Annotated in this window: 48 protein-coding genes and 1 pseudogene; 29 read left to right on the top strand and 20 right to left on the bottom strand. The window is 53.3% G+C overall.

Annotated elements, in window-relative coordinates; translation table 11 throughout:
* From AC2LB6_RS20125 to coaD, 3 genes are all read left to right on the top strand, one after another.
* A partial coding sequence (locus tag AC2LB6_RS20125) for a 3-deoxy-D-manno-octulosonic acid transferase (protein ID WP_490094859.1) occupies window positions 1–763 on the top strand: 763 nt, incomplete at its 5' end.
* On the top strand, window positions 763–1539 hold the full coding sequence (locus tag AC2LB6_RS20120; protein WP_490094858.1) for a glycosyltransferase family 2 protein: 777 nt from the start codon (window positions 763–765) through the stop codon (window positions 1537–1539). The genes AC2LB6_RS20125 and AC2LB6_RS20120, both read left to right, overlap by 1 nt.
* A complete protein-coding gene (coaD, locus tag AC2LB6_RS20115) occupies window positions 1536–2015 on the top strand; it encodes a pantetheine-phosphate adenylyltransferase (protein ID WP_490094857.1) in 480 nt (159 codons plus the stop codon). The genes AC2LB6_RS20120 and coaD overlap by 4 nt, the downstream gene beginning before the upstream one ends.
* Here the strand turns inward: coaD and mutM are convergent.
* From mutM to radC, 4 genes are all read right to left on the bottom strand, one after another.
* A complete protein-coding gene (gene mutM / locus AC2LB6_RS20110; protein ID WP_490094856.1) occupies window positions 2012–2821 on the bottom strand; it encodes a bifunctional DNA-formamidopyrimidine glycosylase/DNA-(apurinic or apyrimidinic site) lyase in 810 nt (269 codons plus the stop codon). The two genes, coaD and mutM, sit on opposite strands and share 4 nt — an antisense overlap.
* Before the next feature lie 69 nt (window positions 2822–2890).
* A complete protein-coding gene (gene rpmG / locus AC2LB6_RS20105) occupies window positions 2891–3058 on the bottom strand; it encodes a 50S ribosomal protein L33 (RefSeq protein WP_003024094.1) in 168 nt (55 codons plus the stop codon).
* A 19-nt stretch (window positions 3059–3077) separates the two neighbouring features.
* Window positions 3078–3314 (bottom strand): 50S ribosomal protein L28, encoded by a 237-nt coding sequence (gene rpmB, locus AC2LB6_RS20100; RefSeq protein WP_006121249.1) that lies wholly within the window; start codon window positions 3312–3314, stop codon window positions 3078–3080.
* Between the two features lie 241 nt (window positions 3315–3555).
* Window positions 3556–4212, bottom strand: coding sequence for a RadC family protein (gene radC / locus AC2LB6_RS20095; protein WP_490094855.1), 657 nt, complete (start codon window positions 4210–4212; stop codon window positions 3556–3558).
* 180 nt (window positions 4213–4392) lie between these two features.
* On the opposite strand from radC, the gene coaBC reads away from it, so the two are divergent.
* The 3 genes from coaBC (at window position 4393) to slmA (ending at window position 6769) form a co-directional block, all read left to right on the top strand.
* Window positions 4393–5613, top strand: coding sequence for a bifunctional phosphopantothenoylcysteine decarboxylase/phosphopantothenate--cysteine ligase CoaBC (gene coaBC / locus AC2LB6_RS20090; protein ID WP_490094854.1), 1221 nt, complete (start codon window positions 4393–4395; stop codon window positions 5611–5613).
* Window positions 5591–6049 (top strand): dUTP diphosphatase, encoded by a 459-nt coding sequence (gene dut / locus AC2LB6_RS20085; RefSeq protein ID WP_022624903.1) that lies wholly within the window; start codon window positions 5591–5593, stop codon window positions 6047–6049. The genes coaBC and dut overlap by 23 nt, the downstream gene beginning before the upstream one ends.
* A 123-nt stretch (window positions 6050–6172) precedes the next feature.
* Window positions 6173–6769, top strand: a complete 597-nt coding sequence (gene slmA / locus AC2LB6_RS20080; RefSeq protein WP_010258372.1) for a nucleoid occlusion factor SlmA — start codon at window positions 6173–6175, stop codon at window positions 6767–6769.
* A gap of 35 nt (window positions 6770–6804) precedes the next feature.
* On the opposite strand, the gene pyrE is transcribed toward slmA, so the two are convergent.
* Window positions 6805–7446, bottom strand: a complete 642-nt coding sequence (gene pyrE, locus AC2LB6_RS20075; RefSeq protein ID WP_490094853.1) for an orotate phosphoribosyltransferase — start codon at window positions 7444–7446, stop codon at window positions 6805–6807.
* A gap of 49 nt (window positions 7447–7495) precedes the next feature.
* The gene (rph, locus tag AC2LB6_RS20070; RefSeq protein WP_010258378.1) at window positions 7496–8212 is read right to left on the bottom strand and encodes a ribonuclease PH; all 717 of its coding nucleotides are present in this window, start codon (window positions 8210–8212) and stop codon (window positions 7496–7498) included.
* Window positions 8213–8362: 150 nt separating this feature from the next.
* Between rph and AC2LB6_RS20065 the strand changes: the two genes are divergently transcribed.
* Window positions 8363–9547, top strand: a complete 1185-nt coding sequence (locus AC2LB6_RS20065; RefSeq protein ID WP_490094852.1) for a NupC/NupG family nucleoside CNT transporter — start codon at window positions 8363–8365, stop codon at window positions 9545–9547.
* A 38-nt stretch (window positions 9548–9585) separates the two neighbouring features.
* Here the strand turns inward: AC2LB6_RS20065 and AC2LB6_RS20060 are convergent, their stop codons facing one another.
* Window positions 9586–10011 carry a DUF3574 domain-containing protein gene (locus AC2LB6_RS20060; RefSeq protein WP_490094851.1) on the bottom strand — a complete coding sequence of 142 codons (426 nt, stop codon included), beginning with the start codon at window positions 10009–10011 and terminating at the stop codon, window positions 9586–9588.
* Between the two features lie 155 nt (window positions 10012–10166).
* On the opposite strand from AC2LB6_RS20060, the gene AC2LB6_RS20055 reads away from it, so the two are divergent.
* The 9 genes and pseudogenes from AC2LB6_RS20055 to AC2LB6_RS20015 all read left to right on the top strand — a co-directional run bounded on the left by AC2LB6_RS20055 (window position 10167) and on the right by AC2LB6_RS20015 (window position 19704).
* Entirely contained in the window at window positions 10167–11030 is an 864-nt protein-coding gene (locus tag AC2LB6_RS20055; RefSeq protein ID WP_010258384.1) for a YicC/YloC family endoribonuclease, read from the top strand.
* A 176-nt stretch (window positions 11031–11206) separates the two neighbouring features.
* Window positions 11207–12249: pseudogene (locus AC2LB6_RS20050) on the top strand (tyrosine-type recombinase/integrase); the annotation flags it as partial.
* A 311-nt stretch (window positions 12250–12560) separates the two neighbouring features.
* Window positions 12561–13406 carry a YPO3983 family protein gene (locus AC2LB6_RS20045; RefSeq protein ID WP_490094850.1) on the top strand — a complete coding sequence of 282 codons (846 nt, stop codon included), beginning with the start codon at window positions 12561–12563 and terminating at the stop codon, window positions 13404–13406.
* Window positions 13396–13857 carry a DUF943 family protein gene (locus AC2LB6_RS20040; RefSeq protein WP_490094849.1) on the top strand — a complete coding sequence of 154 codons (462 nt, stop codon included), beginning with the start codon at window positions 13396–13398 and terminating at the stop codon, window positions 13855–13857. Before AC2LB6_RS20045 ends, AC2LB6_RS20040 begins: the two co-directional genes overlap by 11 nt.
* 577 nt (window positions 13858–14434) lie before the next feature.
* Window positions 14435–15358, top strand: coding sequence for a kdo(2)-lipid IV(A) palmitoleoyltransferase (gene lpxP, locus AC2LB6_RS20035; RefSeq protein ID WP_490094848.1), 924 nt, complete (start codon window positions 14435–14437; stop codon window positions 15356–15358).
* Window positions 15359–15571: 213 nt separating this feature from the next.
* Complete coding sequence (locus AC2LB6_RS20030) at window positions 15572–16714, top strand: alanine racemase (RefSeq protein WP_490094847.1); 1143 nt, start codon at window positions 15572–15574, stop codon at window positions 16712–16714.
* 136 nt (window positions 16715–16850) lie between these two features.
* Window positions 16851–17246: a polyketide cyclase gene (locus AC2LB6_RS20025; RefSeq protein WP_490094846.1), complete on the top strand. Its 396-nt coding sequence runs from the start codon at window positions 16851–16853 to the stop codon at window positions 17244–17246.
* 782 nt (window positions 17247–18028) lie between these two features.
* Entirely contained in the window at window positions 18029–18673 is a 645-nt protein-coding gene (locus AC2LB6_RS20020; RefSeq protein WP_490094845.1) for an oligosaccharide flippase family protein, read from the top strand.
* Between the two features lie 413 nt (window positions 18674–19086).
* Complete coding sequence (locus AC2LB6_RS20015) at window positions 19087–19704, top strand: trimeric intracellular cation channel family protein (RefSeq protein WP_008926964.1); 618 nt, start codon at window positions 19087–19089, stop codon at window positions 19702–19704.
* On the opposite strand, the gene ligB is transcribed toward AC2LB6_RS20015, so the two are convergent.
* On the bottom strand, window positions 19642–21393 hold the full coding sequence (ligB, locus tag AC2LB6_RS20010) for an NAD-dependent DNA ligase LigB (protein WP_490094861.1): 1752 nt from the start codon (window positions 21391–21393) through the stop codon (window positions 19642–19644). The genes AC2LB6_RS20015 and ligB overlap by 63 nt on opposite strands.
* Window positions 21394–21632: 239 nt before the next feature.
* On the opposite strand from ligB, the gene gmk reads away from it, so the two are divergent.
* From gmk to AC2LB6_RS19975, 7 genes are all read left to right on the top strand, one after another.
* Window positions 21633–22256 (top strand): guanylate kinase, encoded by a 624-nt coding sequence (gene gmk, locus AC2LB6_RS20005; RefSeq protein ID WP_490094844.1) that lies wholly within the window; start codon window positions 21633–21635, stop codon window positions 22254–22256.
* Window positions 22257–22310: 54 nt separating this feature from the next.
* Entirely contained in the window at window positions 22311–22586 is a 276-nt protein-coding gene (gene rpoZ / locus AC2LB6_RS20000; protein WP_003851346.1) for a DNA-directed RNA polymerase subunit omega, read from the top strand.
* A 20-nt stretch (window positions 22587–22606) separates the two neighbouring features.
* Entirely contained in the window at window positions 22607–24715 is a 2109-nt protein-coding gene (gene spoT, locus AC2LB6_RS19995; protein ID WP_010258411.1) for a bifunctional GTP diphosphokinase/guanosine-3',5'-bis pyrophosphate 3'-pyrophosphohydrolase, read from the top strand.
* 2 nt (window positions 24716–24717) lie between these two features.
* A complete protein-coding gene (gene trmH / locus AC2LB6_RS19990) occupies window positions 24718–25416 on the top strand; it encodes a tRNA (guanosine(18)-2'-O)-methyltransferase TrmH (protein WP_490094843.1) in 699 nt (232 codons plus the stop codon).
* On the top strand, window positions 25413–27491 hold the full coding sequence (gene recG / locus AC2LB6_RS19985) for an ATP-dependent DNA helicase RecG (protein WP_090967231.1): 2079 nt from the start codon (window positions 25413–25415) through the stop codon (window positions 27489–27491). Before trmH ends, recG begins: the two co-directional genes overlap by 4 nt.
* Window positions 27492–27596: 105 nt before the next feature.
* Entirely contained in the window at window positions 27597–28970 is a 1374-nt protein-coding gene (locus AC2LB6_RS19980) for a nucleobase:cation symporter-2 family protein (protein WP_490094842.1), read from the top strand.
* Window positions 28971–29088: 118 nt separating this feature from the next.
* Complete coding sequence (locus AC2LB6_RS19975) at window positions 29089–30768, top strand: AsmA family protein (RefSeq protein WP_490094841.1); 1680 nt, start codon at window positions 29089–29091, stop codon at window positions 30766–30768.
* A 33-nt stretch (window positions 30769–30801) separates the two neighbouring features.
* Here AC2LB6_RS19975 and fabY read toward each other — a convergent pair whose 3' ends face one another.
* The 5 genes from fabY to typA form a co-directional block, all read right to left on the bottom strand.
* Complete coding sequence (gene fabY, locus AC2LB6_RS19970) at window positions 30802–31749, bottom strand: fatty acid biosynthesis protein FabY (protein WP_090967234.1); 948 nt, start codon at window positions 31747–31749, stop codon at window positions 30802–30804.
* Between the two features lie 56 nt (window positions 31750–31805).
* Complete coding sequence (dtd, locus tag AC2LB6_RS19965) at window positions 31806–32243, bottom strand: D-aminoacyl-tRNA deacylase (RefSeq protein ID WP_490094840.1); 438 nt, start codon at window positions 32241–32243, stop codon at window positions 31806–31808.
* Window positions 32240–33109, bottom strand: a complete 870-nt coding sequence (locus AC2LB6_RS19960; protein WP_090967236.1) for a virulence factor BrkB family protein — start codon at window positions 33107–33109, stop codon at window positions 32240–32242. The genes dtd and AC2LB6_RS19960 overlap by 4 nt, the downstream gene beginning before the upstream one ends.
* 3 nt (window positions 33110–33112) lie before the next feature.
* Entirely contained in the window at window positions 33113–33709 is a 597-nt protein-coding gene (yihX, locus tag AC2LB6_RS19955; RefSeq protein WP_490094839.1) for a glucose-1-phosphatase, read from the bottom strand.
* Window positions 33710–33918: 209 nt separating this feature from the next.
* Complete coding sequence (gene typA, locus AC2LB6_RS19950) at window positions 33919–35742, bottom strand: ribosome-dependent GTPase TypA (RefSeq protein ID WP_490094838.1); 1824 nt, start codon at window positions 35740–35742, stop codon at window positions 33919–33921.
* Window positions 35743–36180: 438 nt separating this feature from the next.
* On the opposite strand from typA, the gene glnA reads away from it, so the two are divergent.
* The 3 genes from glnA to glnG all read left to right on the top strand — a co-directional run bounded on the left by glnA (window position 36181) and on the right by glnG (window position 40195).
* Complete coding sequence (glnA, locus tag AC2LB6_RS19945; protein WP_013359533.1) at window positions 36181–37590, top strand: glutamate--ammonia ligase; 1410 nt, start codon at window positions 36181–36183, stop codon at window positions 37588–37590.
* Between the two features lie 138 nt (window positions 37591–37728).
* Window positions 37729–38778: a nitrogen regulation protein NR(II) gene (glnL, locus tag AC2LB6_RS19940; RefSeq protein WP_008926971.1), complete on the top strand. Its 1050-nt coding sequence runs from the start codon at window positions 37729–37731 to the stop codon at window positions 38776–38778.
* 7 nt (window positions 38779–38785) lie between these two features.
* A complete protein-coding gene (gene glnG / locus AC2LB6_RS19935) occupies window positions 38786–40195 on the top strand; it encodes a nitrogen regulation protein NR(I) (protein WP_010258440.1) in 1410 nt (469 codons plus the stop codon).
* A gap of 41 nt (window positions 40196–40236) precedes the next feature.
* On the opposite strand, the gene hemN is transcribed toward glnG, so the two are convergent.
* Complete coding sequence (gene hemN, locus AC2LB6_RS19930; RefSeq protein ID WP_490094837.1) at window positions 40237–41610, bottom strand: oxygen-independent coproporphyrinogen III oxidase; 1374 nt, start codon at window positions 41608–41610, stop codon at window positions 40237–40239.
* 233 nt (window positions 41611–41843) lie between these two features.
* Window positions 41844–42368 (bottom strand): Der GTPase-activating protein YihI, encoded by a 525-nt coding sequence (gene yihI / locus AC2LB6_RS19925; protein ID WP_490094836.1) that lies wholly within the window; start codon window positions 42366–42368, stop codon window positions 41844–41846.
* Window positions 42369–42922: 554 nt separating this feature from the next.
* On the opposite strand from yihI, the gene yihA reads away from it, so the two are divergent.
* Window positions 42923–43558: a ribosome biogenesis GTP-binding protein YihA/YsxC gene (yihA, locus tag AC2LB6_RS19920; protein ID WP_490094835.1), complete on the top strand. Its 636-nt coding sequence runs from the start codon at window positions 42923–42925 to the stop codon at window positions 43556–43558.
* Window positions 43559–43643: 85 nt separating this feature from the next.
* Here yihA and spfP read toward each other — a convergent pair whose 3' ends face one another.
* From spfP to AC2LB6_RS19895, 5 genes are all read right to left on the bottom strand, one after another.
* Window positions 43644–43691, bottom strand: a complete 48-nt coding sequence (gene spfP / locus AC2LB6_RS19915; protein ID WP_071892919.1) for a small protein SpfP — start codon at window positions 43689–43691, stop codon at window positions 43644–43646.
* 284 nt (window positions 43692–43975) lie between these two features.
* Window positions 43976–46762, bottom strand: a complete 2787-nt coding sequence (gene polA / locus AC2LB6_RS19910; protein WP_490094834.1) for a DNA polymerase I — start codon at window positions 46760–46762, stop codon at window positions 43976–43978.
* 377 nt (window positions 46763–47139) lie between these two features.
* Window positions 47140–47769 carry a thiol:disulfide interchange protein DsbA gene (gene dsbA, locus AC2LB6_RS19905; protein WP_490094833.1) on the bottom strand — a complete coding sequence of 210 codons (630 nt, stop codon included), beginning with the start codon at window positions 47767–47769 and terminating at the stop codon, window positions 47140–47142.
* Between the two features lie 26 nt (window positions 47770–47795).
* Window positions 47796–48782 (bottom strand): serine/threonine protein kinase, encoded by a 987-nt coding sequence (locus tag AC2LB6_RS19900; RefSeq protein ID WP_490094860.1) that lies wholly within the window; start codon window positions 48780–48782, stop codon window positions 47796–47798.
* A 45-nt stretch (window positions 48783–48827) separates the two neighbouring features.
* Window positions 48828–49103 carry a YihD family protein gene (locus tag AC2LB6_RS19895; RefSeq protein WP_490094832.1) on the bottom strand — a complete coding sequence of 92 codons (276 nt, stop codon included), beginning with the start codon at window positions 49101–49103 and terminating at the stop codon, window positions 48828–48830.
* A gap of 47 nt (window positions 49104–49150) precedes the next feature.
* Between AC2LB6_RS19895 and mobA the strand changes: the two genes are divergently transcribed.
* Both mobA and mobB read left to right on the top strand, forming a co-directional pair.
* Window positions 49151–49717 carry a molybdenum cofactor guanylyltransferase MobA gene (mobA, locus tag AC2LB6_RS19890; RefSeq protein WP_490094831.1) on the top strand — a complete coding sequence of 189 codons (567 nt, stop codon included), beginning with the start codon at window positions 49151–49153 and terminating at the stop codon, window positions 49715–49717.
* Window position 49718: 1 nt separating this feature from the next.
* The gene (gene mobB / locus AC2LB6_RS19885; RefSeq protein WP_490094830.1) at window positions 49719–50234 is read left to right on the top strand and encodes a molybdopterin-guanine dinucleotide biosynthesis protein MobB; all 516 of its coding nucleotides are present in this window, start codon (window positions 49719–49721) and stop codon (window positions 50232–50234) included.
* Window positions 50235–50334: the final 100 nt, after the last annotated feature.

Below are 50334 nucleotides of genomic sequence, written 5' to 3'. Positions count from 1 at the left end.
GCTGTTGCAAAGCATCACGCTGATCGCGGCGCAGAACGCAGAAGATGGCGACCGCTTCCTGAGCCTGGGCCTGAAACGTTCACAACTGACGATTACCGGCAGCCTGAAATTTGATATTTCCGTGACGCCAGAACTGGCCGCCAGAGCGGTGACGCTGCGTCGTCAGTGGGCGCCTCGCCGTCCGGTGTGGATCGCCACCAGTACGCATGAAGGGGAAGAGGCTATTGTGCTGGATGCCCATCGTCGCCTGCTGCAGACCTTTCCGGATCTGCTGCTGATTCTGGTTCCCCGCCATCCCGAGCGCTTCAACGATGCACGAGAACTGACGCAGGCACGTGGCTTTAGTTTTATCCTGCGCAGCAGCGGCGAGATCCCTTCTGGCTCAACGCAGGTGGTCATCGGTGATTCGATGGGTGAACTGATGCTGCTTTACGGCATTGCCGATCTGGCGTTTGTCGGCGGCAGCCTGGTTGAACGGGGTGGGCACAACCCGCTCGAACCTGCCGCCCATGCTCTTCCGGTGCTGATGGGACCTCATATCTGGAACTTCAAAGATATCTGCAGCAAGTTGCAGGAGGGTCAGGGACTGATCACCGTCACGGACGTGATTTCGCTGGAAAAAGAGGTCACCAACCTGTTGCAGGATGATGATTACCGCCGTTATTACGGACGCCATGCGGTAGACGTGTTGCACCAGAACCAGGGTGCGCTCCAGCGTCTGCTACAGTTACTCGAACCGCATCTGCCACCCCGGACCCACTAATGTCAGTACGCCAACGTCTTTCCGTGGTGATGATCGCCAAAAATGAAGCGGAACTGCTGCCTGATTGCCTTGCTTCGGTCAGCTGGGCCGATGAAATTATCGTTCTGGACTCTGGCAGCAGTGACGACAGTGTCGAAATCGCCACGCAGGCCGGGGCGCAGGTCTACCGCAACGATGACTGGCAGGGCTATGGCATTCAGCGCCAGCGCGCGCAGGACTATGCCACTGGCGACATGATTCTGATGATCGATGCGGATGAGCGTGTTTCACCCGAACTGCGTGCCGCGATTGAGCAGGTGCTGGCCGCCCCCCCCAGCCGCACGGTTTATAGTCTGGGCCGCAGTAATCTGTTTCTCGGCCGCTTTATGCGCCACAGTGGCTGGTATCCCGACCGCGTAATGCGCCTCTATCCCCGCACCTTCCGCTACAATGACAATCTGGTGCATGAATCACTGCAGAGTGACGGCGCGCCTGTGGTGGCGTTGCCTGGCGATCTGGAACATCTGACCTGCCGCGATTTAGTCGCCTTTCAGCGTAAGCAACTGGCCTATGCTGAAGCCTGGGCTAAGGAACGCCATCAGTGCGGTAAGCGTTGCAGCCTGTTTTCTGTGTTCAGCCATACGCTGGGCGCGTTTGTGAAAACGCTGCTGCTGCGTGCCGGTTTTCTCGACGGCAGGCAGGGCTGGATTCTGGCGGTAGTCAACGCGCAATATACCTTCAATAAATATTCAGCCCTCTGGGCGCTGAATCATGCTTCGGCAAAAGGGCGAGTATGACCACGAAAGCCATCTATCCCGGTACGTTTGATCCTGTGACGCTTGGCCATGTCGACATCGTGACGCGTGCAGCACAGATGTTTGATCAGGTCATTCTGGCCGTTGCCGCCAGCCCCAGTAAAAAACCGATGTTCAGCCTGGATGAGCGCGTGGCGCTGGCTGATGAAGTCATAGCCCATCTGCCCAACGTTAAGGTCGTCGGCTTCAGCGACCTGATGGCAAATTTCGCCCGTGATCAGCAGGCGAATGTACTTGTCCGTGGCTTACGTGCAGTGTCAGATTTTGAATTTGAAATGCAGCTGGCGCAGATGAATCGTCATCTGCTGCCGACGCTGGAAAGTGTCTTCCTGATGCCGTCTGAAGGTTTTTCTTTTATCTCTTCTTCACTGGTCAAAGAGGTGGCGCGTCACGGCGGCGATGTCAGCGCCTTCCTGCCCGCGCCGGTACATCAGGCACTGCTGGCTAAACTGGCTTAATGCTGGCAGTTCGGGCACCAGTAGGTGCTGCGCTGCCCATGCCTGCCGCTGACAATCGGCGTACCGCATGCACGGCAGGGTTCACCTGCCCGGCCATAAACCTGCAACTGCTGTGCAAAATAGCCCGGCTTGCCGTCGGTCTGTAGGAAGTCACGCAGCGTGGTCCCGCCCTGCTCAATCGAGCGTAACAGCACCGCTTTGATGGTATTGACCAGTAGCTCTGCTTCGGCCTGCGACAGGCTTCCGGCAGCACGATCGGGAATGATCCCGGCGGTAAACAGAGACTCGCTGGCGTAAATGTTTCCCACGCCCACCACAACTTTATTATCCATCAGCCACTGCTTGATCAGCGTCCGCTTGCCACGTGACTTATCGAACAGGTAAGCCCCGTCAAACGCCTCGCTGAGCGGCTCCGGCCCGAGATGTGCCAGTACGCTGCTCCCTGCCAAATCGCTGCTCCAGAGCCAGGCTCCAAAGCGGCGCGGATCGGTGTAGCGCAGCACTTTACCGTTGCTCATCACTAAATCAACATGGTCATGCTTCGCCGCTGGCAGCTCCTCTGACAGCACGCGCAGGCTGCCCGACATGCCAAGGTGGATAATAATCCAGCCATGCGGCAGCTCCAGCAGCAGATATTTCGCCCGGCGCTGCACGCTGAGAACCGGTTGATCGCTCAGCGCCAGGATCTCCTGCGAAACAGGCCAGCGCAGACGTGAATTACGCACCACGGCGTGAAGGATGGTTTCACCAACCAAATGCGGTTCGATACCGCGGCGGCTGGTTTCAACCTCTGGCAACTCTGGCATACCCTCTCCTCAGCGTTTTACACAAACAAAAAACCCGGCCGGAGCCGGGTTTTTAGCAGAACACTAAAATTACTTAATTTTAGCTTCTTTGTAGAGCACATGCTGACGCACAACCGGATCGAACTTTTTCAGTTCCAGCTTCTCTGGTTTAGTACGTTTGTTCTTCGTGGTGGTATAGAAGTGACCTGTACCAGCAGAGGAAACCAGCTTGATCTTCTCACGAATACCTTTAGCCATGATTCAGTTCCTTAGTACCTTAGTACTTCTCACCACGGGCACGCATATCGGCTAACACCGTATCAATGCCCTTTTTATCAATAATACGCATACCTTTAACAGATACACGCAGAGTAACGAAGCGCTTCTCGCTCTCAACCCAAAAACGGTGTGAGTGCAGGTTCGGAAGGAAACGGCGTTTCGTCGCGTTCATTGCGTGGGAACGGTTGTTACCCGTCACCGGACGCTTTCCAGTTACCTGGCAGACTCGTGACATGTCAATATCTCCAAAAATCAAATCAGCTCGAGCTTTAAAAATTAGGTTTGGGCCGCCTCGTCAGGCTTGCAGCCCGCCAGGCGAATTCCATGGAACCCGCTAGACTGGCCTAACCGCCAAACCCGAGATTCTCAAAGGTGGCGTAGTATACGCCGCTCAGCCCAAGTGCTCAAGTCCCGAACAGATAAAGATCCCGAATGATCGGGCAAAAAGACGCCACATGGAGTGAAATTTCCCCGTATCAGAGCCATCCCCGCTCCGCAAACGAGACATATTCACCATGACCAATCACCAGATGATCGAGCAAGCGGATGTCGAGCAACTGGCAGGCTTCGCTGACTTTATGGGTCACTTCACGGTCTGCCCGGCTCGGTTCGGCCATGCCCGACGGGTGATTATGCGCCAGTATCAGGGCGGCTGCGTTGAGCTTCAGCGCTTCGCGGACGATCTCGCGGGGATGAACCTCCACGCTGTTAATGGAACCCGAGAACATATTTTGCGCCCGCAGCACCCGATGCTGGTTATCCAGAAACAGGACCATAAAGATTTCACGCTCCTGATGGGCTAACAGACTTTGCAGATACTGGCGCGTGATTTGTGGATTTTCCATTGCGCTTTCGCGGGCCAGCTTACTGGCGAAAAAGCGCTTCGCCAGTTCGGCAATCGCGTGAAGTTGTGCCAGCTTGGCATCACCGACCCCTTTGATTTCAACGAATGCCGCTTTTTCTGACGTCATGAGCTGATAAAGCGAGCCAAAACCGTCCAGCATCTGTCCGGCCAGTTCAAGAACGTTCTGCCCCGGCGATCCGGTACGCAAAAAAATGGCCAGCAGTTCGGTATCGCTGAGCGAATGGGCGCCCAGCTTCTGAAGTTTTTCACGTGGTCCCTTAATTTTCATGTTCGCTCTCCCTGAGATGCGCCTCAGAATGGCTCATCCTGGAGAGAGCGGCTATCAGTGGAGCGGCAATCTACGAGACGGATCGCAAAGGCAGTCGCTGAAAAGGCGCATTCGCGCTTTTGTGATAAAGTCCGTGCATTCGCCGCCGCGAGCGGCAGAGAGCTTAGTGAGGCCAACATCATGATGGGATTAGCCGGCAAAAAAATTCTTCTTGGCGTGAGCGGTGGTATCGCTGCTTACAAAGCACCTGAGCTGGTGCGCCGCCTGCGCGATCGTGGCGCTGATGTGCGCGTAATGATGACAGAGGGCGCTAAAGCGTTTATTACTCCGCTCAGCCTGCAGGCCGTCTCCGGCTATCCGGTATTTGACGATCTGCTTGATCCAGCTGCGGAAGCGGCGATGGGTCATATTGAACTGGCAAAATGGGCCGATCTGATTGTGCTGGCACCAGCCACTGCCGACCTGATTGCTCGTGTTACCGCCGGTATGGCAAACGATTTGGTGACGACCGCTGTGTTAGCGACGGCTTCACCCGTCGCGGTGGTGCCCGCCATGAATCAGCAGATGTATCGCGCGGCGGTGACCCAGAAAAACCTTCAGACGCTTCACGAGCGAGGCGTGCTGATTTGGGGACCGGACAGCGGCAGCCAGGCCTGTGGTGACGTCGGGCCGGGTCGGATGCTTGACCCGCTGGCGATTGTTGACCATGCGGTGCAGTGGGCCGCGCCCGTCAACGATCTGCAACATCTCAACATTATGATTACCGCCGGCCCGACCCGAGAGGCACTGGATCCGGTGCGCTACATCACGAATCACAGCTCCGGAAAAATGGGCTTTGCGATTGCGGCTGCGGCTGCCAGGCGCGGCGCGCAGGTGACGCTGGTCAGCGGCCCGGTCACCCTGGCTGCACCTGCCGGTGTGCGACGCGTTGATGTTAACAGCGCGCTGGAGATGCAGGCTGCTGTGATGAGTGAGATAGATAAACAACATATTTTCATTGCAAGCGCAGCCGTGGCAGACTACCGGGCAGCCGATATTGCGGCCGATAAAATCAAGAAACAGGGTGGCGATGATAACGTCACGCTGAACCTGGTAAAGAATCCCGATATTGTTGCCGGCGTCGCCGCACTTCAGAAAAACCGGCCATTCGTCGTTGGATTTGCTGCTGAAACACAGAATGTGGAAGAATACGCCCGGCAAAAACGGATGCGCAAGAATCTGGATCTGATCTGCGCTAACGACGTCGCTAAAGCCGGACAGGGGTTTAATAGCGACACCAATGCTCTTCACCTTTTTTGGCAGGATGGAGAAAAACGCTTACCGCTCAGCGATAAGTCTCTCCTTGGCCAACAATTAATAGACGAGATTGTCAGCCGTTATGATGAAAAAAATAGACGTTAAAATCCTGGATCCGCGCGTCGGCAAAGAGTTCCCATTGCCGACCTACGCGACTTCAGGTTCCGCTGGGTTAGATTTACGCGCCTGCATTGATGATGTTCTCGACATCGCACCAGGCACCACAACGCTGGTTCCGACTGGCCTGGCGATTCATATCGCTGACCCCGATCTGGCCGCAGTGATCCTGCCGCGCTCAGGCCTTGGCCACAAACATGGCATCGTGCTGGGCAACCTGGTGGGTCTGATTGACTCTGACTATCAGGGACAGCTGATGGTATCGGTCTGGAATCGCGGTCAGGAAAGCTTCTCGCTGCAGCCCGGCGATCGCATGGCACAACTGGTGTTTGTACCCGTAGTGCAGGCGGAATTTAACCTGGTCGAAGATTTCGACGCCAGCCTGCGCGGCGAAGGCGGCTTCGGCCACTCCGGTCGCCAGTAACCCGCATTACCGACTTTCACTTACGCCCGTTATTTTTCCTCATCGTCGCAGGACGCGCGCGTTCCTGTGGCAGATGCGTAGGTGTTGCCTGTTTTTAGGTGAATTTCAGGGGTCTTTAAGGTCATGGCAGAAAAAAAAGTCGCGAAGCGGAATCGTCGCGAAGAGATTTTGCAGGCTCTGGCGCAGATGCTGGAGTCGGGTGATGGCAGTCAGCGTATTACCACAGCCAAACTGGCAGCCACGGTGGGCGTTTCCGAAGCGGCGCTGTATCGTCACTTCCCCAGTAAGACACGGATGTTCGATAGCCTGATTGAGTTTATCGAAGACAGTCTGATTACCCGCATCAATCTGATCCTCAAGGATGAAAAAGAGACCATGACGCGTCTGCGTCTGATCGTGCAATTGATTCTGGGATTTGGTGAGCGTAATCCGGGACTGACGCGCATTCTGACCGGCCATGCTCTGATGTTTGAGCAGGACCGACTGCAGGGACGTATCAATCAGCTGTTTGAGCGGATTGAAGTGCAACTGCGACAGGTGATGCGTGAACGGAAAATGCGTGAGGGCGAAGCCTTTCAGGCTGATGAGGCGTTACTGGCAAGTCAGCTGCTGGCGTTTTGTGAAGGCTTACTGTCGAGGTATGTCCGTTCAGAGTTTCGTTTCAGTCCTACTGCGGACTTTGAGGCTCGCTGGCCGCTTATTGCCGCCCAACTGGCGTAAAGGGTCAAAGAAGGCGGGCATTGCGCCCGCCTCTGTTAAATCCCGTACGCTTTCTGATAAGCACGGACCTGTGCCAGATGATCGGCCATCTCTGGCTTCTCTTCCAGCCAGGCAATCAGGTCTGCCAGGGTGATAATCGCGGTTACTTTACAGCCGTAATCACGTTCCACTTCCTGAATCGCCGACATGTCTCCACGTCCACGCTCCTGACGATCAAGCGAAACCAGCACGCCTGCCAGGGTAGCGTTATGCGCGCCGATAATATCCATCGACTCACGAATCGCAGTACCGGCGGTGATCACATCGTCCACCAGCATCACTTTGCCCTGCAATGGGCTGCCCACCAGCAGGCCGCCTTCACCGTGATCTTTGGCTTCTTTACGGTTGAAGCAGTAAGGCACATCGCAGTCATGATGATCCGCCAGCGCCACCGCTGTAGTGGTGGCAATCGGAATGCCTTTATAGGCCGGGCCGAACAGCAGATCGAAATCGACAGCGCCATCCACCAGCGCCTGCGCGTAGAAGCGTCCCAGCAGCGCTAAATCCCGTCCGCTGTTAAACAGACCGGCATTAAAGAAATAGGGGCTTTTACGCCCGGACTTCAAAGTGAACTCACCGAACTTCAGCACCTGTTTGTTCAGGGCGAATTCAATAAACTGACGCTGCCAGGCTTTCATTTCTCACTCCTCAAATAAAGAAAAGGCGACTCTGAGGTCGCCTGTTACATCAATTTTCCAGCGCCGCTTTCTGCGCCTGAATTAATTCCTCAATTCCGCCGCGTGCCAGCGCTAGTAGCGTCAGCAACTCTTCATGGCTGAACGGTTCGCCCTCGGCAGTGCCCTGCACCTCGATCATGCGGCCATCTTCCAGCATCACGACGTTCATGTCGGTTTCTGCCGCTGAGTCTTCAACATACTCCAGATCGCACAGCGCTTCGCCCTTGACGATACCCACCGAAATCGCTGCGACCATGCCCTTCATCGGGTTTGCTTTCAGCTTGCCGCTGGCTACCAGTTTGTTCAGCGCATCAGCCAGTGCCACACAGGCACCAGTGATTGATGCAGTGCGGGTGCCCCCATCGGCCTGGATCACGTCACAGTCCAGCGTGATGGTAAATTCACCCAGAGCTTTAAGATCAACTGCGGCGCGCAGTGAACGGGCGATTAGACGCTGAATCTCCAGCGTACGGCCGCCCTGCTTGCCTTTTGCAGCTTCACGCGCCATACGGCTGTGGGTCGAACGCGGCAGCATGCCATATTCGGCCGTGACCCAACCCTGGCCCTGGCCTTTAAGGAACCGCGGAACCCCTTCGTCTACGGAGGCAGTGCAAAGCACTTTCGTTTCGCCGAATTCCACCAGAACGGAACCCTCTGCGTGTTTGGTGTAATTGCGGGTCAATGTGACTGGACGCACCTGTTGTGCGCTACGGCCTGCTGGACGCATGGGTATTCTCCGGCTTGCTAATGATTGGCTGCGCATTATACGGACTTCCTTGCCCGCTGTCTCTTACGCCGGCCTGGCGCAGGCATCAGATGAAATTCCCGGCCAGCTGTGGCTAAATGCGCTTTCCTTTCTCTCTGATAAAAAAGACATATGGCCGCCATTCTTCATTTCCTGCTGGCGCTGGTGGTGATTTTCGCCCTTGCGCTGCTGGTCAGTCATGACCGTAAACAGATTCGCCTGCGCTTTATAGTTCAACTGATTGTGGTGGAAGCCGCGCTGGGCTGGTTCTTCCTTCACTCCGCCGGAGGTCTCGCGCTGGTCGGTTCGTTCGCCGGTTTCTTTGAGACACTGCTGGGCTTTGCTGCGCAGGGCACGGAGTTCGTGTTTGGCGGAATGAGCAAGCAGGGGCTGGCATTTATCTTCCTTGGCGTGCTCTGCCCGATTGTCTTTATTTCAGCGCTAATCGGCATACTGCAGCACTGGCGCATCCTGCCACTGCTGATCCGTATTTTCGGGACACTGCTGTCGAAAATTAACGGCATGGGCAAGCTGGAGTCGTTTAACGCCGTCAGCACGCTGATTCTCGGTCAGTCGGAAAACTTTATCGCCTATAAAGGGATTCTGGGCGATATCCCGCCTCGCCGGCTCTACACCATGGCGGCGACCGCGATGTCCACTGTTTCGCTGTCGATTGTCGGTGCTTATATGTCGATGATTGAACCGAAGTATGTGGTTGCGGCACTGCTGCTTAACATGTTCAGTACTTTTATTATTCTGTCGATCATCAACCCGATGAAAAACCAGGATGAGCAACCTATCGCGCTGGAAAAGCTGCATGAAGAGCAGAGCTTCTTTGAGATGCTGGGCGAGTACATCCTGGCAGGCTTCAAAGTTGCGATGATCATTCTGGCGATGCTGATTGGCTTTATTGCCCTGATTGCTGCGGTCAACGCGCTCTTTGCGGCGGTGTTCGGCTACAGCTTCCAGCAGTTGCTCGGCTATCTGTTCTATCCTCTGGCCTGGCTGATTGGCATTCCCAAAGCCGATGCCCTGCAGGCGGCCAGCATTATGGCGACCAAGCTGGTGGCGAATGAGTTTGTGGCGATGATTGAGCTACAGAAAGTCGCGGCGGGCATGAGTGCGCGGGGGCTGGGTATTCTGTCGGTATTCCTGGTCTCCTTCGCTAACTTTGCCTCTATTGGCATTGTGGCGGGTGCAATAAAAGGCCTGAACGAGAAACAGGGAAATGTGGTTTCCCGGTTTGGCTGGAAGCTGGTCTATGGCTCGACGCTGGTCAGCCTGCTCTCTGCAGCCTTTGCCGGTCTGTTTATCTGATTCTTCTGCGGGCGGCAGCGCTGCCGCCCACTTTCGCCTTAGAATCCGACGCAGACGGGAGCATCCACCCGCATAACCGACTCCTGACCAAACCGTTTTTTATAGAGGCTGCGTAACGCCTCTATATCACCGTTGGTGGCGGGATCGATCCCGTGGATCAGCATCAACGCCTTACTGTTCTCCCGTGCCAGCTGACCGTTCTCGCCCAGCCATTGCCCTTTGGCATCATAGACCGACAGCCCCGCTTTAAACCGTGGCGTGACCTCATTATCCACGAAGTTCATCCAGTCGAGTGAACTCACCCTGCCGCCATCAGGCTTGCTCAGTCCAAACCACAACGTGGTCTGCATCATCATGTCGCCACCCGCACAGATGGGTTGCGGTTTAGTGGGCGGCGAGTGGCGTGACTGGCAACCAGCCAGCAGCAGAGCCATCACAACAGGAAGGGCAATAACGCGAGACATAGATCAGTCATCCTTACAAAGGGTCAATGGTCATCATAAGTGGCTGTCGCTGAAAGCGGAAATGGTTCGTTATTTTCCTGTGCGACGCTTATGCCTGTTATGCCGTGGCTCGCCTCGCTATACTTCACCCATCTTTCCGCAAATGAGTACCGCTTATGATCCGCAGTATGACCGCTTATGCCCGCAGCGAAGCCAAAGGCGAATGGGGCAGCGCCGCCTGGGAGCTGCGTTCCGTGAACCAGCGTTATCTGGAAACCTACATCCGCCTGCCGGAACAGTTTCGTGGGCTGGAGCCGGTTATCCGCGAGCGCATTCGCCAGCGTCTGACGCGCGGTAAAATTGAGTGCAACCTTCGTTATGATGCCGATCCCAGCGCGCAGGGCGAACTGATGCTCAACGAAACGCTGGCGAAACAGCTGGTGCAGGCTGCCAACTGGGTAAAAATGCAGAGCGACGAAGGCGCGATTAATCCGCTGGATATTCTGCGCTGGCCGGGTGTAATGTCTGCGCAGGAACAGGATCTGGATGCCATTAACACCCAGTTGTTGCAGGCACTGGATGGGGCGCTTGATGACTTTATCGCGGCACGCGAAAGCGAAGGTACCGCCCTGAAAGCAATGATTGAGCAGCGTCTGGAAGGCGTCTCGCAGGAAGTCAGCAAAGTGCGTGCGCAGATGCCAGAAGTAATCAAATGGCAGCGTGAGCGGCTGGTCGCCAAACTGGAAGATGCTGAAGTCCAGCTGGAAAACAATCGCCTTGAGCAGGAACTGGTGATGATGGCGCAGCGGGTTGATGTTTCTGAAGAGCTGGATCGTCTGGATGCGCACGTTAAAGAGACTTACAACATCCTGAAAAAGAAAGAGGCCGTGGGCCGCCGTCTCGACTTTATGATGCAGGAGTTCAATCGTGAGTCGAACACGCTGGCATCGAAGTCGATCAACGCCGAAATCACCACGTCAGCCATTGAACTGAAGGTGCTGATTGAGCAGATGCGCGAGCAGATTCAGAATATCGAATAATATTTCATACTGTCGCATAAAATCGCAGAAAACCAACCCAGCCCGCTAATTGCGGGCTTTTTTTATTTTCATGTCATCACATATGATTGACTAACATCGTGCAAATACCTTGTACCCACGGCATTTTTCACGATCCACTTTGGGTACAAAGCACTATTCAATATTAAAGTGCCCCTATGGCAAAACTCACAGGCATGCAGATCCGAGCGTGGATAAAGACCGGAGAAAGATTTGAAGGCCGGTCAGATGGCAATGGTCTTTATCTGCGGCACAGGCAAGCAGACAGATCACCAAGCTGGCGTTTTCGCTATAAGTTCGCTGGGAAGTCCCACGCCATGCTCATCGGCTCTTATTCTGAGATATCCCTGTCAAAAGCCAGACAAACAGCCAGCGAATTATCAGCGCGAGTTTCATTGGGTTATGACGTTGCCGGAGAGAAGCAAGAGCGAAAAGCCGAAGCACTGGCGAAAAGGGAAGCTGAAAAGAACGCGATGCATGTTTCAGAGCTTGCCGCTGAATACTTTGAGCGCCAGATCCTGCCGCGCTGGAAACACCCTGATATTTTGCGCCGCCGTATCGATAAAGATATAAACCCGCATATCGGCAATATTAAGGTTGAAGATGTGAAGCCGCGCCATATTGATGACATGCTAAAAGCTAGTGTTGACCGTGGAGCGTCAACAATAGCGACTGACGTTCTTCGCTGGACGCGCCGCATATTCGATTACGGGATCAATCGCCACGCATTAGAAATTAACCTATGTTCGGCTTTTGAAGTGTCCGACACAGGTGGGGAGAAAGTGAGCCGTGACCGCTGTCTAACCCGGGGTGAGTTAATCCGTTTATTTCAGGCAATGCGCACGGCTAAAGGGTTCAGTCGTCAGAATGAAATTACGTTTAAATTATTTCTGGCTCTGTGTGTGCGAAAAATGGAGCTATGCGCAGCAAGGTGGGAAGAGTTCGATCTTGACGCTGCTATCTGGAGCTTACCAGAGGAGCGAAGCAACAACGGTGATCCCATTGATATACCGTTACCTGCGCCAGCAGTGGAGTGGTTACGCGAGTTATATATTTTCTCGTGTAATAGCGCTTGGGTACTGCCAGCCAGAAAGATGCAAAACCGCATCATCCCCCTGTTCAGGAAATCACTCTGCCGATAGCGCTGGCAAAAGCCCGGGCAGAAATGCCAGACGTTTCCAGCTTCACTATCCATGACTTTGAATTGCCACGGGTTGAACAGATACCTCACAGTCATTTAACGTGACATTTAATGCCATGGCGATTCAGCTATCGGTATTTCAGATTGACTCAGAGAACGACACAAATTTTCCGTAAACAATAAATAGGTACTTCATACCCGCAAACGGCAGCACCACTTAATCCCTATGTTCAGGAAAACACCCTCTATAATAGTACTGGCAAAAAACGAGCAGGAATCAGAATTCAGGCAGACAATGTTTACATTTTCCCCTGCCGGCGTATTATCCCTTTGATTACCTTAATGGACTATTACACAAGGAAAGTTTCACGATGACCGCACTACCGTTTCCCTGCGCCATATTCAAAACCCAAAACTGGATGGATGACTACGTCGCTAAAGATATGCGCTACGGCGACTTAACCGAAGCACAGTTAAAATCCCAGTACCGGCTGGATTATATTTCTGACCAGGTTGATCCCTGGACGCTTATCCGGCGTTCCTCAATGAATCGCCCTCAGTCCATGTTCTGCTGTAATCTGCGCGGCCAGGGTGAAAAGATTACCCGCCAGCAGTGCGCCGCAATGTTGTTTGATGAATTCCGCTGGTTATCCCATAAATTTTCTCTTCACGGACCGTTCCGCTGCCTGATCAAAAAAATGATCACCCATATGCAGAACAACAACGGAGCTTCCTTCAGTGATATGTCGCTGGATCAGGCACTGAAAGAGCAGATTCTAAATGACAAAAGTGAAAATAGTTCATTGCTACGAATAAAAGAGGCAATTAAAAATTATATTAATTGGGAAAAAAACACCTATCCAATAGAAATGAAAGACGAGTTACGCAAAGCAATATCGGGCGGTAAATTGCCTAAATTCGATAGATTCAACAATAATTTCAATGGTATGGGTATCAGCGTTCATGATACCTGGGCAACGAATATCACTTTAAAATCACTGCACATCGATAATGCTCGTTACCGGGCAGTGGTGCATTACAAGGTACAGGATCACTTTGGTCTGGATAGTAATGATATTCTGAAAACAAAATTCGGTCAGTTCCATTTTTTCCGCATCTGGTTTGTGCTCCAGCGATACAATGAGTTTGGATTCAAACCATTCATGTCCAATATGGAAGCCACTGTAGAAATCACCGGATGCCAAAATGAAAGCTAAAATAAACAAAAACCTGCTGATTTTTGTTGTCGCTGTCGTTACGCTAATGGGCTACCTTTTCTGGTTGACCTCTGGTCCGGTAGAAATTATTGCAGTCCATGAGGACGGCAACTACAGTTTTGTTTTAGTAAAAAACTTTCCAATTACAGATAAAGGTAAAATAGACTGGTGGTTGATCAATAAACACAGAGTCAAAATTCACTATGACATTCCCAAACCCGCTATCTATGGTGGCTATAATATTACTTTCTGGAATTTTGGTGATGGATATAAAGAAGATAAGTACGACAGGCTATGTTTCGATGATATGCAAACAAAATTGAACTGCATCGATAAAGAGCCCGTACTTACTATAAAAAGATTTAACTATGAAACAGAGATATTTATCACATATGAAGGGCGCTATAAATTGAATGACAACGGGGAGATAACCAAAGTTAATCGAGAATAGAACCGTTAATGCTTGCGGAGGGACAGCAATAAAACCATCCGCACTACCTAAACTTCCACCAGCTATACGTAAATGTAAAGTGCGCCGAAAGCTACCCCGCCGCAGACAAAAGTGGCAACGGCTTACCGCCTGCCAGATTCGTCATATCGAGCAAAACCTAATACTACCGGTGAATGATCAAGGGTCAGTGATGGCGCCTTACTCTCTTCAGGCACTGGCTTTTGACATTTATCAGCATAAAAGGGGGTTTCACTAACATGGCTCACCTCATCACTACGTAAAGATAGATAAATAATCATTTCCAGACGGTTCCTGAACGCTCATTTTTCACACTTTGCATTCAAGGCATACCTTTCCTAAAGTTTTGAATTTGATACTTATTTAAATATTTAACTCCTTTTTTTTCCCGGAAGCACAGGTTCCATGAAACAGGTCAATCCTGTAGATGCCGGAGTTTCCCTTTCTTTGAAGGCACTTTTTGATAAAATGTTGGTCGAAATCAGTACAGCTGTACCGCCTTAAGACTCATGGAAGTGCTCTTTGTGCGATGCATCCCTCTATCCCATGAAGGTTGTTAATGAAAAACACCGGAAAATTTAGCAGTTCGCTGCTGCATCCGCGTTATTGGTTTACCTGGTTTGGCCTGGGCGTGCTCTGGCTGCTGGTCCAGCTCCCCTATCCTGTTCTTATGCGTCTCGGTGCCGGTGCCGGCAAAATCTCTCGCCATTTCCTGCAGCGCCGCGAGCGTATTACCCGTCGTAACATCGAACTCTGCTTTCCAGGCATCAGCGAAGAAAAAACAGAACATATGATCGCCGGTAATTTCGCGTCGCTCGGGATGGCGCTGGCTGAAACCGGTATTGCCTGGTTCTGGTCTGACCGTGCGGTAAGACGTCTGTTTAAAGTGTCGGGAATGGAAAACCTGCATGCTGCGCAGAAAGAAAAGCGTGGTGTGATGCTGATTGGCGTGCATTTCATGTCACTGGAGCTGGGCGGGCGCATCAGCGGACTCTGTCAGCCAATGATGGCGATGTATCGCCCACACAATAACCAGGTGATGGAGTATGTGCAGACTAAAGGCCGGATGCGCTCTAATAAAGCGATGATCGACCGTCGTGATTTACGCGGTATGGTTAATGCCCTGAAACAGGGTGAATCAGTCTGGTTTGCGCCTGACCAGGATTACGGCCCTAAAGGCAGCACCTTTGCGCCGCTGTTTGCGGTAGAAAAAGCCGCCACTACCAACGGGACTTTTGTTCTGTCGCGTCTGGCGAAGCCAGCGATGGTGCCGATTATGCTGATTCGTAATCCAGGAAATGATGGCTACCATTTGATCATCGAACCCATGCTGGAAAATTATCCTCATACGGACGAAGCTGCTGCTGCAGCTTATATGAACAAAGTGATCGAAAATCAGATCCTCCGCGCACCCGAACAGTACCTTTGGCTACATCGTCGCTTCAAAACCCGACCACCAGGTGAAGAGTCGCTCTACGTCTGAGTTAACTGATAAAGCAGGCCTCGCGCCTGCTTTGTTGTTTTAATCTGCTGAACGACATCTGCTTTACCTCCGCGCTCTCATACTGCCACTGGCGTTATAGATACTTCTGCAGTTTCTGCTGTTCAGCACGCCTGTCGGCGTCCGGCAGGCTGGTATCAAAGCGATAATTAAGGAATGATGAATCCTCTTACCTCGTCAATGCCGGACAATCTTATGGATATCAACGATACACAGCAGTGGCAGCGTCCGCTGATTGATGATCGCCTTACGCCCTATATTGAAGTGGATGCCGAGCGCCTGGAGCAGAACCTGCAGCAAATGCAGCGCAAAGCCAGTGCGGCAGGCGTCGCACTGCGTCCGCATATCAAAACGCATAAAAGCGTCTGGTTTGCACAGCGTCAGATCGCGTCCGGCGCACAGGGTGTTACCGTCTCTAAACCCAGCGAAGGCATCAGTTTCATTCAGGGTGGCGTTCGTGATCTGTTGTTGGCCTATCCGGTTGTACAACCGCAAAGCGTGGCTGAATTGCTGCGTCTCGCCATGCTTCACCAGGTCAGACTCACCCTGATTGCGGACAGACTGCAGGGCGTGGCAGCGATTGCTGAGGCCAGTCAGCAGCAACCGGAATGCGAACTGGCGGTGGCGATTAAGGTTGATGTTGGCTTACATCGGATTGGCGTTAATCCTGATACAGATGAAGCGGTGCTGATTGCCCAAGCGCTGCAGGACAAAGGATTACGCTTTGCCGGATTAGTGTCGCATGCTGGTCACGCTTATGGTGCCGGTAACGCCGCGGCCATTGCGGATGTGGCGCGGCAGGAAACAACACTGATGCAGCAAGTACAGGCAAAACTGCAGGCTGCGGGGTTTACTGACTGCCCACTCTCAGTAGGTTCAACGCCTACCGCGCTGGCAGCAGACATTGCGCCCTGCATTAATGAAATCCGGCCCGGAAACTATGCCCTGTTGGATCTTACGGCATGCCGCCTCGGGTTGAGTCACGTGGATCAGCTGGCAATGAGCGTCATTACCCGCGTGGTTGCAGTGAACGATCATTTCGCGATTGTGGATGCCGGGTCGAAAATGCTGAGTTCGGATAAAGGGCCACACGGCACCAATGCCAGCGGCTTTGGTATTGCAGCTGACGAAGCGGGCCACACGTATGAAGTGATAAAGTTATCTGAGGAGCACGGTTTTCTGCTTTATCAGGATCGCCGCCCTGAGGTTGGCACGCTTCTGCGTATCTTCCCGAATCACAGTTGCGCAGTGATGGCGCAGTCGGATAGCTTTGTTCTGCGTCACGCCAGTGGCCATAGTGAAGAGCATGTGGTTTCTGCACGCGGCAATTTCATCTGAATCAGCGGCAGACAGCCTCCTCCGCTGTCTGACGTTTGTACGAAACCCTGTCAACACCACACTTCTGCTGTAACAACGTTTTAACAAGCCTGGCCCCATGCTTTAATGCCTTTTTAGCTTATCCACCGGAGGTTACATGCTCTCCTCGCGCACTCTGAGCCTGACAATTCCGCGTCAGTGGTTAGATCTTTATGAAACCATCTGGAAACCGGAATTTTTCCCAAAGTGGGCTTCCGGGCTGACGCAAGGCGCATTAGAACCCGATGGCAACCGCTGGCGTGCTAAAGGCCCCCAGGGCAATGTGAAGATCCGGTTCTCACCACATAATCCATTTGGCGTAATGGATCACTGGATTGATAGCGGCTCAGGAAAGGAGATCTACGTGCCGATGCGCGTAATAGCGAACGAACAGGGTGCCGAGGTGATGGTGACTGTTTATCGCCAGCCATTTACTTCAGATGAGAGATTTAAGCAGGATATTGAATGGGTTAGCAACGATCTGGAGAAACTCAACCGGCTCCTGACACAATAAATCAATGACTTAGCTCACTTTTTTCTCTGTACTTATCGCTGGTCGTTAATGAAAATAAATATAAAAACTTCCAACGATAAAGCATAAAGCGCTTATCTGATTACTCACTCCGATTACGTATTTACCACCAACCCTGCTTAAGCATTGCTGCCAGGAAAATTCCTGGAAAAATCCCCCGATAGGCAGGCGATCCCGGCTGATTTCAGGGCTCCTTGCCTTCCGCATAAGCATTTTCTCTCTGACGCATACATTAAACATCAACAATTGTTTATTACTGCCCTGCTGGGGATTTAATATTTATCATGCATAGAGTGAAACCATTTATTTCTGCGGTCGCGTAATCAGACTTTTCTTATGGTGTTAAATTAAATAAAACAATGTATAAATCATTCCACACACAGCAATACCCATAATGATAAAGCAGTAAGAAGGTCATGGACCGCTCAACGGTTCCTTAGTTATCAGAAAAAGAATGCGTTGAGATTGCCGCAAGGATGCTGGCAGGAGAATATAAAACTACAACAGGATTTATTCGTGATCTGGCGGAATTCTTATTAGCTGCAGGGAATTCCGCCATGACACGAAACAGTGACTTTACCAGGGATATCTATTTTTTATCCGGGCATCATTTGATTGAATCCATAACAACATGGCAAGCCTGAAAGGATTTTCAGGACTTCGGCCGGAAAAAATGCACTTACTAACGGTGTCACAGCAACTTCTCCTTGCCGTTACACAACTATTTAATTCTCACAGAGTCGATGGACTCTAACGAGTATATTATGGCAATCCGTGAAAGCAGTCTTAATAACGCAAAATGGTCTCTGCTCTCTTCAATCAAAATTATTGGCATCGGCGTACTGCAGCTCTCATTGCTGGCGCAGATTCTGCAGGCGAATGAACTGAACCTGCTGGCGATTGCCGTGATTGCTTTACTGGCTATCGATACTCTGGCCGATCGTGGCTTCTCCAATACGCTGATTCGCCGCTGCATGCTCTCTATCAACGATCTCTCCACGATCTACTGGGGTAATATGTTGATAGGTGTCGCAATGTTTGGTCTGTTATTTACGGCCAGCCACCTGCTGAACAGCCTGTTTGATCAACCTCAGCTGGAATTAATGCTACAGATGGTCTCAGTGGTGTTTATTATCATCCCACAGGGCCAGCATTACCGCGCGATATTACAGCGTGAAAAACAATATACCCGTATCGCTTTTGCTGAAACCTCGTCGGTATTAGCCGGACTTGCCATAACTTTATTCACCGTCTGGCTGACACCTTCAGTATTATGTGCAATTTGGGGTTACCTTGCGATGGCTTCCATTCGCATGCTGATTTACTGCTACTATGGTCGTTCATGGTTCCAGCCGGAATACCACTTTAGCCTGAATGCATTTGTTAAAGTTCTTGCAAGAAACAAATAATAAAATAAGTCTGTATGGTGGGCTCTGAGCATCCGAAACGATGCGTTGGCGTGCTGTTAATCAGCACGCCTTTTCTTTTTATTAAATCTGTCTTTATCTTTTCCCGATTCATTTTTTTATCCGCACCATTCATCCTTAAACCTCTCCTTTATAACCTGTTGCTTCCAGCGATCATCTGGCAGTCACGGTCGGTTAACTCCCACAGTCCAGAGCCGTTAAACATCGGGCTGCAACGTACAAGTCTGCTGTACATTCTTTCCCCTCAAGTGTCTGCGGCATGCCCTCTCCAGAAAAGTCTTTCTATGCGGACGCCGGGGCTGACTGGTATAAACTGCGCTAATCCCGGACGCCGATCGCCAGAAAATCTCAGTCGCCGTCTCCTGACCAATGCCGTCGCCTTACTGGAGTCTGCTATGTTACTGACCGTTCTCTACATTATTGGTATTACTGCTGAAGCGATGACAGGTGCGCTGGCGGCGGGTCGCCGCAAAATGGATCTGTTCGGTGTCATTATTATTGCCTCAGTGACCGCGATTGGCGGTGGTTCGGTACGCGACATCCTGCTGGGTCACTATCCACTGGGCTGGGTGAAAAATCCCGAGTACATCATGATTGTGGCGGCAGCGGCGGTCGTCACTACCTTCCTGGCGCCCCTGATGACACACCTGCGCAAAGTGTTCCTGGTGCTGGATGCCCTGGGACTGGTGGTCTTCTCTATTATTGGTGCGCAGGTTGCGCTCGATTCCGGACACGCCATGATTATTGCCGCGATAAGCGCGGTAATTACCGGCGTCTTTGGCGGCGTACTGCGTGATATGTTCTGTAACCGCATTCCACTGGTGTTCCAGAAGGAACTCTACGCCGGTATCGCTTTCGCCTCTGGCTGGATGTATATCCTGTTGCTGAAAACTACGCTGGCGCATGAGGCAGTGATTATCATTACCCTGCTGTTCGGCTTCTTTGCCCGTTTACTGGCTCTGCGCTTCCGCCTCGGTTTGCCGATTTTCAACTATCCCCATCCCGAGCATTGAGGAGGCAGGAATACCCTGCTGTTTCAGGAACACAATCAGCGCCTGCACGCGGGCATCATGAAACTGCGCAAACAGGCGCTTTGCCAGCGCCGCTCCGACGCCCGGTAAAGCCTGCCAGCCCATAACATCCCGCTGTGTTAAACTCTCCCACTGCTGATCGGGCAGTGACTTCAGGGCTTTTCGCGGCAGTGAAACGCCTAAGGCATCCACCCAGCGACGAAGCGGCTGCTGCCGGGTGAGATTAAAACGGTGCCAGAGCTGACCCGCCCGCTCCGGAGAGAGACCCGTTGCGGCGGCGATCTGTTCCGGTGTTAACGTCAGCCAGCTAAACAGATGCGTCACACTGCCGGTTTCCAGTAAGCGCAGCCAGGTGCCGCGCTCAACACCGGAGATATTCAGCACCGTTTTCTGGCTGAGCCAGCGTAATTTTGCCAGTAGCTGCTTCTGGCACTCAGCGCTGAAGGTGTAGCAGCTCAGCGGCGTGTAACGCGACGCGTCGGGAGGTTGAGGATAGTTCCACTCTGCCACGCGCCAGATCACTCGCTCCAGCCGGGGAATCCCCTGACCCGCCAGACTCAGCGTGATTACATCTCCCGCCACGATATCGCTCTCCTGCCAGCGACGCAGCGATCCGACATTGACCCGCCTGACCGTCTTATCATCCAGCTGCACCGGCTGCAGATTAAGTACTGCCGCTATTTTCCCGGTACGGCCAACAGGAAAATCGACGGAGAGCACTTCAGCGCTGACTTCAGGAGGCTGATATTTCCAGGCAACGACCCAGGTTCCCTCTCCCGGCAGCCAGTTTTTGCCCGCAGGTCGAAAACTCTGATGAACCACGACACCATCAGTGACAAAGGGCAGCGCAGCATGAAACCAGTGATCCCGCCAGCGTGCAACTTCCTCTTCATCTTTAACGCTGTGGCTCCATTTTGCCGCAACGCCTAATCCCCAGCGGCTGAGTAGCTCAAGGCGTTCCGTCATTGTTGCGGGACCATCTGGCCAGGCCCAGATGAAAACATCGAGCGAATCCAGCAGGGGCACCCACTGCTTACTCATCATGGCTCCAGCAACCTGTGAGCGCGCATTTTTACCGCCATCAATGGCCTGTTGATGACCGGTCATCGACAGAAATAGCTCACCCTGCAGCACAACCTCGTCGAGAGGGGTCTCAATATGCAGCGGAATTGCCGGGATCCAGGCAGCTTTAGCCAGCCACTCTTCACCGCGCAATCCATCGCCACGACTTAACAAAGAGACCAACCTGCCATGGCGATATACCAGTGAAACGGCGATACCATCGACTTTTGGCTGCACCCAGAGATCGCGTCGCCCCTGCATCCAGTAAGCCAGCGCCAGCTTGTCGCGCATCTTTTTTACACCAGTATGGGCGACCGGATGCAGGTGCTCACCCTTACCCGGCAGTTGCGGGTAATAAGTGGGCTGAGAAGCGCTAAAGCACTGTTGCCAATCAACAAGTCGCTGCTGCAGCGCATCATAATCCTCGTCAGCCACCGGACTTTGCCCCTGGCGATAGTAAGCGTCATCCCAGTGTTGCAGTTGCTGTTGCAGACGGCGGATCTCTTCGGTCGCCCGGATGGGTGTCCAGACCGGACAAAGGGCGCTATGCGCAGGCCATAGGGCGAACCACAGAACAGCCGCAAACAGCGGACAGCCGAATTTTTTCATCATCTTTCCCCTGACGTTTTGTGGCATTCAACATCAATGCGTTAGCGTCAGCCATGGGCGATGCTCGGTTGTGGAAGGGATGCCCTGACATTAAGGGTTTAATTACAGCGGTCCGACAGACATTTGCGTGAAGATACGCAAAAGTTGGGGGCTGCCGCTGCGCAAACGCTGCGTGGCAACGGGAAGGTGTGTATACTGTGCAGGAAATCGACTCCGCTTTTAATCAATTCAAGAAAACCATGGCTCAAGGCACGCTCTATATTGTTTCTGCTCCCAGCGGTGCAGGGAAATCCAGCCTGATTCAGGCTCTGTTAAAGACCCAGCCGTTGTATGACACGCAGGTCTCTGTTTCGCACACGACGCGCGGTATGCGTCCGGGTGAAACCCATGGCGAACATTACTTTTTTGTTGAGAAACATGAATTTGAGAAGATGATCGCGGAAGACGCTTTCCTCGAACATGCCAGAGTTTTCGACAACTACTACGGTACGTCACGCCATGCTATTGAGCAGGTGCTGGCAACCGGCGTTGACGTGTTTCTCGACATCGACTGGCAGGGCGCGCAGCAAATCCGCGCTAAAATGCCTGGCGCACGCAGCATCTTTGTTTTGCCGCCTTCGAAAGAAGAACTCGATCGCCGTTTACGCGGTCGTGGTCAGGATAGCGAAGAGGTCATCACGCGTCGCATGGCTCAGGCAGTAGCGGAAATGAGCCACTACGCCGAGTATGACTATTTAATTGTGAATGATGATTTTGATCTGGCGCTGTCCGATCTGAAAACCATTATTCGCGCAGAACGTCTGCGTATGGCGCGTCAGAAGGCGCGTCACGATGCTTTAATCAGCAAACTGTTGGCAGTCTGAATACAGTTTCAGTATGATGCGCAGTCATTTCTTCATCTGTGGAGTAGCACACCTATGGCACGCGTAACCGTTCAGGACGCAGTAGAAAAAGTTGGTAATCGTTTTGACCTGGTGTTGGTCGCTGCACGTCGTGCACGTCAGATGCAGGTTGGCGGTAAAGATCCGCTGGTTCCGGAAGAGAACGATAAACCTACCGTTATCGCCCTGCGCGAAATCGAAGAAGGTTTGGTCACCAATCAGATTTTAGATGTGCGTGATCGTCAGGAACAGCAAGAGCAGGAAGCCGCTGAGTTACAGGCCGTTACCGCTATCGCTGAAGGTCGTCGTTAACAGCCACCTGCAGGTCGCCCTTGTATCTGTTTGAAAGCCTCAATCAACTGATTGAAAAATACTTGCCAGAGGAGCAGATCAAGCGCCTCCAGCAAGCCTACCTTGTCGCACGTGATGCCCACGAGGGACAGACACGCTCCAGCGGTGAGCCTTATATCACCCATCCGGTTGCCGTGGCCTGTATTCTGGCGGAAATGAAGCTCGACCATGAAACTCTCATGGCCGCGCTGCTGCATGACGTGATTGAAGATACGCCAGCCACTTACCAGGACATGGAACAGCTGTTCGGTAAAAGCGTGGCGGAGCTGGTCGAAGGCGTTTCAAAGCTGGATAAGCTGAAATTCCGCGACAAGAAAGAGGCGCAGGCAGAGAACTTCCGCAAGATGATTATGGCGATGGTGCAGGATATCCGCGTCATTCTCATCAAGCTGGCTGACCGCACCCACAATATGCGCACCCTGGGAGCCTTACGCCCGGATAAACGTCGCCGCATCGCGCTGGAAACATTAGAGATTTACAGTCCGCTGGCGCATCGACTGGGTATTCACCATCTTAAAACAGAGCTGGAAGAGCTTGGTTTTGAGGCTCTTTACCCGAACCGTTATCGGGTGATTAAAGAGGTGGTGAAAGCCGCGCGCGGTAATCGTAAAGAGATGATCCAGAAGATTCTTTCTGAGATCGATGGCCGTTTGCAGGAAGCGGGCATTCCCTGCCGCGTCAGCGGTCGCGAAAAGCATCTTTACTCGATCTATCGCAAAATGACGCTGAAAGAGCAGCGTTTTCACTCGATCATGGATATCTATGCCTTTCGCGTCATCGTGAAAGATCTGGATACCTGCTATCGCGTTCTGGGCCAGATGCACAGCTTGTATAAGCCGCGTCCGGGCCGCGTTAAAGATTACATCGCCATCCCTAAAGCCAACGGCTATCAATCCCTTCATACCTCCATGATCGGTCCGCACGGCGTGCCGGTTGAAGTGCAGATTCGCACAGAGGATATGGATCAGATGGCGGAAATGGGGGTCGCTGCGCACTGGGCTTATAAACAGGCGGGCGAAAGTGGCACCACCGCACAGATTCGCGCTCAACGCTGGCTGCAAAGCCTGCTGGAGCTGCAGCAGAGTGCGGGCAGTTCATTTGAATTTATCGAAAGCGTGAAGTCCGATCTCTTCCCGGATGAGATCTATGTCTTTACGCCTGAAGGCCGCATTGTTGAGCTGCCAACCGGCGCGACACCCGTAGACTTCGCCTATGCGGTTCACACCGATATCGGCCATGCCTGCGTCGGCGCACGCGTTGACCGCCAGCCTTATCCGCTGTCGCAAACTCTGACCAGCGGTCAGACGATTGAGATCATCACCGCGCCAGGCGCCCGTCCTAACGCCGCCTGGCTCAACTTTGTCGTAAGCTCCAAAGCTCGTGCCAAAATTCGCCAGCTGCTGAAAAACCTCAAGCGCGAAGACTCCGTCAATCTGGGTCGCCGCCTGCTCAGCCATGCGCTGGGCGGCAGCCGTAAACTGGCTGAAATCCCGCCTGAGAATATCAGGCAGGAGCTGGATCGTATGAAGCTGACCTCGCTTGACGATCTGCTGGCGGAAATCGGTCTGGGCAATGCGATGAGCGTGGTGGTGGCGAAGAACCTGCTGCAGGCTGACAGCAACGCCATCAGCAGTAACAGCAAGCGCGGTAAACTGCCGATCAAAGGCGCAGATGGCGTGTTGATTACCTTTGCCAAATGCTGCCGACCGATTCCTGGTGATCCGATCGTTGCCCATGTCAGTCCCGGTAAAGGGCTGGTGGTGCATCATGAATCCTGTCGGAATATTCGTGGCTACCAGAAAGAGCCAGAAAAATTCATGCCGGTCGAGTGGGATAAAGTCACCGAGCAGGAGTTCGTGGCGGAAATCAAAGTCGACATGTTTAATCATCAGGGCGCGCTGGCTAACCTGACGGCAGCAATCAACACGGCGGGCTCCAATATTCAGAGCCTGAATACCGAAGAGCGTGATGGCCGCGTCTACAGCGCCTTTATCCGCCTGACCGCACGTGATCGCGTCCATCTGGCGAATATCATGCGTAAAATTCGCGTGATGCCGGATGTGATCAAAGTCCACCGTAACCGTAACTAGGCATGAACGATCAACGATTTGCCCGGATTCAGGAGATGCTGGCACTGCGCCAGCACGACCTGACGGTCTGCATGGAGCAGGTGCATAAACCGCACAATGTGTCAGCGGTGATCCGCACGGCCGACGCTGTCGGCATCCACGAAGTGCATGCCGTCTGGCCAAGCCAGCGGATGCGCACTCAGGCTTCCGCGTCTGCCGGAAGCAACAGCTGGGTGAAAGTGGTCACCCATCCCACCATCGGCGATGCCGTAAAACAGCTCAAGCAGCAGAAGATGCAGGTTTTAGCGACCCATCTCTCCGCCGATGCAGTGGATTTCCGTGAGATCGATTATACCCTTCCAACCTGCATTCTGATGGGTCAGGAAAAAACCGGCATCACCGAAGAAGCCCTGGCGCTGGCTGATCGGCAGATCGTGATTCCAATGGTAGGTATGGTGCAGTCGCTGAATGTCTCGGTCGCCTGCGCGCTTATCCTCTATGAAGCCCAGCGGCAGCGGCAGAACGCCGGTCTTTACCTCCGCGATTACAGCCTGCTGGATGAAGATGAACAGCAACGGCTGCTGTTCGAAGGCGGATTCCCGGTACTGGCGCGGGTCGCAAAGCAGAAAGGTCTACCCTATCCGCGCATCAATGCGCAGGGTGAGGTCGACGCCGATGCCAGCTGGTGGGCAACCATGCAGTCGACCGGTAAAAGAAGATGAAAGGCCGTCTGCTGGATGCCATCCCGCTCAGTACCCTGACCGGCGTCGGTGCCAGCCAGGCAGCTAAACTGGCCAAAATTGACCTGCACACTATTCAGGATCTCCTGCTCCATCTCCCGCTACGTTACGAAGATCGCACCCAACTCTACGCCATTGACGATCTGCTGCCCGGTATCTGGGCAACAGTAGAGGGCGAAGTACTGCACACTGATATCACTTTTGGTCGCCGCCGGATGATGGTGTGCCAGATCAGCGATGGTAGCGGCGTACTGACGATGCGCTTCTTTAATTTCAATGCCGGTATGAAGAACAATCTGTCGCCGGGACGTCGCGTCACTGCCTATGGTGAGATTAAGCGCGGTCAGCGTGGCGCTGAGATTATTCATCCCGAATACCGCATCCAGGGCGAACAGAGCAATGTGACGCTGGAAGAGACCTTAACGCCGGTTTATCCCACCACCGAAGGTATTCGACAGGCCACGCTGCGTAATCTCACCGACCAGGCGCTGACGCTGCTGGAAAGCTGCCCGATTGCCGAGTTGCTACCGCAGGAACTGAGCGGCGGCTTGATCAGCCTGCCTGATGCGCTGCGCACACTGCATCGTCCGCCGCCCGATCTCCGGCTCAGCGAGCTGGAAAGTGGTCGTCATCCGGCACAACGCAGATTAATTCTGGAAGAACTGCTGGCGCATAACCTCAGCATGCTGGCGGTGCGCGCTGGTGCTCAGCGCTATTACGCGTTACCGATGCCTCCGCGACACAATCTCAGTGACCAGCTGCTGGCCGCGCTGCCCTTCTCGCCGACCAACGCGCAGAAGCGCGTGGTGGCGGAGATAGAGAAAGATCTGGCCAATGATTTCCCGATGATGCGGCTGGTGCAGGGCGATGTCGGCTCGGGCAAGACACTGGTTGCTGCGCTCTCTGCACTGAACGTTATCGCACATGGCAAGCAGGTTGCGCTGATGGCGCCGACCGAACTGCTGGCTGAGCAGCACGCCAGTAACTTCCGCCAGTGGTTTGCGCCGCTGGGGATTGAAGTCGGCTGGCTGGCCGGAAAACAGAAAGGCAAAGCCCGCCAGGCACAACAGGAAGCGATAGCCAGCGGTCAGGTGGCAATGGTCGTGGGCACACACGCTCTGTTTCAGGAGCAGGTGCAATTCAATGGTCTGGCGCTGGTCATTATTGATGAGCAGCACCGCTTCGGCGTCCACCAACGACTGGCCTTGTGGGAAAAAGGCGAGGAGCAGGGTTTCCATCCGCATCAGCTGATCATGACCGCCACACCGATTCCGCGCACCCTGGCGATGACCGCGTATGCCGATCTCGATACCTCAACCATCGATGAGCTGCCGCCGGGACGTACACCCGTGACTACCGTAGCCATCCCCGATACGCGACGCGAGGAGATTGTGGCGCGGGTTGAGCATGCCTGCCGGGAGGGACGTCAGGCCTACTGGGTCTGCACGCTGGTTGAAGAGTCAGAACTGCTGGAAGCACAGGCGGCAGAAGCCAGCTGGGAATCCCTGAAAACCGCGTTGCCCGACTTAAATATCGGACTGGTGCATGGCCGCATGAAACCCGCTGAAAAACAGGCAGTAATGCAGGCGTTTAAAGCGAATGAACTGCAGCTGCTGGTAGCGACGACCGTGATTGAGGTCGGTGTGGACGTGCCGAATGCCAGCCTGATGATTATCGAAAACCCGGAGCGGTTAGGACTGGCGCAGCTGCATCAGCTGCGGGGCCGTGTGGGTCGTGGTGCCGTAGCATCGCACTGTGTGCTGCTCTACAAAGCGCCACTAAGCAAGACAGCGCAGAAGCGTTTGCAGGTGCTGCGCGACAGCAATGACGGCTTTGTTATTGCCCAGTTCGATCTGGAGATTCGCGGGCCGGGTGAACTGCTAGGCACGCGTCAGACCGGCAATGCAGAATTTAAAGTGGCCGACCTGCTGCGCGATGCGGCGATGGTGCCGGAAGTTCAGCGTGTGGCACGCCACATCCACCAGCACTATCCCGAGCAGGCCAGCGCCCTGATTGAACGCTGGCTGCCAGAGAACACCCGTTTCACCAACGTCTGATTGATCTCCATCTGAGTCGGCCTTTTTTATCCTCGCCGGGCAAACGATTGCTTTTGCCCGGCGGATGATTACAATCGCCACATTATTTTTTGGGAAGAACAGAAGATGTCCACCAATCCGCAGCCAGACCAGCCTTCCGCCTCGCAAAGCGAACTTATTTATCGTCTTGAAGATCGTCCACCTCTGCCGCAAACGCTTTTTGCTGCCGGTCAGCACCTGCTGGCGATGTTTGTTGCGGTCATCACACCAGCCATTCTGATCTGTCAGGCGCTAGGCCTGCCCGCAGAAGATACCCGGCATGTTATCAGCATGTCGCTGTTTGCTTCGGGCGTGGCATCACTGCTGCAAATCAAAACCTGGGGACCGGTGGGCTCGGGCCTGCTGTCGATTCAGGGCACCAGCTTCAACTTCGTTACGCCTTTGATTATGGGCGGGATGGCGCTGAAAAATGGCGGTGCTGATGTGCCCACCATGATGGCGGCGCTGTTTGGCACGCTGATGGTGGCTTCCTGTACCGAAATGGTGCTGTCACGCGTATTACACCTGGCGCGTCGGATCATTACACCGCTGGTATCCGGTATCGTGGTGATGATCATCGGCCTGTCACTCATTCAGGTGGGCCTGACCTCGATTGGCGGCGGTTTTAGCGCGATGAGCGACCATACCTTTGGCGCACCGAAAAATCTGATGCTGGCCGGGGCTGTGCTGCTGGTGATCGTGCTGCTTAACCGGCAGAAGAACCCCTACCTGCGCGTTGCCTCCCTGGTCCTTGCCATGGCCGTAGGCTATCTGCTGGCCTGGGCGATGGGGATGCTGCCTGCAGCAGGTATCCCTGCTAACCAGCCGCTGATCGTGGTGCCGACCCCGCTCTATTACGGATTGGGTTTCGACTGGAATCTGCTCATCCCGCTGATGCTGGTGTTTATGGTGACCTCCCTGGAGACCATCGGTGATATCACTGCCACCTCGGATGTGTCAGAGCAGCCTGTCAGCGGCCCGCTCTATATGAAACGCCTGAAAGGCGGCGTGCTGGCGAATGGCCTCAATTCCTTTGTCTCCGCACTGTTTAATACTTTCCCTAACTCCTGCTTCGGTCAGAACAATGGCGTGATTCAGTTAACCGGCGTTGCCAGCCGCTACGTGGGCTTTGTTGTCGCGCTGATGCTGATTGTGCTGGGGCTGTTCCCGGCGGTCAGCGGGCTGGTGCAGATGATCCCTGAACCGGTGCTCGGCGGCGCAACGATTGTGATGTTCGGCACCATCGCCGCCTCGGGCGTTCGCATCGTGTCACGTGAGCCGCTTAACCGTCGCGCTATCATGATTATCGCGCTGTCGCTGGCGGTGGGCCTGGGCGTTTCCCAGCAGCCGCTGATCCTGCAGTTTGCGCCTGACTGGCTGAAAACCCTGCTCTCTTCCGGTATTGCGGCGGGCGGTATTACCGCTATCGTACTCAACCTGATTTTTCCGCCAGAGAAGTAAGGCCACAGGCAGGCTTCGGCCTGCCTGCTAATTATTCGGATTTACATCCAGGCTGTTGAGCTGTAACGGTAATTCAGGCATAACAACCTCTCACCGGATTTAACTCGGGAAGGATGCTATGAAATTTCTTGGAAAGTTTTTCCTCACCTTACTTTTGCTGCTGCTTTTCACCCTGGTCGTGATCTATGTTCTGCTGCAGACACAGTGGGGTGCAGGCTGGTTTAGCCGTTGGGTGAGTGACAAAACCGAATGGCATCTCTCCCTGAGTAAAATTGAACACAATTTCTCCTCCCCCTCTCATATCATTCTGGATGACTTCAGCTTTGGACACGATGGACAGCCTGCGGTGCTGGTGGCGAAACGGGTCGATCTCGGTCTGGCACTGATTCAGTTCAGCGATCCGCTGCATTTCAGCAGCCTTGAGTTGCGCGATGGAGAAGTGAATCTGGCCAATCTGGCACCCGGCAGCGCGCTACCGATTCAGGCCGACCGCCTGCAACTCAACAATATGCGTATCGACAGCCCCAACAGCGCGTTACCGCTTTTTGCTCAGCAGGTTAATGGCGGCATTTTGCCGTGGAAACCCACTGCCCTGGATATGCTGGGTCGCGATGCCCGCTTCCAGATGAGCGCAGGCAGCATGACATTGAATAAAGTGCCGGGTGAGAATGTCCTGATTCAGGGCAGTGTTTCTCAGGGGCGGATGCGCTTTGACAATATTGGTGCCGACCTGGCGCGTGGCTCTATGACCGGTAACGGTGAGCGCGATGCCCAGGGCAACTGGAAAATCAATCAGCTGCGACTGAACGACATTCGTCTGCAGACCACCAGCAGCCTGAAAGACTTCCTGCATAGCCTGCAGGTTGTCCCCTCGATTGCCATTACTCGCCTCGACTTGACCGATGCCCGCCTGCAGGGTCCTGACTGGGCGGTGACGGATCTGGATCTGACACTGAGAAACGTTAACTGGCAGGGAGATGACTGGCAGAGTAACGATGGTTCGCTGGCGCTGAATGCCAGCAATTTTATCAACGGTGGATTCGAACTTAATGATCCCATCGTTAATCTGGATTTCTCACCGCAGGGCCTGGCGCTGACGCAGTTCAGTTCGCGCTGGGCGAATGGGGTGATTCGGGCTGACGGTGACTGGTCACGCAACGATAAACGCCTGACGCTAAAAAATCTGGCCGTTGCCGGACTGGAATACACCCTGCCGCAGGACTGGCGTGACCGCTGGCAGGCGACACTGCCTGAGTGGCTGGATAGCGTAGAGGTGACGCGTTTCTCCTCTAACCGTAACCTGATCATCGACATCAATCCGGCATTTCCCTTCCAGCTGACCTCACTGGATGGCTCCGGCGAGAACCTGCTGCTGGCGCAGCAGCACCAGTGGGGGATCTGGTCAGGTAAGCTCAGCCTGAACGCGGCAGAATCGACCTTTAACCGCACCGATCTGCGTCATCCGTCGATTGCGCTGACTGCAGACCCGCAGCAGATTCAGGTTACCGAGCTGAGTGCGTTCAGTAATAAGGGGTTGCTGGAAGGGACGGCTACCGTAGGCCAGCAGCCAGCCCGTCCGCTGACGCTGCAACTAACGGGGCGTGCAGTGCCGGTGAATGTGTTGCAGAACTGGGGATGGCCCGCATTGCCGTTAACCGGTGACAGCAATATGCAGCTGCAACTGAGCGGGGCATTAGCCGCAGGTCAGCCACTGCGCCCGACGGTTAATGGCACTCTGTCGGTGACCACGGACAGTCAGCAGGTACAGCAGAACATGCAGGCGGGCCAGGTACATTGATAACATTAAGGGCCGCTGATGCGGCCCTTATGATTAATTGATACGTGCGCCGGAACCGCCCTCTTCCAGCGGCCCATCCGGATCGGCGGGCAGGACGATATAGACCCCTTCAAACACCGCGCCACACTCATCATTGCCAAAAAGCTCCACTTCAAGCTGCACACGCGCTTTGCGTCCGCGCGCCAGACGATCGAGATCGCCGCTTAGTGAGCCGAGGTCAGCAATCGCGCCAGGCCGTCCACTGATGGGATGGCTGTAGCGAATGTGCGCATCCGCCAGAATAATGGTGCCGCCAAGATGACGCTCACGCAGCAGCAGCCAGATCAATCCCCAGCCGGTCAGCGTTGCCAGCGAGAACAGGCTGCCAGCGAACAGCGTCTGGTGTGGATTCTGGTTACCCGCTTCAGGCATGGTGGTGATAAATTTCTGCCCGGTAAACTGCAGAATACGGACACCCATCTTCTCGCTGAGCGGGATATGATCATACCAGGCCTGTTGCAGCTGTCCGCACCAGTCGGCACGATGCAGGATATCATCGAGCGTAACGACAGGTTTGATCATCAGAAAGTGGCGCACCGGCGTAGTCTGCGGCGCGGTAATCTCGCCCTGATTGATGTAGCCGAGCTTAGCGAAGAACGCGACAGCATCTTCGCGGGCGCTACAGGTCACCCGCTTAGCGCCTTCCTGACGCGCCACTGATTCCAGGGTCATCGCCATCAGCGTACCCAGCCCTTTCCCCTGCACCGAAGGATGAACAGCCATAAAGCGGATAGCGGCCTCATTGTCGGCATTGATATAGAGACGGCCAATGGCGACCGGATCTCCCTGCTCATCAACAACCATCTGGTGATGCGCCAGAGCATCCCAGGCGTCACGTTCCGACCCCTGCGGCTGACGCAGGGGTTTACGCAACATCTCCCAGCGGAACTGATAATAGATATCCAGCTCTTCCGCCGTCTGTGGCACGCGAAGGTGATACATGTAATGTTTCTCCCGCTCGGATATGTGGCCCATTCCCTGCCGCTCAGCTGACGATCTCACACCTGCAACCAGAACGTTACAGGACCATCATTCACCAGCGAGACCTGCATATCTGCAGCAAAACGTCCGTTCGCCGTGGTAATCCCCTGCTGGCGACAGCAGTCGCTAAAATATTCATACAGACGTTCGGCTTCAGCTGGCTCAGCGCCACCCGAAAAGGAGGGGCGCATCCCTTTTTGCGTATCTGCGGCCAGCGTAAACTGCGACACCACCAGCACACTTCCGCCCGCCTGGCGGACACTCAGGTTCATTTTGCCCTGCTCGTCACTAAAGATGCGATAGCCTGATACGCGTTCTGCGAGACGTTCCGCACGCGCGTTGTCATCGCCCTTTTCCACGCCCAGCAAAACCAGTAAGCCGGCACCGATTTCGCCGATCACGTCCTGATCGACGCTGACGCTGGCGTGCTGCACGCGTTGAATCAATGCAATCATGTTTCCTCGCGTTGCTCTTCTTTGTGTTGCTGTTTTAACTGCCGATAGTCGGCTAACGCGACGGTTATTTCAGCGCCTAACAACACAATACACCAGGTCCAGTAGACCCAGAGAAACAGAATGGGGATCACGGCCAGTACGCCGTAAATCAACTGATATGAAGGGAACATAGTAACATAGAGCGCAAAGCCCTTTTTACCCAGCTCAAACAGCGCACCGGCTACCAGCGCGCCAATCAGCGCATCGCGCGGCGGCACCCGCTGGGTGGGAACAATACTGTAGAGCAACCAGAAGGCGAGCCACGATAGCAGAAGCGGAAAAATACGCAGCATCTGATCGACCAGGCTGGTGACGCCGGTCGCATTAATCCAGCGCAGCGACAGCAGATAGGAGCTAATCGCCAGACTGGCTCCCGCCAGCAGCGGGCCGAGCGTCAGGATCATCCAGTAGACCGCAAAGGAGTAAACCATCGGCCGCTTCTTATTGCTGCGCCAGATAGTATTTAGCGCGGTATCGACCGAATGCATCAGCAGTAAGGCGGTCACAATCAGGCCCACCGCTCCGACCGCCGTCATCCGGTTTACGTTAGCAACAAACTGCTCAAGATAGCGTTGCAGCGTGTTACCGGCAGCGGGCATCAGATTGTTAAAGACAAACTGCTTTAACTGCACGCTGATATCTGAGAAGACCGGAAATGCTGCAAACAGGGCAAACACAACCGCAATCAGCGGCACCAGCGCCAGCAATGAGACAAAGGCCAGATTACCGGCCTGGGTCGTCATGCCATCTTCATCAATGCGTTTCCATAACAGCCTGATCCACAACCAGAACGCGTGCAGCCCGGGACGAAATTTACGTGACATCATGAGTTACTGTAGACCTGCAAACCAGTTGGGTACCGTTTTACTGTCAGTAACCAGTACACTTTCTATACCCATGGCGCGGGCCGCCTCAATATTCTGTGGATTATCATCAAAGAACATCGCCTGATCGGCAGTCACACCTTCGGCGTCAAGCACATGCTGATAAATCCGGGCTTCCGGTTTACGCATGCCCAGCTCCTGGGAGAGATAGATTTTATCTGCCGCCTGCTGCACATCCGGATACTGTGTCGGCCAGAAGTCGCAATGCAGCTTGTTGGTGTTAGAGAGAATCACCACCCGATGCCCTTCCAGCCGCAGCCGGTTCATCAGCGCCAGGATTTCCGGACGTACGTCGACGAAGACCGCCTGCCAGCCAGCCGCGAACTGTTCATAGCTCAGCGCGATTTCCAACTTTTCACACAGTGCCAGCGCGAAATCTTCATCGCTGATCTCGCCACGTTCGTGTTGTTCAAACGCTTCATCCATCTGGAAATGGCTTTGCAGCGAGGCCAGCGGCACACGACTAAGATCACTCCAGACACCCAGCACGCGGTTAAAGTCGATATCGATAATCACATTGCCCAAATCAAAGATATACAGCATGGTGTGTCTCCTTCTGTTCCCTGGAGTATTCACTCTAGCGGCAAAAGTGCAGGCTGAACAGGCACTCGCGGAGAGAAAAGCGTAAACGGCAGCGGGTAGGTAAAAAGCGTGACATATCCCATGAATAATCGCTGGCCCGGCTGAAGAGGCAGGGATTTCAGGCAAAAAAAAGCCCCGCAAGCGGGGCTCTTTATCAGTTAAAGCCGCAATTATGCGTCTTTAGGACCACGTGATGCACGTTTACGGTCGTTTTCAGTCAGGTGGCGTTTACGGATACGCACTGACTGTGGTGTTACTTCTACCAGTTCGTCATCATCGATAAACTCGATCGCCTGCTCAAGGGTCATCTTGATTGGCGGAACCAGAGTCGTTGCTTCATCAGTACCTGAAGCACGCATGTTGGTCAGTTTCTTACCGGTCAGACAGTTAACTGTCAGGTCGTTAGAACGGCTGTGAATACCGATAATCTGGCCTTCATAGACTTCTGCACCGTGACCCAGGAACAGCTTACCGCGGTCCTGCAGGCTGAACAGCGCAAACGCAACTGCTTTACCCTGACCGTTGGAGATCAATACGCCGTTCTGACGCTGGCCCACTTCGCCCGGACGAACGTCATCGTAGTGGCTGAAGGTAGAATAGAGCAGACCGGTACCGGAAGTCATGGTCATGAATTCGTTACGGAAGCCGATCAGGCCACGGCTTGGGATCACGTAGTCGAGACGTACGCGGCCTTTACCATCCGGATCCATGTTTTTCAGATCGCCCTTACGCTCACCCATGGCTTGCATGACTGAACCCTGACTGCTCTCTTCGATATCCAGCGTGACGTTCTCGAATGGCTCTTGTTTACGGCCATCGATTTCACGGAAGATAACTTTCGGACGGGATACCGCCAGCTCGAAACCTTCACGACGCATGTTTTCGATCAGAACAGAGAGGTGAAGTTCACCACGACCTGATACGCGGAAGGCGTCAGAATCTTCGGTTTCTTCAACACGCAGAGCCACGTTGTGAACCAGTTCTTTGTTCAGACGCTCAAGGATCTGACGTGAAGTCACGTACTTACCTTCTTTACCGCAGAACGGTGAGGTGTTGACGTTAAAGAACATGGTTACGGTTGGCTCATCGACGCTCAGTGCTGGCAGCGCCTGCACGTTCTGTGGATCACAGATAGTGTCAGAGATGTTCAGCTCGCCCAGACCGGTGATAGCAATGATATCGCCCGCTTCTGCCAGATCGCTGTCGATACGCTCAAGACCCAGGTGAGTCAGGACTTTACCGACTTTACCGTTACGGGTTTTGCCTTCGCTATCGATAATAGTGACTTGCTGGTTAGGCTTAACTTTACCGCGCTTGATACGACCGATACCGATCACGCCCAGGTAGTTGTTGTAGTCCAGCTGAGAGATTTGCATCTGCAGTGGGGCATCAGCCTCAACCTGCGGAGGCGCAACGTGGTCAACGATTGCCTGGTACAGCGGGGTCATATCGTCAGCCATGTCGGTGTGCTCAAGACCTGCAATACCATTCAGCGCGGAGGCGAAAATGATAGGGAAGTCGAGCTGCTCGTCAGTGGCATCCAGGTTTACGAACAGGTCAAAAACCTGATCAACAACCCAATCCGGACGCGCACCAGGGCGGTCTACTTTGTTGATAACCACAATCGGCTTCAGACCATGCGCGAACGCTTTTTTGGTCACGAAGCGGGTTTGCGGCATAGGGCCATCCATCGCATCTACAACCAGCAGCACCGAGTCCACCATGGACATGACGCGCTCAACTTCACCACCGAAGTCGGCGTGTCCTGGGGTATCAACGATGTTGATACGGTAGTCATTCCACTTAATGGCGGTGTTTTTTGCGAGGATGGTAATCCCACGCTCTTTCTCCAAATCATTGGAGTCCATCACGCGCTCTGTTGCTTCGGTACGGGCATCAAATGTACCGGATTGTTGCAGCAGTTTGTCAACCAGGGTGGTCTTTCCATGGTCAACGTGCGCGATGATGGCGATGTTACGCAAATTTTCGATCACAGCTTTGCCTCAGGCATTAGAAATAGCGCGTTATTGTACACTGATTAAGCGGAAGACTGAACACCATCACACTTTTCACTGAAAGTTTATTGAATAGACGCAAATTTGCCCTGTTCCCGGTGCAGAAAATGCACTAAGTTGGTCTTATGCACCAAAATAGTGCCTTAAGATCGCCATAAAGCACCACCATGGTGCAACGAAACCACGGTGGTGCAGCCGCTTTATGACAAAAAGGTGCAGCACAAGGCGATTTAAGCAACATCGGGAAAGTTGGCACAGAATTCGCTTTATCTAAATCAAGCGTAAACGCCAGTCAGATGTCGGTTGAAGAGCGTGCCGGAAGATGTTGGTCAGGGAGTTGTTTTCCCGCAACGGATTCCGGAAACGACGTTTCCTCGCCATGTAGATAATGAAAGACCATTTCCAGGAGAGTTGAGTATGTCCGCTGAACACGTTCTCTCGATGATGAACGAGCATGAAGTTAAGTTTGTTGACCTGCGTTTTACCGATACCAAAGGTAAAGAACAGCACGTTACGATCCCTGCTCACCAGGTTAATGCTGACTTCTTCGAAGAAGGCAAAATGTTCGATGGTTCGTCTATTGGCGGCTGGAAAGGCATTAATGAATCAGACATGGTGCTGATGCCTGACGCCACTACGGCGGTCATGGATCCTTTCTTCGAAGATTCTACACTGATCATCCGTTGTGACATTCTTGAGCCAGGCACCATGCAGGGCTACGACCGCGATCCACGTTCTATCGCTAAGCGCGCTGAAGATTACCTGCGCTCTTCCGGCATCGCGGATACCGTGCTGTTTGGACCAGAACCAGAATTCTTCCTGTTCGATGACATCCGTTTCGGTTCATCAACGTCCGGTTCACATGTGGCTATCGACGATATCGAAGCGGCATGGAACACCGGTAAAGAGTATGAAGGCGGTAACAAAGGTCACCGTCCAGGTCTGAAAGGCGGCTACTTCCCGGTTCCACCAGTCGACTCATCACAGGACATCCGTTCTGCCATGTGTCTGACAATGGAGCAGATGGGCCTGGTGGTTGAAGCGCATCACCACGAAGTGGCGACTGCGGGTCAGAACGAAGTGGCAACCCGCTTCAATACCATGACCAAAAAAGCCGACGAAATTCAGATCTACAAATATGTCGTCCACAACGTTGCGCACGCTTATGGTAAAACCGCGACCTTTATGCCGAAGCCAATGTTTGGCGACAACGGTTCGGGCATGCACTGCCATATGTCACTCTCTAAAGGTGGCCAGAACCTGTTTGCTGGCGATAAGTACGGCGGCCTGTCTGAAATGGCGCTGTTCTACATCGGCGGCATCATCAAGCATGCTAAAGCGATTAACGCCCTGGCGAACCCGACCACCAACTCTTACAAGCGTCTGGTCCCGGGTTATGAAGCACCTGTTATGCTGGCTTACTCTGCCCGTAACCGTTCAGCTTCAATCCGCATCCCGGTTGTTGCCAGCCCGAAAGCCCGTCGTATCGAAGCACGCTTCCCGGACCCAGCGGCTAACCCATATCTGGCGTTCACCGCACTGCTGATGGCTGGCCTGGATGGCATCATCAACAAAATCCATCCTGGCGATGCTATGGATAAGAACCTGTATGACCTGCCGCCGGAAGAAGAAGCTGAGATTCCAAAAGTTGCAGGCTCTCTGGAAGAAGCGCTGAATGCACTGAACGAAGATCGCGAGTTCCTGACCCGCGGTGGTGTATTCACTGACGAATCGATCGATGCTTACATCGAACTGCGTAAAGCAGAGATGGATCGCGTTCGCATGACGCCACACCCGGTTGAGTTCGAGCTTTACTACAGCGTTTAACTGGTCAAACGATTTTGTTGCCGTGGAAACTTTTAGCCCATCTTCGGATGGGCTTTTTTCTCCGCGAATTCACCGTTCATTCGCCCTCCTTTCGGCTTTAAGACTAAAATGCACCGGGTTGGTGCAGAGGAACGTTTTATGGCAACTGGCTCTCTGCCCGATGCAGGGCAGATTCTCAACGCTTTAATCAACAGTATTTTGTTGGTGGATAACGATCTGGTTATTCATTACGCCAACCCGGCGGCGCAGCAATTACTGGCGCAAAGCTCACGCAAACTGTTCGGCACGCCGTTACCGGAATTAACTGGCTACTTTTCGCTGAATATCGAGGTGATGCGAGAGAGTCTTGAGGCTGGCCAGGGATTTACTGACAGTGAGGTCACGCTGGTGGTAGATGGTCGCGCACACATTATGTCGCTGACCGCCCAGCGGTTACCCGATGGCTTAATTCTGATGGAGATGGCGCCGATGGATAATCAGCGTCGCCTCAGTCAGGAGCAGTTACAGCACGCCCAGCAGGTGGCCGCTCGCGATCTGGTTCGCGGCCTGGCCCATGAGATTAAAAATCCGCTGGGCGGATTGCGCGGCGCGGCACAGCTTTTATCCCGCGCCCTGCCCGATCCCTCGCTGAACGAATACACCAAAGTGATTATTGAACAGGCCGACCGGTTGCGGAATCTCGTTGATCGTCTGTTAGGGCCGCAGCAGCCGGGCATGCACATCACGCAGAGCATTCATCAGGTCGCTGAACGAGTGGTGAATCTGGTTTCGATGGAGCTGCCGGAGAACGTCTCGCTGGTGCGGGATTATGATCCCAGCCTGCCGGAACTGCCGCACGACCCCGACCAGATCGAACAGGTGCTGCTTAACGTGGTGCGCAATGCGCTTCAGGCGCTGGGCGACGACGGCGGCACCATTATTATCCGCACCCGCACGGCTTTCCAGCTGACGCTGCACGGCACGCGTTATCGCCTGGTGGCACGTATAGATATTGAAGATGATGGCCCCGGCATTCCGGCCCAGCTGCAGGATACGCTGTTTTATCCGATGGTCAGCGGACGTGAAGGCGGAACCGGTTTAGGCCTCTCCATCGCCCGTAGCCTGATTGATCAACATTCAGGAAAAATAGAATTTAACAGTTGGCCAGGACACACCGAGTTTTCGGTTTACCTGCCTATTCGCCAGTGAGGTTTCTATGCAACGAGGGATAGTCTGGATCGTCGATGACGATAGCTCCATCCGCTGGGTGCTTGAACGCGCGCTCACTGGAGCCGGTTTGAGCTGTGCGACTTTTGATAGCGCAAGCGAGGTGCTGGATGCCCTCTCGACCAAAACCCCGGACGTTTTACTGTCAGACATTCGCATGCCGGGTATGGATGGCCTGGCACTGCTGAAGCAGATAAAACAGCGGCATCCAATGCTTCCGGTCATCATAATGACAGCGCATTCGGATCTGGACGCCGCCGTCAGTGCCTATCAGCAGGGTGCATTCGATTACCTGCCTAAACCGTTCGATATCGACGAAGCGGTTGCGCTGGTAGAACGAGCTATAAGCCACTATCAGGAGCAGCAGCAACCGCGTAATCAGCCGGTCAGCGGACCGACCACCGATATCATCGGTGAAGCCCCCGCGATGCAGGATGTGTTCCGTATCATCGGACGGTTATCGCGCTCTTCGATCAGTGTGCTGATTAACGGCGAGTCCGGTACCGGTAAAGAGCTGGTGGCCCATGCGCTGCATCGCCACAGCCCCCGTACTAAAGCGCCTTTTATCGCGCTGAACATGGCGGCAATACCCAAAGATTTGATTGAGTCAGAACTGTTTGGTCACGAGAAAGGTGCCTTTACCGGGGCAAACCAGATTCGTCAGGGCCGTTTTGAACAGGCGGATGGCGGCACGCTGTTCCTGGATGAGATTGGTGATATGCCACTGGATGTGCAGACCCGTCTGCTGCGCGTGCTGGCCGATGGTCAGTTCTATCGCGTCGGTGGCTATGCGCCGGTGAAAGTGGATGTGCGTATCATCGCGGCAACCCACCAGAACCTGGAATTACGTGTACAGGAAGGCAAGTTCCGTGAGGATCTGTTCCACCGCCTGAATGTGATTCGTGTGCATTTGCCGCCGCTGCGTGAGCGTCGCGAGGACATCCCGCGTCTGGCGCGTTACTTCCTGCAGGTCGCGGCCCGTGAGCTGGGCGTGGAAGCGAAGATTCTGCATCCGGAAACCGAAACAGCCTTAACCCGGCTGCACTGGTCCGGTAACGTGCGTCAGCTGGAGAACACCTGTCGCTGGCTGACCGTGATGGCTGCGGGTCAGGAAGTATTGATTCAGGACCTGCCTGGGGAGCTGTTTGAATCCAGTACCCCGGAAAATCCAGTGCAGTCGCTGCCTGACAGCTGGGCAACGCTGTTGGCACAGTGGGCCGATCGCGCCCTGCGTTCCGGTCATCAGAATCTGCTCTCGGAAGCACAGCCAGAGATGGAGCGTACGCTGCTCACCACTGCGCTGCGGCATACGCAAGGCCACAAGCAGGAAGCGGCACGTTTACTGGGCTGGGGACGAAATACGCTGACGCGCAAGCTGAAAGAGCTTGGCATGGAATAAGCGGTTCGGTACGGGCTGGCGTGATCTGCCAGCCCGTTTCTTCAGATAACGCGGGAAAACTGCTGCTGACGTGCTTTCTGACGCAGATAGCGATCAAAGCACATACAGATATTGCGGATCAGTAACCGGCCAATCCCCGTCACCTCAAGCCCGCCAGCCGTTTGTACCACCAGCCCGTCAGCGATTAACGGTTTCAGCAGCGCCAGATCCTCAGCAAAATAGTCGCTGAAGCGAATGTTCCATTGCGCTTCTGTCGCGGCAAAATCCAGCGAGAAGTTACAAATCAGTGTCTTAATCACGTCACGCCGCAGACAATCATCATCGGTTAAGGCGATGCCACGCCACAGGCCATTTCCCTGCTGTTCCACACTGCTGTACCAGGTATTCAGGTCTTTCTGGTTCTGCGCATAACTGTCGCCAATCATGCTGATGGCAGAGACGCCAAGCCCCAGTAAGTCACTGTCGCCCTGCGTCGTGTATCCCTGGAAATTGCGATGCAACTGCCCTTCACGCTGCGCGATGGCCAGCTCATCCTGCGGCTTCGCAAAGTGATCCATTCCGATAAACTGGTAGCCCTGCTGAGTCAGCGTCGCGATGGTCTGCTGCAGGATATCCAGCTTTTGCTCAGCGGAGGGCAGTTCATCCTCTTTAATTTTACGCTGCGCCGCGAACATCGCCGGCAGATGCGCATAGTTAAACACGCTAAGGCGATCCGGGCTCAGTGCCAGGACCCGCTCCAGCGTCCAGGCAAAGCTGGCGGGAGTTTGCAGGGGCAAACCATAGATCAGGTCGATGCTGGTTGAACTAAAGCCCTGTTCACGGGCACGCGCCATCAGGGCAAAAATCACCTCTTCGTCCTGCACCCGGTTAACCTGTTCCTGCACCGATTTATTGAAATCCTGCACGCCCATACTCAGACGATTGAACCCCAGCGATCGCAGGTGATCAATCACATCCAGCTCAATTTCCCGGGGATCAACCTCGATCGACATTTCGGCATCATCGGCCACGCTGAAGTGCTGCTTCAGCAAACCCACCAGCCGCGAAATCTGTGCATTGTCGAGAAAAGTTGGCGTGCCGCCGCCCCAGTGAAGTTGCGTGACCTGACGCTGACGAAACAGCGGCGCACGCTGAATAATTTCCTGCTCAAGTACATCCAGATAACGGTCCGCTTTGTGGCGCTGACGCGTCACAATCTTATTGCAGCCGCAGAAGTAGCAGAGACGATGGCAGAAGGGAATATGGACATAGAGCGACAGCGGACGATCAGGATAACGCGCCACGGCACGCTGGAAATCAGTTTCCGCGTACTGCTCGCTGAACTCCAGCGCGGTGGGATAAGAGGTGTAACGCGGGCCAGCGTAATTGTACTTTTCAATTAACGCCTGATCCCACTCAATCTGCTGCGATGGCATGCTCACTCCTTCCGATGACGTCGTCTGAGAGAAGGTCGCGAAGAAGAGGAGATGAAAGGTGTGCGGGTTGAGACCCGACGTAAACGCTGCTTCAGCCGCGACAGGCGTCGTAGTTTAAACAATAACCACAGCAGATAACATGTCACCAGCAGCGCGAAAATTGATCCAGGCCAAAACATTGTCGTTTACCTGATAAGCACGGCATGCTGAAACAGCATGCCGATCAAATTTGCTTAGTTGCCCTTCAGCAGACGGTACATATCTTCTTCAGCCTGCTCATCTTCAGCATCATCCATCACAATGCCTAACTGCTCCATCAGTTCGTCGATACGGTCCAGCGAGGCATCCAGCCAGCCCTGATCTTCAGCTGACAGCGTTTCGCCATTTTCCAGCCGATCCAGCAGCGCATCCAGACGCTCATCATTTTCCAGCTTCGCCAGCTCTTCTTCTGGCGTCAGACGCACTTTCTTCTCAGCTGCCGGTTTTTCGACGCTTTTCTTTGGCTTAACGGCTGCGGTTTTCCCCTCAGCAATCAGGGTCACCGGTTTTTTACTGCCGATGCGGGGATCTTTCACGTTCTTCGCCTGACTTCCGCCATTGCTTTCGGACGCCGCCGGATTAGCACGGCTGCCAGATGCATGTCCGCGATGCTTTTTATCACGTTTACGATCGCGTGCTTCATGGTTGATATCGTCACGCGATTTGCGTTTGGCTTTGACGGCAGGTTTGCCGTGAGCAGCTCGTGCAGGTTGCTTCATAGTATTCGGTCCCGGCTTTTTTTATTCAGTATAGAATTGCGGCGAAATCTAGCAGAAAGTAGACAAAGAAAAAAGGCGACAGCTCAAGCTGTCGCCTTATTTCATACCTTCATAGGAAGGAATCATGTTTTAAATCCTTTTCGGCTCGTAACATCCCGGTCAATCCCGCGCCTGCTCAACTCCTGAGCTTTTCCTTATCCCTGTCGGGTCCGCAATCCCTGACCCATTTCCATTCCACCGCTCAAAACCCTCCTGGCATCCCTGATGCGCATCATCCTGATGGGTGCTGCCGTGCACTGCACATTAATGTAGACCAACTGGTAAAAGCCTCAAGCCAGTGCCACAAATAGTTCGTTCGAAAAAAGAACGATTTATCTTAATAAATTGAATCATATGAATTTTTATTTTTAGTAATTAAAGTAAAAAGCGAAATAACCCGCAGCCTTAATGGCAAATCTCTTACAAAGCTGGCCAATGAGACGCGGTTGAGCACTTTAGCGCCATAACGCGTATAATCGCCCGCATTGCCTTAATGCGTTTTCTGGAGTGTCACCTTGTCTGAATTGAATTATCACGTTACCCACTTTGTCATGAGCGCGCCGGATATTCGCCATCTGCCTGCCGATACCGGAATTGAAGTGGCTTTTGCTGGTCGCTCGAACGCGGGAAAATCGAGTGCGCTGAATACGTTAACCAATCAGAAAGGTCTGGCGCGTACCAGTAAAACGCCGGGACGTACGCAGTTGATTAACCTGTTTGAAGTGAAAGAAGGTAAGCGTCTGGTCGACCTGCCCGGTTACGGTTATGCCGAAGTGCCGGAAGAGATGAAGCTGAAGTGGCAGCGCGCGCTAGGTGAATATCTGCAAAAACGTCAGGCGCTGAAAGGCCTGGTGATCCTGATGGATATCCGTCATCCGCTGAAAGATCTCGACCGTCAGATGATTCAGTGGTCCGTAGAAAGCGGAATTCCGGTGCTGTTGCTCCTGACTAAAGCAGACAAACTGGCCTCCGGTGCCCGTAAAGCGCAGCTCACTGTCGTGCGTGAAGCCGCACTCGAATTTGTTGGTGATGTTCAGGTAGAACTCTTCTCATCGCTGAAGAAAATCGGCGTGGATAAGGTTCGTCAGAAGCTGGACAGCTGGTTTAATACGCTTGAGCCGGCGGTTGAGGATCAGGGCGCGGAAGAGTAAGTAACCACCCTGTGCCGCTAAAGCTGGCGGTACCAAAAGCCCAATAAAAAACGCCCCAGTCACAGAATGACTGGGGCGGCTAAATTCAGCCAAATCCGATTACGTGAAGTAAAAGGTCTGAAAGATAGAACATCTTACCTCTGTACCCTACGCGACGAACTTTACCTGATTTTCTGTGCGTGACAAAGGCTTTTTTGTTGCTTACTTACATCAAACAGGGCTTTTTTTACCATGCACGTCACAAAAATAGCGTTGCGATGTAGTTTAATGACGAAAAAAGTGTTTAGACGATAAGCAGTTAGAAAAGCGCTTTATCTCAGTTCCAGCGTTGACCACGCTAAACCGGTCAACTAAACGATTTTCTTATACCTGATTCAGGGCCGATTCAGTTCTTCAGAACCGACCACACGCATCGAATCAGTGGGCTTCATCCCAGTTGTCACCCACACCGACTTCAACCAGTAAAGGTACGTCGAGCTGCACGCTACCCTCCATCAGCGCACGGATTTTCTGGCTCGCCTCTTCAACCGCCTCGGCTTTGACTTCGAACACCAGTTCATCGTGAACCTGCATGATCATTCTGACGGCATTGTCGTTTTGCTGTTCCAGCCAGTTATCCACGGCAATCATCGCGCGCTTGATAATGTCCGCTGCTGTTCCCTGCATTGGCGCATTGATCGCGGCACGTTCTGCGGCTTTCCGGCGAATCGCGTTGCTGGATTTAATATCTGGCAGCCACAGTCGACGGCCTTCAAGCGTTTCCACATAGCCATTACTCGCTGCCAGCTGGCGGGTGTTCTCCATATAGCGCAGTACACCCGGATAGCGTTCAAAGTAGAGGTCCATATACTTTTTAGCTTCGCCCGCACCGATATTCAGCTGACGCGACAGACCAAAGGCACTCATGCCATAAATCAGACCAAAGTTGATCGCTTTGGCGCTGCGACGCTGTTCGCCGTTGACCTTATCCAGCGCCACACCAAACACTTCGGATGCCGTGGCGCGGTGAATATCTTCGCCCTGGGCAAACGCGTCCAGCAATCCTTTGTCCTGGGAGAGATGCGCCATGATACGCAGTTCGATCTGTGAATAGTCTGCCGCCACGATGCGATGGCCTTTAGCCGCGATAAATGCCTGACGGATTCGGCGTCCTTCGTCATTACGCACCGGGATGTTTTGCAGATTCGGATCGGCAGAAGATAAGCGTCCGGTAGCGGTAACAGCCTGATGATAAGAAGTATGCACGCGCCCGCTTATCGGATTAATCATCAGCGGTAATTTATCCGTATAGGTCGACTTGAGTTTGGATAAGCCGCGATGCTCCAGAATCACTTTAGGCAACGGATAATCAAGTGCCAGCTCAGCTAACACCTCTTCACTGGTTGAAGGCGCACCGCCGGGTGTTTTCTTAGTGGGTTTAATCCCCTGCTTTTCAAACAGGATCACCTGAAGCTGTTTGGTGGATGAGAGATTAAAGGGTTCGCCTGCCAGCTCATGCGCCTTTAACTCCAGCTCCGCCAGTCGGGCAGTCAGCTCTTTAGAGTGTTGCGCCAGGATGGATTGATCGATTAGCACCCCATTGCGCTCTATCCGGGAAATCACCGTCAGTAACGGCATCTCAATCTGCTCGAAGACTTTTTTCGGGCCTGCTTCTTTCTCCAGCTCTGGCCACATCTTCAGATGCAACTGCAAAGTCACATCGGCATCTTCAGCAGCATAATGGGATGCCTGCTCTAACGCGATTTGATTGAACGTCAGCTGATTTTTGCCTTTACCGGCGATCTCCTGGAAGGTGACCGTTTTATGGTTAAGCCAGCGAGCGGCCAGGCTATCCATGTCATGCTTACCCACCACGCTGTTGAGAATATAGGACTCAAGCATGGTGTCGAATTTGATACCGGCCAGTTCAATGTCGTAGTTCTTCAGGACGCCACGATCGTATTTCAGGTTCTGGCCCACTTTCCAGGCGTTTTCATCTTCCAGCAGAGGCTTGAGCTGTGCCAGAACGGCTGCACGATCCAGTTGATCAGGCGCATCAAGATAGTCATGAGCAACCGGCAGGTAAGCGGCTTCACCGGGCGCTACCGCGAAGCTGATACCCACGATGTTAGCGCTCAGGGTATCCAGCGCGTCGGTCTCCAGATCAAAGGCAAACACTTCGCTGTTTTTCAGCTTCTCCAGCCAGCTATCAAAGTGTTCCTGATTCAGGATCGTGACATAACCCTCGGTCGGTAACACGCTGCTGGTTTCAACCACAGCGACTGGTTCATCGGACAGCGCCGTTTGCGCCTGAGTATGACTCTTTTTGCCCTGCAGCCATTTACCGTCCTGCAGGTCACTCAGCCAGCGTTTGAACTCATAACGACTGAACAGGGCCTGCAGTGCCTCGACATTGGGTTCAGTGACCGTGAGCTCTTCACAGGGCAGCGCCAGCTCAACGTCCGTCTTGATAGTCGCCAGTTGATAGGAGAGAAACGCCACATCACGATTCTGCTCAAGTTTGGTCGCCATGGTTTTAGCACCACGAAATCCGAGATCGGCAACCTTGTCCAGATTGTCATAAATCGTCTGCATGCTGCCCAGACCCTGCAGCAGAGCCTGTGCGGTTTTCTCACCCACACCCGGCACGCCTGGGATGTTATCTGAGCTGTCGCCCATCATGGCCAGAAAATCGATGATCAAGGCTGGCGGCACACCATATTTCTGCTCAACCTCTTCAGGCCCCAGAATGGTATTGCTCATGGTGTTAATCAGCGTGATAGCTGGGGTGACCAGCTGCGCCATATCTTTGTCGCCGGTGCTGATCAGTACTGAGAGACCCTTTTTCTCCGCTTCCAGCGCCAGCGTACCGATGACATCATCGGCTTCAACGCCGCTTACAGCCAGCAACGGCAGCCCCATCGCCCGCACCATCTCATGCAGCGGCTCGATCTGCGCCCGCAGATCGTCTGGCATCGGCGGACGGTGAGATTTGTAATGCTCGAATAACTCATCCCTGAAGGTTTTGCCTTTGGCATCGAACACCACAGCAACGTGACTTGGATTGTATTGCGCCAGCAGGCTTTTCAGCATGTTGAGCACGCCGTACATGGCGCCAGTGGGTTCACCTGCACTATTGGTCAGCGGCGGAAACGCATGATATGCGCGATAAAGATAGGATGAGCCATCAACCAGAATGAGGGGATTTTCTGCTATTTGCGCCATAAGTCTGTGTTGTCTTCGTTGCTATGGGTTGGTCTATAAGGATGCCACAAGCTGGCGGAAATGGTGAACTAAGGCGTAGGATATGTAGCGTTTTTGACGGTTCTGGAGGGAAGATCGCAACGATCATTCTGTGGATAACTTTGTGCGTAAAAATTATAACGCGCTGCATTTCAGGATATTAAATGTTTTAACTCTAAATAAAATGTATATTTTTCATTGGTTTATTTAATTTCCGTGACCCGATCGGCAATTTTAATTACACGATCCCTTGTGTGGATATTAAATTTATGCCCTGGAGATGGACAAAATTTGCGTCTCTGTTCAATGGCATAAAAAAACGCCAGCAGAGCTGGCGCTAAATGGGGTAGTAAGGCAGATTACTTCTGGCTTACGAGGAATTTAACTACGTTCGCGTAATCTGCAACGAAATTGTCCATAGAGCTGGTATCGAGCCCGCCGTTGTTCACCATATATTTGCCATTGACGAACATCGCTGGTACACCGCGCAGATCAACATCCGCAGCTGCTTTCTGTTGTTGTGCAACCAGCGCTTTTACGGCGAAGCTGTTCCAGGCAGCATCGTAGTCAGCAGCGGAGATACCGGCCGCTTTGACAAAGGTCTCTTTCAGACTGGCAGGATCGGTGATGGTCTGCGTTTTCTGGATGCCATCAAAGATCGGTACTGTCACCTTATCTTCAACGCCCAGCGCCATCGCAACAGCCCAGGCCTGTGTCATAACCGGTCCCAGATCACCCCCAAGGAAATCGACGTGGTATTTCACCAGTTTGGTGTCAGCAGGCAGATTCTTTTTCACCGCGTCATTGACGTGATAAATACGTTCAAACTGATAGCAGTGCGGGCAGAAGAAGGAGAAGAACTCCATCACCTGAGGTTCGCCGGCCACGGGTTTTGGCAGACTTATATATTGTTTACCTTCAGTGAACTGGGCAGCAGATGCGCTGAATGCCAGCACTAAACCCATCAGTGCAAACCAAATTTTTTTCATCGTGAAAAATTCTCCTGACTACGTCATTAATATTGCGGTGTCAGCTGTAGAGGAGGTTCCTGCAACAGCTTCTCCTGCTCGGTAAAGAGTGAAATTTGCCTGCGCCAGAAATCTTCATCTGTCATCCACGGGAAAGCGCGAGGAAAAGCGGGATCCAGCCAGCGTCGGACAACCCAGGCCAGATAATAAACCATGCGCATAGCGCGTAAAGGTTCAATCAGTGACAATTCATTAATATCAAAATCACTGAATTCACTGTAAGCCTCCAGCAGAATATCCCACTGAATACGCTGTTCCTGTCTGTCGCCGCTGATCAGCATCCACAGATCCTGCACCGCCGGGCCATTACGGGCATCATCCAGATCGACAAACAGCGGTCCATCACGCCACAGGATATTACCCGGATGGCAGTCGCCATGTAATCGTAGCGGCTCCCACGTAGTGTGCCACTGTTGCTGCAGCGCGTTACCCAGCTTATCGATCGCCTGTAGTAATGCAGCCTTAAGCGATGCAGGCACTAGTAGTGATTGCTCCAGCACCTGCCGGGGCTCATGCAGGTACTCATCCAGACCTATCGTCGGCCGCTGACTAAACAGCGCTTTACGCCCGGTCTGATGAATGCGGCCAAGGAAGCGGCCTACCCATTCCATCTGATCTTCGTTGTCCGTCTCATATTGCCGTCCGCCCAGGCTGGGAAATACGGCAAAGAAGAAGCCTGCGTGGCTGTGCAGTGTTTCGTCCTTTAACCGCAGTGGCGCCGCGATGGGCACCTCGTCAGCCAGCAGATCAAGCGCATACTGATGCTCTTCAGCAATCTGTTCAGCACGCCAGCGCTGTGGGCGATAAAACTTCGCGACATAGCGACGTTTTTCATCATCGCTGAATTGATAAACCCGGTTCTCATAGCTGTTCAGGGCTGTCAGACCTGATTCGACGCGAATTCCTGTATCCCAGAGCGCATCAAGCAATACGTCGGGATTCAATGTCTCGAAGTTAAAAGCAGCGTCGCTCATCATGTTACCTGTGGTTGCCCTTGCAAATAGCAGCCAAGGATAACACTACTCGTCCTGTTTAATGATACCCCTTGCGCGGAGCAGGGCTGTTTTGAAATCATCTTCATAGTCTTTTTTCAGGCCAGGAATCTCATCATCGCTGGCTGAGTCACGCAATTTAAGATGGTAAATTAATACATCGTCGGTTAATTCACTTAACGGGCCACGGAATCCAGATTCCTGAGCCAGTTTCTGCAAAAATGTGACCAGATTCAGGTCAGGCTCTTTTTGCCAGGCGGGTTGTAGCAACTCGATCAACTCGTTTAAACGATGGCATTTCATTCAGGTTTCTCCCGTATTCACAGTGCGTCATCAGCGAGGGCACAGTCATGACAATATTAACCGGCATCATTCTGGCCGGTGGTCAGGGCCGCCGTATGGGTGGTCAGGACAAAGGATTAGTGCAACTGGATGGCAGGCCGCTTTATCAGCATGTCTTTGAACGGCTCAGGCCACAAGTCGACATTGTCATGATTAATGCTAATCGTAATATTGATCGCTATCAGTTAAGCGGGTGTCGGGTCGTGCAGGATATTTTTGATGATTATCCGGGGCCGCTGGCTGGCATCCACAGTGCATTGCTCGCCATCGACGGTGAATGGGCCGCTTTTTGCTCCTGTGATACGCCTGCAGTGCCTCTTAACTTCGTGAAAAAGCTGGTCGATCAACGCGGAGAGGCACCGGCCGTCTGGGTACGCTCACAGACGCGCGATCATCCTACGCTGGCCCTTATTCACCGTGATATGGCTGCACCTCTCTATGACTATCTTCAGGCTGGTGAACGACGTCTGATGCATTTTCTGCGCGATCACGGTGGCCATGCTGTTCAGTTGGATGATGATGAATCCGCTTTCCGCAATATCAATACACCTGACCAACTGAATGAGAGAGGTTGATATGTCAGTACCCTTACTTGCGATTGTTGGCTGGAGTGGAACTGGCAAAACGACACTGTTACAGCAGGTGATACCGATTCTTAACAGTAAAAGGATTCGCGCCGGGCTGATTAAGCACACACATCATCAGATGGATGTGGATACGCCAGGCAAAGACAGCTATCTGCTCAGAAAAGCGGGAGCCAGTCAGGTGATGGTGGCCAGTTCAGAGCGATGGGCATTGATGTGTGAGACGCCGGAAAAGCAGTCGATTGATTTGCCTTACCTGCTCAGCCGCATGGATCACTCTGCACTGGAGATAGTGCTGGTCGAGGGCTTTAAAGAAGAACCGGTGCCTAAAATTGTTCTATGGCGTGCCGGGATCAAGCGGGGGATCGAGGAGTTGCTTGATGAACAGGTGATCGCCGTCGCCAGCGACCACAAATTAGCGCTGAACGTACCGGTTCTGGATATAAATCGTCCGGATCGCATTGCAGATTTCATTGCTGACTGGCTGAGAAAGCACAAAAGGGGGTAATCCGGCGTGTTTTTCACGATCTGCAGACGTAAAAAAGCCCCGCACTTCCGTGCGGGGCTTCTTCACTTATATAATGCCTGGCAGTTCCCTACTCTCGCAT

It is taken from the genome of Pantoea sp. RCC30.1, from assembly GCF_058148845.1.
This window is presented reverse-complemented; position numbering and strand designations above follow the sequence as displayed.

Coding starts and splice junctions, on each gene's coding strand:
- pyrE (WP_490094853.1), bottom strand. CDS start 7,446: ATGAAAGCCTGGCAGCGTCAGTTTATTGAATTCGCCCTGAACAAACAG.
- rph (WP_010258378.1), bottom strand. CDS start 8,212: ATGCGTCCAGCAGGCCGTAGCGCACAACAGGTGCGTCCAGTCACATTG.
- yihI (WP_490094836.1), bottom strand. CDS start 42,368: ATGAAGCAACCTGCACGAGCTGCTCACGGCAAACCTGCCGTCAAAGCC.
- AC2LB6_RS19895 (WP_490094832.1), bottom strand. CDS start 49,103: ATGAAATGCCATCGTTTAAACGAGTTGATCGAGTTGCTACAACCCGCC.
- slmA (WP_010258372.1), top strand. CDS start 6,173: ATGGCAGAAAAAAAAGTCGCGAAGCGGAATCGTCGCGAAGAGATTTTG.
- mobA (WP_490094831.1), top strand. CDS start 49,151: ATGACAATATTAACCGGCATCATTCTGGCCGGTGGTCAGGGCCGCCGT.
- ligB (WP_490094861.1), bottom strand. CDS start 21,393: ATGAAAAAATTCGGCTGTCCGCTGTTTGCGGCTGTTCTGTGGTTCGCC.
- AC2LB6_RS20020 (WP_490094845.1), top strand. CDS start 18,029: ATGGCAATCCGTGAAAGCAGTCTTAATAACGCAAAATGGTCTCTGCTC.
- AC2LB6_RS20015 (WP_008926964.1), top strand. CDS start 19,087: ATGTTACTGACCGTTCTCTACATTATTGGTATTACTGCTGAAGCGATG.
- AC2LB6_RS19980 (WP_490094842.1), top strand. CDS start 27,597: ATGTCCACCAATCCGCAGCCAGACCAGCCTTCCGCCTCGCAAAGCGAA.
- AC2LB6_RS19900 (WP_490094860.1), bottom strand. CDS start 48,782: ATGAGCGACGCTGCTTTTAACTTCGAGACATTGAATCCCGACGTATTG.
- AC2LB6_RS20120 (WP_490094858.1), top strand. CDS start 763: ATGTCAGTACGCCAACGTCTTTCCGTGGTGATGATCGCCAAAAATGAA.
- coaBC (WP_490094854.1), top strand. CDS start 4,393: ATGATGGGATTAGCCGGCAAAAAAATTCTTCTTGGCGTGAGCGGTGGT.
- AC2LB6_RS19975 (WP_490094841.1), top strand. CDS start 29,089: ATGAAATTTCTTGGAAAGTTTTTCCTCACCTTACTTTTGCTGCTGCTT.
- trmH (WP_490094843.1), top strand. CDS start 24,718: ATGAACGATCAACGATTTGCCCGGATTCAGGAGATGCTGGCACTGCGC.
- fabY (WP_090967234.1), bottom strand. CDS start 31,749: ATGTATCACCTTCGCGTGCCACAGACGGCGGAAGAGCTGGATATCTAT.
- AC2LB6_RS20040 (WP_490094849.1), top strand. CDS start 13,396: ATGAAAGCTAAAATAAACAAAAACCTGCTGATTTTTGTTGTCGCTGTC.
- rpmB (WP_006121249.1), bottom strand. CDS start 3,314: ATGTCACGAGTCTGCCAGGTAACTGGAAAGCGTCCGGTGACGGGTAAC.
- glnL (WP_008926971.1), top strand. CDS start 37,729: ATGGCAACTGGCTCTCTGCCCGATGCAGGGCAGATTCTCAACGCTTTA.
- rpoZ (WP_003851346.1), top strand. CDS start 22,311: ATGGCACGCGTAACCGTTCAGGACGCAGTAGAAAAAGTTGGTAATCGT.
- mobB (WP_490094830.1), top strand. CDS start 49,719: ATGTCAGTACCCTTACTTGCGATTGTTGGCTGGAGTGGAACTGGCAAA.
- gmk (WP_490094844.1), top strand. CDS start 21,633: ATGGCTCAAGGCACGCTCTATATTGTTTCTGCTCCCAGCGGTGCAGGG.
- rpmG (WP_003024094.1), bottom strand. CDS start 3,058: ATGGCTAAAGGTATTCGTGAGAAGATCAAGCTGGTTTCCTCTGCTGGT.
- dut (WP_022624903.1), top strand. CDS start 5,591: ATGATGAAAAAAATAGACGTTAAAATCCTGGATCCGCGCGTCGGCAAA.
- yihX (WP_490094839.1), bottom strand. CDS start 33,709: ATGCTGTATATCTTTGATTTGGGCAATGTGATTATCGATATCGACTTT.
- AC2LB6_RS20045 (WP_490094850.1), top strand. CDS start 12,561: ATGACCGCACTACCGTTTCCCTGCGCCATATTCAAAACCCAAAACTGG.
- glnG (WP_010258440.1), top strand. CDS start 38,786: ATGCAACGAGGGATAGTCTGGATCGTCGATGACGATAGCTCCATCCGC.
- coaD (WP_490094857.1), top strand. CDS start 1,536: ATGACCACGAAAGCCATCTATCCCGGTACGTTTGATCCTGTGACGCTT.
- mutM (WP_490094856.1), bottom strand. CDS start 2,821: ATGCCAGAGTTGCCAGAGGTTGAAACCAGCCGCCGCGGTATCGAACCG.
- AC2LB6_RS20030 (WP_490094847.1), top strand. CDS start 15,572: ATGGATATCAACGATACACAGCAGTGGCAGCGTCCGCTGATTGATGAT.
- glnA (WP_013359533.1), top strand. CDS start 36,181: ATGTCCGCTGAACACGTTCTCTCGATGATGAACGAGCATGAAGTTAAG.
- AC2LB6_RS20060 (WP_490094851.1), bottom strand. CDS start 10,011: ATGTCTCGCGTTATTGCCCTTCCTGTTGTGATGGCTCTGCTGCTGGCT.
- polA (WP_490094834.1), bottom strand. CDS start 46,762: ATGGCGCAAATAGCAGAAAATCCCCTCATTCTGGTTGATGGCTCATCC.
- recG (WP_090967231.1), top strand. CDS start 25,413: ATGAAAGGCCGTCTGCTGGATGCCATCCCGCTCAGTACCCTGACCGGC.
- AC2LB6_RS20065 (WP_490094852.1), top strand. CDS start 8,363: ATGGCCGCCATTCTTCATTTCCTGCTGGCGCTGGTGGTGATTTTCGCC.
- AC2LB6_RS19960 (WP_090967236.1), bottom strand. CDS start 33,109: ATGATGTCACGTAAATTTCGTCCCGGGCTGCACGCGTTCTGGTTGTGG.
- AC2LB6_RS20055 (WP_010258384.1), top strand. CDS start 10,167: ATGATCCGCAGTATGACCGCTTATGCCCGCAGCGAAGCCAAAGGCGAA.
- lpxP (WP_490094848.1), top strand. CDS start 14,435: ATGAAAAACACCGGAAAATTTAGCAGTTCGCTGCTGCATCCGCGTTAT.
- radC (WP_490094855.1), bottom strand. CDS start 4,212: ATGAAAATTAAGGGACCACGTGAAAAACTTCAGAAGCTGGGCGCCCAT.
- AC2LB6_RS20025 (WP_490094846.1), top strand. CDS start 16,851: ATGCTCTCCTCGCGCACTCTGAGCCTGACAATTCCGCGTCAGTGGTTA.
- hemN (WP_490094837.1), bottom strand. CDS start 41,610: ATGCCATCGCAGCAGATTGAGTGGGATCAGGCGTTAATTGAAAAGTAC.
- dsbA (WP_490094833.1), bottom strand. CDS start 47,769: ATGAAAAAAATTTGGTTTGCACTGATGGGTTTAGTGCTGGCATTCAGC.
- dtd (WP_490094840.1), bottom strand. CDS start 32,243: ATGATTGCATTGATTCAACGCGTGCAGCACGCCAGCGTCAGCGTCGAT.